Source organism: Halosimplex aquaticum (genome assembly GCF_028747785.1).
GTDB lineage: Archaea > Halobacteriota > Halobacteria > Halobacteriales > Haloarculaceae > Halosimplex > Halosimplex aquaticum.
The window spans coordinates 1,348,311-1,404,412 of sequence record NZ_CP118158.1 but is presented as its reverse complement, the minus strand read 5'-3'; the positions used below and the strand labels follow the sequence as shown (position 1 = coordinate 1,404,412).

Here is a 56,102-nt window from a genome sequence, read left to right as displayed (position 1 = left end):
CGTTCAACTTCGCGCTCGCCATCCCGATGTTCGCCGTCCTCACGCTCGCGACGATCCTGTTGTTCACCGTCCTCCGGACGGATCTGGCGCTCTCGACGGCAGAGTCGGCCGCGCTACTCGCCGCGTACCTCCTCTTCGTCGCCTGGGTCGTTCTCGACACGGTCACGTCGGTCGTCTCGATCCTGCCCGACCTCGGCGGCTGACCGCCGTCGCAGACGGCGGGCGCTTCGGCCGGTTCCCGGCCGTTTATCACGGTGGACGCTGTGTGAGCCACCATGACAGACGCCGCGAACCCGCGGGCCAACGTGCCCCGGGGGGAGTTCGGGTTCGACCACGTCCCCGAGACCGACCAGTCGTTCGAGAACGCGCTGGCGAAGGCCCGCGCCGGCGAGCGACTGACGGTCGCCGACGGCGTCGAACTGCTGACGACCGGGACCGACCGCGAGGGCATCGACGTCGGGCGCAAGGAACTCGTCCTCGAAGCCGCCGACCGCCGCCGCGAGGAGGTCGTGGGCGAGGAGGTTACCTTCGTCGCCAACCTCAACAACAACGTCACGACCGCCTGCAACACCGGCTGCCTGTTCTGTAACTTCAAGGACCGCTCCGAGCAGTTCCGCTCGGCCAACGACGAGAGCCACGGCGGGTTCACCAAGCGCCCCCACGAGTCCCGCGAGATCGTCCGCAAGGCCGTCGAGCGCGGCATCTACGAGGTCACCTCGGTCTCCGGCCTCCACCCGGCGTTCGCGCTCGACGAGGAACACCGCGAGATCCTCGAATCGAGCGACCGGGGCGACCTGAACTACCGCCCGCCCGAGGAGTACGAGGTCGATCCTGGTACCTACTGCGAGCAGATCGAAGCGATGAGCGTCGACGGCGTCCACGTCCACTCGATGACGCCGGAGGAGGCCTACCACGGCCGGCGCGGCACCGACTGGTCCTACGAGGAGGTCTACGGCCGGCTGAAGGAGGCCGGGCTGGACTCGGTGCCGGGGACGGCCGCCGAGACGCTCGTCGACGAGGTTCGCGACGTGATCTGTCCGGGCAAGATCGGGACCGACGAGTGGCTCGAAGCGATGGAGGCCGCCGCGAACGTCGGCCTCGACGTGACCTCGACGATCATGTACGGCCACGTCGACAACGAGATGCACCGCGTCATGCACCTCGAACGCATCCGGGAGTTACAGGAGCGGACGGGCGCGATCACCGAGTTCGTCCCGCTGTCGTTCGTCCACCAGAACACGCCGCTCCACGAGGAGGGGATGGTCCAGGCCGGCGCGACGACCCACGAGGACGAACTGCTGATCGCCGTCTCCCGACTGTTCCTCGACAACGTCGACCACGTCCAGTCGTCGTGGGTGAAATACGGCGACGAGCAGGGGTTGAAGATGCTCTCCTGCGGCGCGGACGACTTCATGGGCACCATCCTCTCAGAGGAGATCACCAAGCGCGCGGGCGGCGAGTTCGGCGAGGTCCGCTCGTTCGACGAGTACGTCGAGATGATCGACGCCATCGGGCGCGTCCCCGTCGAGCGCTCGACGGACTACCGCCAGCGCCGGCGCATCGACCCCGACGACGGCCCCCACGGCCCCGAACTGGGTCCGAAAGCCGACGGGACGCCGCTGGTCGACCCCGACTGGCTCGGCGAGGCGGCGAGCGACCCGACCAGCGCCGACGACTGAAGCGAGGCGCGAACGGAGTGAGCGCCTCGGAACGCGAGCGGGGAGCGAGAGCGACCCGCGAGCCGCGTGGCCGAGCGGGGCGAGGCCACGGAACGAGCGAACGGCGCGAAGCGCCGTGAGCCGCGAGGCGCGAACGGAGTGGGCACCCCAGGCGACGCTTCTATCCGTTCGTCACGCGAACACGTCAGCGATGGCCGAGACCCTCCGCGAAGCCCTCCGGGAGCGTCTGGAATTCTGGGCCGCCCTCCAGTGGGCCGGCGTGCTGGCGCTCCTCTGGTACCTCCTCGATCCGTCCCCCGCGCAGTTCGCGACGACGCTCGTCTCGATGGCCGTCTTCGGGCTGACGGAACTCGCCACCGACGTCTACGACGTCCGGCAGTCCGTCAGGAACGTCGGGCTCGGACTCTACGCGCTCGTCGGCGGGACGGCGATGGCGCTGTTCGACGACGGGAGCCTGTGGCTCCCGGCCGTGTTCGTCCTCGTCGGCGTCTGGTTCGTCGCCGACGCCGTCCAGACGGTCCGCCACGTGGGCGCGACCGAGCAAGAGCCGACCGGCCGCGAGGTCTACCACGACTACGTCGCCCGGCAGGTCCACGAAGCGGTCGCGGAGCGTGCGCACACGAGGCGGGAACTGTACGAGGCGCTGGAGGCCGACGACGAAGCCGTCGACGCCGCCATCGAACGGCTCGAATCACGTGACGCGGTGAGTCGAGAGGGCAGTTCGATCCGGGTGACCGACGCGGACGACGGCGGGCGACTCGGTAGACTCGCGGCCCGCATCGCGCGCCCCCTCACGCTGGAACTGGAGAGCGGCGAAAGAGGGGACGGTGAATGGTCGACGGCCGAGAAGGGGTCGTCCGACGGGGAGCGGGAGGCGGTCCGCGCGGAACACGAACGCCAGAGCGACGGGGAACGGGAGCATCAGCAGGGGCACCAGCGGGAGCGAGAGACGACCGACTAGCCGACAGCGGGAGCGCCAGCGAGGGGCGAACGGATCCGGGGAAGGGGGCAGTGATTCAGGGCGGACGTGGGACGAGCGCCCGGGTCCGTTCAGACCGTGCCCGTCCAGCACCCGTCGATTCGGGTTCTATCCGCGTATCTCTGTTGCCTGTTATGCGGGGTGGGTTTATACGCCAGGGTTTTCAGGGACGTACTCGTAGCGTCGGTATGCGCTACGTGACGGTCCGGGCGACCCCCGCAGAAGGCGACGCGTTCCATCCGCTGGGCGCGGCCGTGGCCGACGAGCCAGCGATCACCACCGGGCCGATCCACCAGCTCGAACTGATCGACGGAGAGACGGGCGTTTCGCTGTCGGAGATCCGCGAGGGGATCGACCGGTACAGCGCGATTCTCGCCGAGTCGCCGTACGTCATCGAGTACACGACGACGGGATCCGACCGGGGGTTCGTGTACACGCACTTCGAGCTGGACGACCTGACGCGCCGACTCCTTCGGTACCGACGCAGCTCCGAACTCATCGTCGAGATGCCGATCGAGGCCGGGCCGGACGGAGCGACGATCGTCACGCTCGTCGGCGACGCCTCGGCGTTCGCGGGCGCGTTCGACGACCTCCCTGAGGAGGTGAGCGTCGAAGTGGTCGAGACCGGGGAGTACGATCCCGGGGTCCGGCAGTTGTTCGACCGGCTGACCGCTCGCCAGCGAGAAGTGCTGGAGACCGCGGTGCGAGCGGGCTACTACGACGACCCGCGCCGGGCCACCCACGCCGACCTGGCCGCCGAACTCGACGTATCGCCGGCGACCGTCGGCGAGCACCTCCGGAAGATCGAATCCCGCGTCTTCTCGGGGTTCGTCGCCGGAGAGTGAGGGGACGCCCACGTCGCTAAAAACTGGTCATCTTCGCCTGCACCCAGTCGTCGTCGGCCTTTTCGGCCTCCACGTCGGTCGCGTAGCGGTCGAGCAGCCTATCGAGACTCACGTCGTCGGCCTCGCGGAGGTAGGCGAGTTCGGAGAGGGTCAGCGATCCGGTCCGCCGGAGCTTGCGGGTGAGGCGGTCGGCGTCCAGCGGTTCGCGGTGGACGTCGAACTCGACGGAGGCGGCGACGTTGCGGTCTGCCTCCGCCCGGCTGACGCCCTCTTCGAGGAGCGTGCCGAAGTCGAGGCCGGCGTCCTCGGCGCCGCGATAGAGGAAGGCGAGCACGGCGATGAGCGCGCGCACGCCCTCGGAATCGTCGCCGACGTGCTTCTCGAAGACGAGTTCGCGGTCCCGCTCGGAGAGCGCGTCCGCGAGCAGGTCCGCGTCGTACAGCCCGGCCAGCACCCGGTCGCGGATTCGCGCCCGGGCGTTGCGCTCGCTCTGGTCGCTCTCGAAGGTCGTCTCGCCTCGCAGGTACGCCCGGTCCGCGGGCGAGAGAACTCCCCGCGGTCGCTCGGCCCGATCCATACTCTATTTCGGATTATACGGAGGCCATATATAAGCTATTATACCCGGTATCGGAGTACGATCGGTCGAAACAGAGTAACGCTTAACCGGGTTCTCCGGGAACGACGAGACACGGTTCCGGGCGGCGAGCGCAGTCGCTCGGGAGGTATCGACTGCGCGACCGGACTCCCTGGCAGGTGTCGCCGGCCGCGCACAACGCGGGGCAGCGAAGCGCCGCCCGGTCGTCGGTTCGCCGACGCGCCGGATAACGCTTCTCCCCCGGCACGCAGCGACCACGACCGCACGCATGACCCCTCGACAGCGACAGGACCGCGACGACACGGACGAATCGACCGACGAACCGAACGACGGACGACCGAGCGACTCGACCGACGGGCCGGCCGGAGCGGCGAGCGGGCGAGCGCTCGACGTCCGCCTCGACGCCGAGGCCCTGGCCACCGCGCTGGACGGCGCGATGGCCGTCGCGAGCGAGTGCCGGATGGCCTTCGACGACGGCCTCGTCTTCAGGGCGCGCGACCCCGCAGACGTGGCGATGGTCGAGATGCGACTCGACGGCGAGGCCTTCGACAGGTACGCCGCGGACGGCGAGACCTTCGGCGTCGCGCTCGACCGACTCCGCGACGCCGTCGCGATGGCCGACGGAGACGGGATCGAACTCGCGCTCGGCGAGGGCGGCCGCTTCGACGTGAACGCGGGGGCCGTCGAGTACGCCTTCGCCCCGCTCGCGGCCGAATCGGTCCGGCGGGTCGAGTGGATCGACGCCGGACCGGCCGACGCGAACGCCGTGATAGCCGCGGCGGACCTGCGTCGGGCGGTCCGGGCAGCGGGTCTCGTCGCGGACCACGCGGTGGTCACCGTCGACCCGAGCGATCGCCTGCTCGCGGTCACGGCCAGCGGCGACACCGACGACGTCCGTCTCGAGTTCGGCGAGGACGACCTCGAAGCGCTCGATCCCGGTCCCGGCGACTCGGACCCCGTCGAGTCGCTGTACTCGGTGGACTACCTCCGGGACATCGTCGGCGCGATCCCCGATGGCGTTCCGGTGAGCGCCGAGTTCGTGGGGGGCGGCGAGGGCGGGTGCCCGCTCGCGCTGGAACATCCCATCGCGGACGGCGACGGGACGGGCCGGTGGCTGCTGGCGCCGCGGATCAGGCGGTGAGAACGAGACGTAACCGCCCTCAGTCGGCTGCCGCGCCCGAGAGCACCGACCGGTAGCGCTCGCCGGCGTCGTCGGCGCCGGCGATGGCCTCCTCGATCTTCGCGGAGACCCAGCGGTCGGCCTCGGCCGGCGGGGAGGCGGGCTCGACGCCCGGATTCCGGAGGTGCGCGGGGAGGTACCGCTCGTAGACCGGCAGGCGCTCGCCGAGCGGGACGCCCGCGTAGTCGGCGACGTCTTCGAGTTCCCGGAGCGCCGGCCACTTGTAGTCGGGGTTGACGTGGTCGTCGGTGACCGGCGAGACGCCGCCGAGGTCGTCGACGCCGCAGTCAAGCACGTCGCGGACGGGCGCCAGGTTGGGCGGGACCTGTACGGAGACTTCTTCCGGCAGCGCGTAGCGGGCCATCGCGACGGTCCGCCGGAGCGTCTCGACGTCCGGCGAGCCGTTCGTCCAGCGCTCGTTCTCGCGGACGGGCTGGACGATGACCTCCTGGACGTGGTCGTACCGGTCGTGTAACTCGCGGATGGCCAACAGGCTCTCCGCCCGGTCCTCCCAGTCCTCGCCGATGCCGACGAGGATGCCCGTCGTGAACGGGACGCCGAGTTGCCCCGCGGTGCGGATGGTGTTGAGCCGCTGGCCCGGGTTCTTCGCCCGCGGGCCGCCGTGGGCCTGTACCTCGGCCGTGGTTTCGAGCATGACGCCCATGCTCGCGTTCACGTCGGCGACCGTCTCCATCTGCTCGCGCGTCTGGTCGCCGGGGTTGGCGTGGGGGAGCAGTCCCTCGTCGAGGGTGATCTCGCAGACCTCGCGCAGGTAGGTGTGGATCGAGTCGTGGCCCCACTCGTCGAGCTGGTCGTGGACTGCGGTGTAGCGGTCGTCGGGGTCGTCGCCGAAGGTGAAAAGCGCCTCCGTACAGCCGGCGTCGGCGCCCGTCCGGACCACGTCGCGGACCTCCTCGGGCGACATGAGCGTCGCCTGGCCGGGCGGGTCGTAGTACGTGCAGTACGTGCAGGTGTACCGGCAGGCGGTCGTCAGCGGGACGAACACGTTGCGGGCGAACGTCAGTTCGTCGGCCGGTTCGACGTCGTCGGGGTCGGCCGCGAGCAGTCGCTCGACGTCCTCGGGAGACGGCTCGACGTCCACGTCGTACTCGTCCGCGCCGGGTATCACAGTTCTCCCGTGCACGTTCGACGGACAAAGCGTTGACGTTCCCGGCGACGGGGCACGGCGAGCGTGAGAGCCGACGGAGTCAGGCGGGGTCCCGCGGACGGGGCAGGAGTGCGGCGACGAACGGGTGAACAATGGACGGCCGGCGGCCGACCGGGCTCGTCGCCGACCGCGGAACGGCAGACCGCGTGCAGCCCCCGCGGCCCGCAGACGACGGAGCGACTGGGAGAGGGCGGGTGGGGGCAAGCGCCGGGAGTCCGGGGGCGCGGCGCGAGACGCGACCCAGCGGCACGGGACCGGCCCGTGCGTGTGAATCACAGTCTCGGCCGGTGAAAACGGTTGTCCGAATTTCGTTCGAAATCGGCCCTAATTCCGTTCGACTTCGACGCGACCCTCGGCGACCGCGAGTTCGAACCCCGCGCCGTCGAGCCACTCGAAGGCCGACCCGTCGGCGTGCAGCAGCACCTCGACCAGGTCCGCCGGCTCGTCGACGTCCGTGGAGAGCCTGAACGAGTCGACGACCGCGAGGTCGGCGCCCGCTTCGCGTGTGATCTCGCGGTGGTCGCGGAACGAGGCGCCGTGGTAGTCGACGGCGAAGTCCGGATCGCGGGCGACGAGCGCGTTCGTTCCGCCGCCGCGACCGGGCGCGAGGACGACGTCCGCGTCCGGCGCGAACAGGCGGGCGAGCGCGTCGGGCGTCGCCAGCGCGAGGTCGGCCATGACCACTGCGGCCGGCGGGTCGTCGGCGCTGTCGGGGAGTTGCGCGTTCACGGCGTCGCTGAGCGAGCGGTCGTCGACGGTCACCGGCGCGTCGCAGTCGACGGGCGCCGTCGAGAGGACGAACGGATCGAGTGAGAGCGACCGCTCGCGGTCGAGCGTGGACAGCGCGTCGAGCACGTCGTCGAGCATCGTCCGCGCGAATTCGGCCCGCTCGGCCTCGTCGAGAACGGGTGCGAGGCGAGTCTTGGGCCGGTCGGGTGCGAACGGGACGACGACGCGCATCTACTGGAGCTTCGTGGGTTCGTCCTGGTTGGAGCGCCAGTAGAGGACGCCGCCGGTGAGGAGTCCGACGACGAGCAGCGCGCCGACGCCCATGAGGATCGTCTGGTTGCGCTGCTGGGACTGCTCAGCCTGTTCGGCCGCCTCGATCGCGTCCTGCGCGTTGGACTCGGCGTTCCCGAAGTTCCCGTTCTCGTAGGCGGAGATCGCCTGGTTCAGGTCGTTCTGGCCCGTGTCCGAGGCGTTGACCGCCGATGCCGCCTCGTCGATAGTCTCGCGGGCGCTCTTGCTCTCGTTCGTGTAGTGGTGGACCTGCGTCGCGTTCAGGTCGCTCGTCGAGCTGCCCTCGAGGGCGTCGAAGTCGTAGAGCGTGTACGTCTCGCGCGGTTCGTACGTGTAGTTCTCGATGGCCGGCGTGGTGCCGGTGAGTTCGACTTCGACGGTGTCACCGTTGTTACTGGCGTTCAGCCCCTGTTCGAAGGACTGCTCGCCGTAGTTGTACTGGTCGACCTGCTCGCCCTGCTGCAGGACGGTGATCGTCCAGCTGACGTTCTTCAGTTCCGTGCTCCCCTGAAGCGTCCACTGGTCGTTCATCTCGACGAACGGGTCCTCGATGGTGACCGTCGTCGTCACCGTCTCGCCGACGCGCGTCTGGTTCGGGACCTCGCCTGCCTGGACGGAGATAGCTCCGGCTGTCCCGGCCGCCGCCAGCGAGAGGGCGAGCAATACGACCAACGCGGCGCTCTTAGAAGAGCGGATCCAACTCATCTTCGTCATCTTCCACCAACTCCTCTAAGTTATCTTCGCTTTGCTGCCGGATGTCGTCGATGTTGTCCTGGGCCTCGATGGCCACCTGCTGGAGCTCCTTGATCCGCGGGACGTTGTGGACGCCCGACAGCAGGATCGAGGCGGCGACGTTGTTCTCGCGAACGGGGTAGTCGCCGCCGCGGACCTCCATCGACCCGGTCTGCTCTTCGAGCCACTTGCGGCCGCGCTCGATGCCTTTCCGGTTGAGGTGGTTCGACGGACCGCTCATCACGAGCAGCGCGCGCTCGGCGCCGTCGATCTCACACGGGAGCGTGAGACGGCCCAGCGCCGCCTTCCGGACCAGCGACGTGATGCGGTTCGTGGTGTTGGCGGTCTCCATCCCGCCGTCGTCGATGCCGTCGTCGTCGCCCTTGAAGCGAGAGAGCAGGCCGCCGGAGTCGTCCTCCTCGACCGTCTCCGCGGCGTACCCGACCGTCGAGACGCCGCCCCCCGAGAGCGTGTTGATGATCTCAGAGGAGTCGACGACGCTCTCGGCGACCTCGTCGCCGGTGCCGACCTCGCCGGCACCGAAGAGGACGCCGAACCGCCGGACGATCTCGTCGTTAATCTCCTCGTACCCGCTCTCCATCGACTCGCCGGACTTGCGCCAGGCGTCGTTGTCGAAGACGAGCAGGTTGTCGACCTCGCGGACGAACGTCTGGAACGACCGGGCGGCGTTGAGGGTGTAGATACCGCCCTCGTCGCCGCCGGGCAGGACGCCCAGCCCGTACACCGGTTCGGTGTAGATGCGCTTGAGGTGCTTCGCGAGCACCGGCGAACCGCCCGAACCGGTCCCGCCGCCCAGCCCGGCCACGATCATGAACGCGTCGATCTCGTGGACCGGGATGTTGTCGATCGCACCCTGGACTTCGTCGATGTCTTCCTCGGCGATCTCCGCGCCGAGCTCGTTGTCGGCGCCCACGCCGTGACCCTTCACGCGCGCTTGGCCGATCAGTACTCGATTCTCCTCCGGAATTCGTTCTAGCCCGAGCAGGTCCGCCTTGGCAGTGTTGACCGCGACCGCGGAGCGGACGATTCCGCTCTGCGTAGCCTCGTCGTATTCGAGGAACTTGTCAACGATCTTCCCGCCGGCCTGCCCGAAGCCGATCATCGCCAATTTCATAGCTGCCGTGTCCGTTGAGAAATAAACAGTCCCATGGCGGATATAAGCTTTTTGCCCAGCTATCGAACGTGAAATTGTCAACATCGCAATCGTTATTTTCCAGATCGCCAGACAGCGGCCCGGTAAGCTGTCCTTTCGTCGTCCAGCCGCTATCGAGGTGAAAACCGAGTGAAATGTCCGAGGACCGGGATTTTTCCGTCGGTCGATCCCCGGAGTTCGTGTGAATCCGAGCCGGGTTCGGCGACGTAGTCTGTCGAAGCCGGGAGACCGGACGCGTCAGCGCCTCAGTCCCAGATACGAGCGGAACGTCGTCAGTTCGCGCTCGTCGACGCCGAACGCGTCGACGTCGTTCGAATCGACCGTATTGTCGAGGCGCAGCGACCGAAACTGGTCTTTTCCCATCGGGAACCCGACGCTCCCGAGGACGGTGAGGCCGACGTTCGCCATCGCCATCGGCAACGGGACGATAGAGACCGACCGCCCCTCTGACTCGTAGACGAGTTCGGTGACCTCCCGCAGCGTCAGCACGTCGGGACCGCCGATCTGGTAGGTCTCGCCTACGTGACCGTCGTCCCCGACGGCGTCGGCCAACATCGGGACGAACTCTCCGACCGCGATCGGCTGGAAGCGCGTCTGTCGCCCGCCGCCGGGGAGCGGATACACGGGTAGTCCCGGCGCGAACCACGACTTCAGTTTCTTCGTGAACTCGATGAACTCCCCGCCTTCCCCGAAGATGATCGACGGGCGGAAGATCACCCACTCGCGGTCCGACTCGCGGACGAGGTCCTCGGCGTGGCCCTTCGCGCGCAGGTAGTGGGTCGGTGCGTCGGGGTCCGCGCCCAGTGCGCTCTGCTGGACGAACCGGTCGACGCCGTGAGTCTCCGCCGCGCGCAGGCAGTGCTCCGTCCCGCCGCGGTGCACTCGGTCGTGCATCTCGTCGCCTCCGTCGGGCTTGAACAGCGGCGATAGGGCGACGAGGTTGACGACCGCGTCCTGCCCCTCGAAGGCGCCCTCGATCGAATCGTAGTCGGTCACGTCACCAGCGTACGTCTCCACGGTGTCGGGCAGGTCACTGTCCTCGGGCGTACGCGCCAGTACCGTCACGTCGTGGCCCCGCTCGACCAGTTCGGCGCACAGGTGCGACCCGACGAATCCGTTCCCGCCGACGACGAGCACGTTCATGTCAGGACTATTTAACGCCAGTCCCCTAAACGTTCCCGCCTAACTGGTGGTGTAGTCGGAGAATCCGGGAGAACCCCGTCGAACTGTCACCGCGACCGGCACGTCAGTCACTCCCGCCGATAGTCGGTGTCGTTCTCCACGTCGATCGCGACCTCGTCGTCCTCGACGCTGGCGACGTTCACCGCGCAGTTGTCTTGCGTGAGGTGTTCTACCCCCTCCTCGATGGACATCCCCATCACCTCGCCGAGGACGATCCGGATCGACCCGCCGTGGGCGACGACGAGGTACGTCTCCTCGTCGACAGACTCGCGGATCGTCTCCCACGCGCCGGCGATCCGGTCGCACATGTCCTCGAAGCACTCGCCGCTCTCGGGCGTCCGCTTCGAGGCGGTCCGGCCCGCCTCGGCGACGGCGTACTCCGGGAACTGCCGCTCCAGCGCGTCCGCCCGGAACCCCTGGAGCGTCCCCAGGTCCTGCTCGCGCCAGGCGCTGTCGTACTCGATGTCGCCGTCGAATCGCTCGTTGACGATGCGGGCGGTCTCTTTTGCCCGCCGGATGTCCGACGAGACGATTCGGTCGAAGTCGTACGCCTCGTCGAGGTGGTCGGCCAGTTCCTCGGCCTGGCGGTGGCCTCGCTCCGTGAGCGACGTCGGCGCCCATCCCTGGGCGCGGTTCTCGGCGTTCCACGCGGTCTCGCCGTGGCGGACGAAAACGACGGTTCCCATGTGTCGCGTTGGGGTTCCAGCGACTTAGGGGCGGTCCCGGAAGCCGAAACCGACGGTCGATACCGCGTTGCCGTCGGCTGGGAGTTGCCCCAGCCGCGGGAATTAGCGACGAGTCGCGTCGCTCCTCTGGTAGCGTCGGTGGAAAAGTGGGCCGGCGCGAATTCGAATTATAATCAATCTGATAGTTCCTCCCTGACAGTCGGAACATATCAGCTTGATTGGCTCTGGTGAATCGCTGTAAGGCGTCGGGATGGGTCGTCAAATCAAAGGAAGTGAAGCGGGAAATCGGCGGTGGTTATGTCGAAGATCTCCCGCTTCACGAAGAAAGCGGTCTCGTTAGCTAAAAATGCTGTTGGTGGTCGAGGCGAAGTCGCCGCCCCCGAAGGGGGTGGCGGCTTCGCCGATTACGCTATCGTGTCGCTGCACTGTCTTCGCATTTACGTGGCGAAACCGTACCGTGAAACGCTTGATCTGCTGAGCGAGATGCCGTATATTTTGGCCGAGATCGGCCTCGAAGCGGGCGATCTCCCGCACCACTCAACGCTTGTCAAGGCGTTTGATAGGTTACAGATGGAGGTGTGGCGAGTGCTGCTGCGCCTCTCGGCGCAGCTGCACGACACCGCTGATCACGCCGCGATGGACGCGACGTTTTTCGACCGTGAAACCGCCAGCAAGCACTACTGTCGTCGGACGAATTACCACGTTCAAACGCTGAAAACGACTGCGCTTGTCGATACGAAAACGCAAGCTGTGCTCGACGTTCACTGTACGACCGAGAAACGGCACGACACGCAAATCGGCTGGCAACTCGCCCTCCGCAACGCGGGCGAGATTGCCAGCCTCGCCGCCGACAAAGGCTACGATTGGCAGCAATTACGCGATAAATTGCGCGAAGAGGGCGTGAGACCGCTGATCAAGCACCGTGAGTTCCGACCCATCGATTGCGCGCATAACGCGCGCATCGATGGGTCTCTGTACGGCCAAAGGGCACTGTCTGAGGCCGTCTTCTCGACGATTAAGCGCACGCTCGGCCACGCGGTGCGTGCCCGAGCGTGGTACCGCGAATTTCGTGAGATCGTCTTGATGTGTGCGGTCTACAATATCAAGCGGGCCGTGAAACAGTGAAATCAAACGCCTTCTGGCGATTCACCAGAGCCAAAAATTGCATATAGCGAAGGGAGAAAAATCGGCCTGCACGTGCGATCGGGTCGTCTGGACGCACCCCGTTATAAAATTCTGCTACCCATTGCTCGTACTGCGCCCGTGAATACGGGACTGACTCGAGCCACTCGGATAGTTCGTCAGGCCGGTCTCGAAGGACTGTAAAGAATTGTGTCAAGTCCTCGTTGTGGTCGTTGTATATCTCGTATTTTGACCGGGGTTTGTTATATATGACTCCTGCTGCACCACCGAACACCTCAACGTACGTATCGTGAGCTGGCATCGTGTCGACAATCCAGTCCGAGATTCCTCCCTTACCACCGGGATACGGAAATGTACCAGATTGGGAACTTTTCCGAGGCGTGTACCCAGAGTTTATCTCAGCTGGGCCAGGGTCTTGAGGATAGTACCGGCGTGGAGCACTTCCAGTTCCGCCTTCGCTCCCGAGTAAATCCAGGGTTTCCATTGAATTGAGAGTGTTTCGTACTGTCCGTTCGGTAGGTGGCTCGCCATCGATGGCATCCCGAACATCAGACGCAGTGAACGATCGTTGGAACTCAATCAGCTGTAGCGTCGTAGACCAGATTCTGTCACGGTGTGTTGGCACCTTGTAGTGGAAGATATGTTCCAATAAGTAGGCAATTTCGGTCGATACTTGGTCTACACAGACGCCTCTGAAATCGTAGACAGTTACGGCTGTAGCTTCATTTGGCTCATGGAGGGCCCCGAACCGGAGACACTCGTTCAATCTCGCCCTCTCGAATACTCTTCTGGAATTGATCTTTTTCCCAGGGAAAATGTCCCGGAAGCGTCTGCTGACCATTTTCAAGATACTGGCTCGCATACAGTTCTCCGCTGTCGGGCTGGCGAAAGATCGCCACACGGTTTCCATCGACGGCGAAGTCACCATGATCAAAGCAGTCGACCCATCGGTTGTGCGTCGGAATATACAGCTCGTGCCGCCCCAGCCATGGATCTGGAGGAGAGAATTTACCCCAGACAATTGGAGTACCCAAAGCGATCTCGCCGTCCGCCAGTGAGGCAACACCCAGTGATGGCGCCGAAGTCACAAATTCGTCCAAAAGATCCTCAGTCTCTCGCCGTGCCTCGTGAGCATCCACAGCAAATACCCAGTAGACAGCATATCCAAATCGGAGATGGTCAATAGTAGCTCGCAGCCGATCCTTGTTCGACGCGGCAGTCTCGATCTCGACGACAAACCGCTGCGGCATATCGAGTGGGGGTTCTGAGAGCTGACAGCGGACATCCCCAATCAAATCGGATGTTTTCTTCTCTGTCTCGATAGCTCCCACGCAAGCAGGATTTGAGTGGAGTTTGTCGCTGATTGCAGCTTTGATTGCCCAGTGTTGTTGTGATTCGTTTTTTCGTTCGACAGTATGATCCAGCTGTATTGTTGGGTGGATATCGACCAAGGCGGACATCTTATCGAGTATTGCTCTCCTCCCGTATAGCTAGACCCGCACAAAACAATATGTTATCATTTTTAGACCAACTCTATGCGTTGAGATCATTCTGTGTTATCGCTTAGACCCATCGTATAGATATGCTATCGAGGCAATATGCCGGTATGGTTTCGACTCCTCAATCAGCGGAACGGGTGATGCTCGAAGTCGTCGCCCACTACGATCCAGTCGACTATCATAAGCTCAAACGTCTTGTCGGCCAGCGTCTTGATGGCGAGTACAACACTGAGAAACATCGCAGCGTGCTGAAAAACCTGAAAGAGCTGAACATGATAGAGCGGCCTAGAATCCACGAATATATCCACATCACCGAGCAGGGCTGGTCGCATCTCGGTGGTAAGACCCCTCGGTACGCCGCTGATATCGAAACGCAGGACGCTGCGGTTTGTGAGGTGTGCGCGACAGATGAATTGGCCGAGTCAAGTTGGTGAGAAGACTATCCTGGTCTTTGGCTTTATACTAGCGGCTTGAGCAGTTGCGGATAGAGATCGCTTGATGCAACTGCTCAAACGCATCCGAGACACCTTCGAACCGCAGTCAAACCAGTCGGCTAGTGAAATCGATCCTGCCTATGCCTACGATCTCCTCTCAAACGAACGGAGACGGCGCGTCATTGAGTTCCTCGTCGAATTTGAACCAGGTACCGAAGTCGATGTCAGGGACGTCGCAGATGCCATCTCACAGGGAGGGGACAGAAATGCTAGCTATGTGTCACTAATCCAATCGCACTTGATAAAATACGACAATGACAATAATGGTCTCGTTGAATATGACGAGCGAGCCAAAACAATTAAAATCAGACCCGAGTTGCACGCAGTGTATCGGGGCCACGAAGCGTTCGTCAACGAACTGGATTAGCCCACACCGTCTATAGGTCTCGAACGTCGCACCATCTGAAATCCATTGTTCTCGTCGTCCGTTTCTTCCCCTACAGAATCATTGTCGACGTCAACAATTGGCCCTTCATATCTATGCCAAGGTGCGTACCCGGATCGATCTCGTTTACGCTATAGGGTCTCAACAAATTCGGACAGTAGTGAGCCGTATGTGGTTTTATATGTCCTTGGTAGAACTTTCTGTCTATGGCTGCACTCCAGCAGATTACAGCGAAGGACATCGCTGGCTGGGATTCACTATCTGATGTCGCTTCCACTTTCGAAAAACGGGGCCTGAAAGTCCGTGACAACCTTGGAGACGACAACGAGCTCGTCCTCCAGCTCACCGACCGCGAGTTTATCGTCCTCGTCGAAGCTGGCCCAGGAGAATCGGCCTCCGACTTCAAACCCGACGACCGGCGACGTCGAACTAACCTTGTCGCCACCAACGACTACGAGGAGTTCACCTTCCTCACCCGAATTCGGGCGCTCGATGGACAACAACACGGGCGTATCAAGCACCAGAAGCTCTCGTTCACAAAGGAGCAGATGACCAGCGAGACTGGTGAGAAGAATACCATCCTCCAGAAACTCAACAGTCTTGAATTCGGCTCGGCGGCAGCGATCTACGACGACCTCTATGACACTAAGCAAGTTGTCAAAGAGTTCTACCAGCAGTTCGAGACTCTTCGAACCGATCTTGTGCAGGAAGTCGCCGGTATCCCCGACGACCGCGGGGACGCCAAGCAGCGCTACGTGCAGGTCACGCTCGACCGGATGATCTTCCTCTACTTCATCCAGGAGAAACGCCTGCTCGACCGCGACCCGAACTACCTCCACGAACATCATAAACAACGCGTAGACGAGGGCGAAAACGTCTATGAAGAATTCTATGAGCCGCTGTTCTTCGATTTCCTCGCCGAAAAGGGCAAAAAGAGCACAGAGTTTGGCGCACTTCCGTACCTCAACGGTGGGTTGTTCTCGAAGAATCCCATTGAGGAAGAGTTTGAGGACGCTCGCCTCGGCGATACGACCGAGCACACTAACGAACTGTTCGGTGACATCCTCGACTTCCTCTCAGACTGGAACTGGAACGTGGACGAGCGGCTCGACATCGTCGATCCCAAGAACCTCTCGCCAGCCATCCTCGGCCACATCTTCGAGCAGACGGTTAACCAGAAAGAAATGGGGGCGTACTACACTCCTGAGGAGATTACCGGGTTCATGTCTCGGCGGACGATTCACCCGTACCTTCTCGACCAGCTCAACGAGGAAGTTGGCGCCAACTACGAAGAAATCGACGATGTATTTGGGTTCCCTGCTCCGGACGTTGAGAGCGGCGTGGAGGCACTAGCCGATGGCGGAGTGGTCACTACGCAGGTACCTACGAAAAACGTCGAGACACGGCACGTGGAGACGCTGTATCACGACTTCTTGAAGGAGGCTCGTGTCCTCGATCCAGCAGTTGGTAGCGGCGCATTCCTGCTCGCCGCCCAGGAGGTACTGTTGGATATCTACATGCAGTGCATCGAGTTCTTCCAGCAGATGGATGATGAGGGGAAAGCATGGGAGCTCGAGGAACGTACTGTAGAGGAATTAGAGACAATCGAGAACGGTAGAGGGAGCGCTTCTCTGTACGCAAAGCGGTCGGTTATCCTCAACAACCTTTACGGGGTGGATATCGATGATGGGGCAGTCGAAATATGTAAACTACGGCTATGGCTCTCGATGGTTGCCGATATCGAAGATGAGCCCAGTGAGGTCGAACCCCTTCCCAACATTGACTTCAATATTCGCCAAGGAAACTCCCTAATCGGATATTTGGAGACTATCGAACCTAAGGGATACTCTGACCCCGACGAGACCGAGAATAGTAAAATCGGCGACTGGAACATTCGGAACCGATACCAGGAGATATCGGAGGCCGAGGGTGTCATAGAATCCATCTCATACCGTGATGACGGTGCTTCCCGGATTGTCACCTCGTTCGTAGTTGGTGACGGCGACGACGAGTCGAACGCAGAGCGCAAGGAACACCTGCGCTCGGGCGTGGACGCGGCCTCGGGCGCGTAGCGTCCCGAGGCCGCAGTCCTTGACCGCATCGTTCGTTCGCTCGACCTGACTCCGGCGGTTGTACGTCTCGTCTAGGATCGACTGTTTGAGCTGAATCTCGTCACTGTGTTTCTCGATGCGGTCTTCGACTCTGTACTTGATATTGAGCGGATCGTCGGTGTTTCGCGGGTTGTACGGGGCGATTGGCACGACTCCTGCGGTCAGCAGGAGGTCGTGCCAGTCGAGCGTGTCGTAGGCGCTGTCACCGAGCATCCAGATCGGCTGGGCGACGGCGAGCGCGTCACGGGTGACGCGCATCGCCGTCTCTTCTGCGGCTTGTTTGCTCTCGGTGAACTCGGCTGCAATCGGGATCTTTGCGCCGGTTGAGACGATCGTACAGCCGTAGCCGTAATAGTACTCCTCAGCGGTTGGGTCGTAGTTCTTCGACGCATCTGGGTCGGATGGCATCGCTCGCACGTCCGTCGAATCGATTCGGTAGGTCATGTCGAGCAGGCCGCGGGCGGCGGCCTGCTCGACGAGGTGGTCGAAGACTTCGTCGACGACGTGTTCGAGGTCGGTGAGGAAGCGATCGACCGCGTCTCTTGAGGGCGGTCGATCGAAGCCACAGCTGAGCCAGACGACCGTGTTCTGGAGTTCTCGTGTGACCGGGCGAATGCCGTAGATGTCCTTGTAGTAGCAGTGGAGGAACGCTCGGAAGAGTTCTGGTGGGTGGTGGTCTCGTGTTCGCCCCCGGCGAGCGGGGGCGAACACGTCGAACTCGCTGAAAAAGTCGAACTCAAGATGCTCGAACAACGCGAGCGTCTCGGTAGCCACGACATTGAAGAACTCGTCGATAGAACCCTCTTCTTGCAGGGTGCTGGCGCTCGTAGACACAGTTCCAACACCCTGCGTCCTCGTGTGTGAGGCTTTCTATGACACCCTCGCTCGTTTTGGAACACCGCCCGGACACGGGCACGAAACTCAAGAACGGCGAAGATGGCGAGCGGTGGGTGTACATGGGCCCGCGCTGGTACCAGGTCATCGACGATTATCTCGACAACCCGGACCGCTACAAGCGGACCGACGACCACGGCCGGCAACCCCTGATCACGACCCAGTACGGCCGACCCACCGGCGACACGATTTACAAGTGGGTGAACCGGCTGACGCACCCCTGCCGTATCGGCGGTTGTCCCCACGACGCCGACCCGCTGAACCCCGCGACCTGCGACGCGCTCGGCCGGGACGGCAACGCGAGTATGTGTCCGTCCGCGCGGTCGCCGCACGCGATCCGGCGCGGCAGTATCACCTACCACCTCAATCAGGACGTGTCTCCCGAGGTGGTCAGCGAGCGGTGTGACCTGTCGCTCGAAGTCCTGTACGAGCACTACGACGTCCGCACCGACCAGGAGAAGATGACCGTCCGCAAGCGGCAACTGGAGAACCTCTAACGATGCAAGTTACGAACCGTAACCCCACGCCGTCATGCGATTGTAAAGCTCCTGCCCCGCGAGTCCACTACACCGTTTCTTCCCCGCGAACTATCCGATTAGTCGCCGGTATTGCGGTTCTCTCGGGGAACTTTCTCGCCTACGGGTAGCGGAAAAATCGCCGTCTCAAATCGAATTGATTCGGCGGAGAAATCCACCCGGTCACGTCCTGCGATTTTCGCGAAGGAAGCGCGAGGTGGCCGCGCGTGATTCAGCCGGCCACTGCCGAGCAGCGGACCGATGTCGAGACGGCCGTGCGAAACCGGTCGCAGTACGCAGCCACCCTTTACCGGCTGGACCCCGACGCCAACGGTCCTGAACAGGCGTGCGTCGAGTCAGAGTATCGGGAAGACACCGAGTTCACTGACGTGCGCGTCGCAGCGTACCCTCACTGCGGCCCGTGCTCGAATCGGAGTGTATCAGGAGTAAGTGGTGAGACGACAGTGCTCATCTTGTAATGGTTCTGCCTCCGCAATACCGAAGTCTCCCCTGAGTATTTCTGCGTTGGAGGGTGGCCCTCATTGGCCGAGCAGTTCGATCGGAAAGGTGAGCTCGGTGAGGTTATCACTGCTACCCTCCGATTCAGACACCGGTCCTCACTGCTCCGACGTCTGAAGCTACTGTGTCGGGTGAATGTTCTACGTATAAACGGTTACGCACCGGATCTGTGCAGCGTTGAACGCGTATTCTCGACGCGAAACAGCCTGGTAGACCAGCCTGAAGGGTATTTCACACAAAACGACAGCTTCCCTTTATGGTACGTACCGGTTACTTGCGAGTCGGATGCAGATTAAACAACTCCTCGAAGAAGACGACGCCGTGTCGCCGGTCATCGGCGTCATCCTGATGGTCGCGATCACGGTCATCCTCGCGGCTGTCATCGCATCGTTCGTCCTTGGACTGGGTAATCAGACGCAACAGGGCGCGCCGACGGCGACTATCGGCATGAACTACGAGCAGTTAGGCACTAATGGCGGTACCGAGGTCGGAATTTTGACCCTCTCCCACGATGGGGGTCAAACGTTGCAGGCCTCTAATCTCTACGTGCGTGGAAGTGGACTTGCGAGCAATAAAGACGTGATGGGAGACGGTACCACAACCGAGAACGCAAACATAGCAAGTACAGGATCGTGGACGCAGTATTACGGTTCGAACAGTGAGGTCAAATCAGGTCAGACGCTTACTGTTGGGGTCAAAAGCAACTACGACGTCAAGGTCGTCTGGGAGTCCGCTGAAGGCGACACGTCCTCGACGCTGAACAGCCAGAAAGGCCCCGACGCCTAATCGCGCGTCGCTTTCTTCCGTTTTTTCAACAGTCACGAGTGGCAACACCGTCCGTCCCCCGCTCGCTCGGTGACGGTGGCACCGGCTGTCGAAATTCGGCTTGGGGGCATCGGTCAGCCTTGAACGGCGACGGCGGGCACGTCCGTCCGAAATCCACGCGTTCGCCGATCGACTGGCCACATTTCTTATATAAACATCCGGCCTTTTTCCGGACCGCAACAGGGAAGCCGATTCTGCCCTGCTACCGCCGCTATTATAAGAACTATTAAATTATGGGGTCGTCGGTCGAACGTCTCGCCACTGATTGACACGCTGATGGGATCTCCAGACGAAACCCCCCATCGCTTCCATTGCAAATCCAACCGCAGTCCGTCGATTTCCCGAAATTCCAAACCACTTTCACTCTGGTCCGACTAGCCTTAATAGGAACTCACCGCATGAAACAGAACGCACGGTTACACAGTCAGGAACGCCCGTAGCGACGCGACTACTCGGAATTCGGACACCTGTACAGCTGGACAGATTCCCGCAACCAAAGGGTTATTTGGGACCGAAACAAACAGAAATTCCGTCACAAATGATAGGTATGAGGCCACAGCGGACACGCTCTCGATCCGGTGCCGGTATCGACTCTCGGAGGGGTTCGACGCATGAGTAACGCCGATCTCGGGGTCGGCGACATCGACCTGCCGATCAAGCGCACCGAGGGGAACACGCTCGAAGAGCGTCTGACCGGCAACGCGTATCACAACATTCTGCCCGCTCGCTATCTGCGGAAGGACGCCGACGGCGAACTCATCGAGGACCAGGAGGATCTCTTCGTCCGCGTCGCGAAGAACATCGCGCTCGCCGAGGCCGTCTACGAGGCCGACAACCGGGGCGTCGAGGTCACCGTCACGCCCGACCAGCTCAAGCCCGACCACCCGCGGCGCGACGAACTCGCCGAGGAGGTCTTCGGTGTGGGCACCTCGGCCGACGACGACGCCGAGACGACACTCACCCAGCACAACGTCAACAAGTTCGCCTACGACACGGTCGTCCCGGAACTCCCCGAGGACGTTCGGACCCACGTCGAGGAGACGGCCGAGGAGTTCCAGACGCTGATGGAGGACCTCTCCTTTATGCCGAACTCGCCGACGCTGATGAACGCCGGCGACGAACTCCAGCAGCTCTCGGCCTGCTTCGTCGACTCGCCCGCGGACGACATCGACGACATCCACCAGACCGCGAAAGAGGCCGCGCAGGTCTTCCAGTCCGGCGGGGGCATGGGGTACGCCTTCTGGCGGCTCCGACCGTACGGGGACGCGGTCGGCTCCACGGGGGGCATCGCGTCGGGACCCATCACGTTCATGCGGACGTTCGACCAGATGTGCGAGACCATCGCCCAGGGGGGCGCCCGCCGCGGCGCGCAGATGGGCGTCATGCGCGTCTCGCACCCGGACGTCATCCAGTTCATCCACGCGAAGAACAAGGACGTCTCGCTGGCGCACACCCTGCGCCTGAACGACCCCGACGACTTCACGCACAACTCCTTCGCCGACGCGCTCGAGGAGGCGCGTGAACTCATCGACGACGACGGCAAAGTACCGAAACACCTCCGCAACGCCGTCGAGGGCCACCTCTCGAACTTCAACATCTCCGTCGGCATCACCGACGACTTCATGGAGGCCGTGAAGAACGACGAGGAGTTCACGTTCACCAATCCGCGCACGGGCGAACCGCACGTCGCCACCGCGGAGACCAAAGAGCTCTACGACATGTTCGACCTCGGCGAGTACGTCGAGGTCGGCGAGGTGCTCTCGGTCCCGGCGACGGAGGTCTGGGAGCGCATCATCGACGGCGCCCACGAGAACGGCGAACCGGGCGTCATCTACCTCGAACGGGTCAACAAGGAGCACTCCTTCGACGTCGAGGAGCACCCCGACCACCAGATCCTCGCCACGAACCCCTGCGGCGAGCAGCCCCTCGAGGAGTACGAGGCCTGTAACCTGGGACACATCAACCTCTCGACGCTCGCGGCCCGCGACGCGCCCGACTGGCGCGTCTGGTCGGAGGAACACGCCGACGAGTACGACTCCCTGGAGGACGCGGTCGACGCCTTCCTCGACGAGGCTATCGACTTCGAGTCGTTCGACTACCGCATCGAGATGGGGACGCGCTTCCTCGAGAACGTCGTCACGATGTCAGACTTCCCGGTCCCGAAGATCGAACAGAAGGTCCGGGAGATGCGCAAGATCGGCCTCGGCGTCATGGGGCTGGCCCAGCTGTACATCCAGCTCGGCATGAAGTACGGCGACGACGTCTCCAACGAGGTCGCCCGCCAGCTCATGCGCCACATCAACCACCAGTCCAAGTGGGCGAGCCACGAACTCGCGCAGGACCGGGGTGCCTTCGCGGAGTGGGACAACTCGAAGTTCGCGAACCCGACCGAGTACCGCGAGTGGTTCGAGAAGCAGACCGGCCTCGACGCCGACGAGTGGGCCGACGGCTTCGCCATCCGCAACCACAACACGACGACCATCGCGCCGACCGGCACGACGTCGATGGTCGGCAACACGACGGGCGGCTGTGAGCCCATCTACAACGTCGCCTACTACAAGAACGTCTCCGACGACGTGCAGGGCGACGAGATGCTCGTCGAGTTCGACGACTACTTCCTGCGCGTGCTGGAGGAGAACGACCTCGACATCGACGCCGTCAAAGAGGAGGCCCAGGAGCAGATGGCCAACAACGAGTTCGACGGCGTCGACGGCCTGTCGACGGTCCCCGACGCGGTCGGCGAGCTGTTCGTGACCACGGGCGACCTCTCGGCGAAGGCCCACGCGGGCATCCAGGTCGCCTGTCAGGAGGGCGTCGACTCGGCCATCTCGAAGACCGTCAACGCGCCCAACGACTCGTCGACCGAAGACGCGCGGGAGGTCTTCGAGTACATCTACGACCACGGCGGCAAGGGCGTCACCTACTACCGCGACGGCACCCGCAGCAAGCAGGTGCTCACCACGCGCGCCCAGAACACCGAGTTCGCCGACATGGACGCCGAGGAAGTCGTCGCCCAGATCGAGGAGGTCTTCGGCGGCCTCGACGCCTTCCTCGAAGAGGACGCCGTCCAGGCTGCCGTCGAGGCCGAGACCGAGCAGCTGCTCGGCGCCGCCGACGGCGACCGCCCGGACTACGCCCAGAAGCGCACGCGTCCGGACGTGCTCCACGGCGTCACCCAGCGCATCGACACCGGCTACGGGAAGCTCTACGTCAACATCAACGAGGACCCCGAGGCCGAGCGCCCCTTCGAGCTGTTCGCCAACATCGGCAACTCCGGCGGCTTCACCGCCTCGTTCACTGAGGCGCTCGCGAAGACCATCTCGACGGCGCTGCGCGCCGGCGTGGACCCCCGCGAGATCGCCGACGAGCTCCAGGGCATCCGCAGCCCGAAGGTCGCCTGGGACAAGGGCGAGCAGATCCAGTCCATCCCGGACGCCATCGGCACGGCCCTGCGCCGCTACCTCGACGACGAGATCGATAAGGGCTACCCCCAGCAGCAGACGCTGGAGGAGACCGCCGAGGAAGAGCGACGGGACGACAGCAACCCCAACCAGGACGTCTCCGCCGCCGAACCCGAGACCGACGGCGGCGCGTCCGTCTCCATGGGCGCCAAATCCGGCAGCGACGCGGGCGAGCCCGGCCCCGACGCCGGGGAGGCCTCCGAGGACGCACAGCAGGAACTGATCGACGCCGGCGAGAGCCCGGAGTGCCCGGAGTGTAGCTCGCTCTCGCTGTACTACTCCGAAGGCTGCAAGACCTGCGAGTCCTGCGGCTGGTCGGAGTGCTGAGGTAGATGACCGAGGTCCCCGCGTCGCCGCTGACGCGGGGCCTCCGCTGGCTCCGCACCGTCCCGACGGCCATCTCTCTCTGTCTGCTCTTCTGTCTCGTCTTCGCCGCCGAGTGGTACGTCTGGACCCGCGTCGGACGCGCCGCGTTCGTCGAGTTCTTCGTCGCGACCCGCGATCCCTCCGTGGGGTGGCTGCTCGCCCCACTCGCGCACCTCCCGACCGACCTCCGACACCTCACGTCGAGCGTGGTGCAGTTGCTCCTGTTCGGCGGTATCGTCGAGCGCCGGCTCGGCCGCCGGCAGTTCCTCGGCCTGGCGGTCGTCTCCGGCGTCGCGACGACTGCGGCGCAGGTCGCGTCGTACGTCATCGTGGGCGTCGGCGCTCGTCCCGTCGGCACGCTCGGCGCCAGCGGGATCGTCCTCGCGATGACCGCGCTCGCCGTCGTGGACAGCCTGCGGTACCGTCTCGCGACCGGCGAGTGGCACGGCGACGCGACCTGGGTCTGGGTGCTACTCGGCGGCTTCGTCGTCGGCCAGGCCGTCTTCGGGCTCGTGACCCTCGCGTTCGGTTCGGCCCAGGTGGGCGTCGTGGGGCACCTGACCGGCGTCTTCATCGGGTTCGGATTCGGACTCGTGCGCCCGAGTCGTTCCGTGTTGTATTCCCGCGTCGAAGGTCGCTAGGAATTACTTCGACCGCGGACGATAGCGTGCGATGAAAGCCCTCGACGCGCTCGCTACCAGTCGGGACAGCACGTGACAGCAGGCAACGAAAGCCCTCGGCCCGCTCGCGGCCGCTGGTCCGGATATCTTCGTTCGCTTCGCTCACTCAGATAGAGCCGGACCACTGACTCCGTTCGCTTCGCTCACCGCGAGCGCCTCGCCCTTTCAGTCCGCCAGGACGCTATCGCACAGCACCGCAGATCGCCTCACACCTCCCCAACCGATTCGCTCCCTGCGGTCGCTCATCCCTCGCACGACTACGCCGCGCGGTTCTCGCAGTACTCGAACACGCGCGACAGCGCGCGCCAAAACAGAGACGGGAGTATCGAAGAAGCATACCAGAGAACGGTCGCGCTGAACCGGCTCGGTTACTGCATCGTGACGTACGTCAGGAAGAGCAGCGCGAGGAACTGCAGGGCGCGGAGGACGACCACGGCCTGCTGAGCGACGGGGTCGCTGGCGTAGAGCATCTGCATGCTGAAGAAGTAATAGATGGCGACGAGGTTCTCCAGCAGCATGACGCCGGCGAACGCGAGCAGGCCGAGGATGAGGTTCGTGCCGAACGTGCGGTAGTTGCGCAGCCAGACGGCCCCCAGCGCGAGCAACAGGAGGGCGTTCAGCCCGGCGAGGGCGGTCGCGACGGTCAGCCAGGTGTGCATCGCCATGTGTATCACTCCATTTTGTCGGTTATCGTCTCGAACTCCTCGCGGTGGTGTTCGAAGCGGTCGGTGAGGAAGTACATCGCGCCGTAGTCGTCGCCGCCGCGCTCGACGACGTCGTGCTCCAGCAGGACGTCGAGGTGGTGTCGCACCGTGTTGTAGTCCACGTCCAGCGCCTCGGCGAGCTTGTTGGCGTTGCGCGGCCGGTCGTCGAGCAACCGGATGATGCGCGCGCGGTTCTCCCCGCCGCGCGTTCCGGCGAGCAGATACCACAGTGCCTTCTCCATCGACTGTCGTACTCTCCTGTTCCGCGCCTGCGATTTATGCGTGCTGGTTCCTGACACAGCCGACGAGTCGGGCGTCACTGCACGCTGGCCGGGTCGATGGACTTGCTCACCCACCCCGTCGGCCCGCTCGGGAAGGCGTTCGTCTCTTCCTCCGGCTGCAGCTCCCCCGTGCCGTCCGTGGCGCGGACGACGACCTCGTGGCTTCCCTCGGGCGGGTCGTAGGCGTACTTCCACTGGCGCCACGCGTCGACGGCGGCCTCCGGCGGGTCCTCCACGGCGCCGGTCGCCCCCGGAAGCGGTTCGGTGAGGGCCGCGTCCGCCCAGGTCTCGCCGCCGTCGACGGACACCTCGACGCGCTCGATGCCGCGCGTGCCCGCGTAGGCGTGTCCGCCGACCAGGATCCGACCGTCGTCCGTCCGGGTCGTCGCGTGGAGCTTGGCGACCGTGTTGACCGGGCCGGTGCCGTGCCACCCCTTCTGCTCCCAGTAGCCGTCCCGCTCGCGGTCGAGGAACTCGATCTCGGTGATCCACTTGACGTTGATCTCCCCCCAGTGGCCGGGGACGAGCGCGCGGACCGGCGCGCCGTGGCCGCGGGGGATCGGCCCGCCGTTCATCCCGAGCGCGAGCATCCCGGTCTCCAGCGCCTCCAGGGGGAACTCCTCGTAGTAGTCGTCCGCCGCGCGGAGCATGACGCAGTCGCAACCGGAGTCCGGTTCGGCGTCCTCGATCAGCGGCGCGATGGGGACGCCGCTCCAGAGGGCGTTGTCCATCTTGTGGCCGTTGAGCGGCTCGCCGACGCAGCGCAGCGTGACGAACCGGTGTTCGAACTCCCTGTCGCGCAGGTCGGCGTAGGAGTACGACAGCTCCTGCCCGACCTCGCCGGTGACCGACAGCGACCACTCGGCCGCGTCCGGCGTCGGCGAGACCGAGCTGTACGAGACGTTGAAAAACTCCTCGCTGACGAGCGGGTCCATCTCGCCGAAGTCGTACGTGCGCTCGTCGGCGGCGGCGAGCTGGTCGTCCACGTCGAACGTCGGCGTCTCGACGTTGCCGTAGATGGCCGGGTCCCCGGCCGACCCGCTCTGGGCGCCTTCTCCACCGTCGCCGCCGGCGCTCGCCGTCGAACGGTTCCGCCGTCCGAGCGAGTAGCCGACCGCGCTCGCCGCGGCTGCCGCGCCGACCGCCGTGACCACGCGTCGCCGCCCGCCGGGGTCGCGCCGGCCGACGAAGCGCTCGCCCGACCGGGAGAGGTCCGTCAGCCAGAGGACGACGCCGGCACCGACCGCCGCGCCGAGGGAGAGTCCCGGTCGGAGCGTCAGCGCCGCCGTCGCCGCCCAGACGACCGCCGGTCCGCCGACGATCGGCACGAGTCGTTGGTCCAGCCGTCGGCCGATACCGATCGTCAGCCCGACCAGCAGCGCGTACAGCCCGGCCACGAGCGCACCCGCGAACGCGACGTTGAGTTTCTGCCCGAGGTCGCCGAGCACGGTGATCGCGACCGTGATCACCGCGCCGGGCATCACCTGCGAGAGCGTGCTCTCGACCGGCGCGAGGACGAACCCCGGCGCGAACCCGGCCGCGCCGAACGATCCGAGCAGGCCCGCGACGCCCGCGGCGAGCGCGACCGCGACAGTCCCGAATCCGGGCGGATACCGGTCGGACAGCGGCGTGTACTCCGTCATAGTTCGGCCTGGGCCGTCCCCGCCAATAGGCGTTGTTCGAAAACCCGTCGAACTCCGTCTAGAATTCGTTCGGTTTCCAGCCGATGCGCCCCGGTCGGCCCCGGCGACACCGGCGGGGAAAACAAGATTCAAGCGCCGCTCCACCGATCTGTCGATATGAGCGACGCCAGCGGCCGCCCTTGCCCCCGCTGCGAGCGGCCAATGATACACCGTCACTGCAAGTACGTCTGCCCCGAACACGGCGTCGTCTACGACTGCTCGGACACCTTCTACTGACCGCCGACCGGCGGCGAGTCGGCCCCCGACGTGTCGACCGACTCAGACCCCGAGGTCGTACTCATCGCGGACGAACCGATAGGCGGGCCGAGCGATTAGCAGCGCCGACAGGCTCGTCGCCGCTGCGAACAGCGCGAGGCTGTGGCGCAGGCCGTGGACCGACAGCGTGTGCATCGACGCGCCGGCGATCACCTCCGCGGCGATCCACGGTGACTCGCCGACGAGCGTCCCGAGCAGGTACGCCCGGAGCGACACGTCCGACAGGCCCGCGCCCGAGGAGACGACGTCGGCCGGCAGCGGCGCGAGCCGCGCCGCGACGACGCCCCGCAACTCGCCGGTCGCCTCGACGATCCGGTCGCTGGTCCGGGTCGTCAACCCGACGACTCCCCGGTCGGTCCTGGCGTAGCGGGCGAGCAGGAACGGCGTCGTGTTCGAGAGGAGCGTCCCGGCGATCGCGACCGGGATCCCGTAGGTCGCGCCGAGGACGTATCCGACGGTCAGCGAGAGCGCGCTGACCGGCCACAGGAGGAACGGGCGGACGAGATAGAGGACGGCGAGCGTCGCGACGAATCGCCACGGGTGCGCCGACAGGCCGGCGATCGAGTCCAGGACCGCGCTCGGCGAGAAGACCACCGCCGCGGCCGCGAGCGCGGCGCCGACCGCTCCGAGGCTCCCGAACTGACGACGCGTCGCCCGACTGACTGCCATCGGTTGTCGTCTCTACTAAGTCGGCACAAGTCTTGTGGTCCTCCGCCGCCGGGCGACGCGGAAACGCTTACTTTGCGGGCGGACACACCACCGAGCGTGGACGACCGCGTCGAACTCGGCCTGGAACTGCTCGCCCACCTCGAACACGCCGAGCTGTCGCTTCCGGACGCCGTCGACCGGATCGAGACGGTCACCAGCGACCCCGCCGTCACGCGCGAGATCCTCGAAACCGCCGAGCGGCGAGGGATCATCGAACGCGACGGCGACACCGTCGTCCCCACCTCGGGGGACTACCTCAGCTTCGAGGGCGACGTCGTCAGCAAGGAAGGGGAGTTCACCTGCCAACGCTGCGGCGCGGGCATCACGACCGGCTACTTCATCGAGTTCGACGCCGGCGAACACGGGCCGTTCGGCTCCTCGTGTATCAGAAAGGTCACCGGCCGCGAGAGCGACTGAGCGAACTGCGGCTACTCCGACTGCTGGTTCTGCTGGACGAGCTGTTTGAGCGCCCGGTGCTGGCGCTTGAGCAGTTCGTTTTGCCGGTCGACGGCGTCGGTCAGCTCCTCCACGCGCTCGGCGAGCGCCTCGTACTCATCGCGGCTGACCGGCCCGGAGTCGGCCGTCTGGTCGGCAGGCGACGACATCGACGCCGACCGTCCGCCCGTCTCCGGGTCCGGCGACTGGTCGTGACCGCCCGCGGCCTCCGTCGGCTCGGTCGCCGACTCGGCGGATTCAACGGACGAGCGGTCCGCGTTCCCCTGCGCACCGGTCGCTTCCGGTGTCGTGTTCTGCGCGGTCTGTCGCGGCTGTTCCGGGGACGTCTCGCCGCCCTGTCGGCCGCTCTGCGTCGACGCTGCCGCCTCGCTCGCCGACGCTCCCGAAGACTGCGGCTCGGAAGGCGCCGGTTCGGACGGCTGCTGCTGACCGCGCTCTGACGGCTGGGACTGTTCCTCCGACCCTGACCGACCGGCCTGCCCCGTGGCGCCTTCCTGGCGATTCCCGGCACCAGACGCCTTCGCCGGCGACTCGGCTCCCGCGCCCGGCCGGCCGGAAGCGGGACCCGTCTGCTGCTCCGTACTCGGGTCCGCTGGCTGGTTCGCCACCGGTTCGGTCTGCTGCTCCGTCGGCCCGCCGGTCCCCGCCGACTGTCCGGCGTCCGCGGGTTGCTCGGAGAAGGCCTCTCCCTCGGGGCCACCCGCGGGGTCGACCGGGTCCGTCAGGTTGTCGTCCTCGTCGCTGACGAGCGGATCGAAGTCGTCGCCGAACGCGAACCCGCCGTCGTCGGCGTCCGCCGTCTCGACATCCCCGGCGTCGGTCGCGTCGTCGGCGCCGACGACGCGATTGAGTTCGTCGATCGAACCCACGTCGTAGTACCCGAACAGCGCCTCTTCGAGCGTCTGGCGGACGACGGGCGCCTTGTCGTTTGGCACCTTGACCCGCTGGGGGCGACCGTCGACCGAGAGGGCGATGCTCGTCGCGACGCTCGCACGTTCGAACTCGAGCCCCGTCACGTCCTCGTAGGGGTACACCTCGAAGTCCTCGGTCCACACCTGGTTGCCGATGTGCTTGATCAGTCGGCCCTCGGTGATGATGAGCGTCAGTTCGCTGAACCGGTAGACGCCCGCGACCGACTCGCGCGCCTCGATGACGCCGTCGAGTCGGAGCACGCCTTCGAGGAAGAGCGCGAGCACCTTGTCGCCGCGGTTGGCCGGGACGGTGAACGACTCGGTGCCGTCGATGTACTGCATCGTGAATTTCGTCTTCCGGCGGCCCTCCGAGACCGCGAGCTGCTCGATGTCGTGGGAGTACTCTTCGACCTGTTCGTCGCTCAGCAGTCCTTCGCCGCGGTAGACGAGCGTCCGCGTCGGCGTGAGACAGACGGCGTCCTCGTCGCCGAGCGAGACGCCAGCCTGGATCTCCTCGTCGCCGAGCGCCCCCTTGACGAGGTCCGGAATGTCCATGGCAGAGGTGTACCCGTCCGTGTGTATAAAACCGAGGGTGCATTACCGCCGTCTTCGCTGGGTGTCGCCGCGGGCGTGAACCCGTTCGCTCTCACTCGAAGTCGTCGGGGACGTCGAAGTCGTGGAAGTGTTCGCCCTTCTCCTTCGAGAGGATGTCCAGCGCGGCGGCGCCGCCGTCGCCGGCGGAGATGACGGCCTGCCACTCCTCGGCGCGGACCATCGCGCCGGTGGCGTAGGCGTCGTCGACGCTTGTCTCCATGTCGACGCCGACGTCGACGACGTCCTCGTCGGTGAACGCACAGCCCAGTTCCTCGGCGAGGTCGCGGTTTGCGCCGGTGGCGAGGATGAGGTAGTCCGCGGCGAGGTCGTCCTCGTCGGTGACGACGCGGAACTGGTCGCCGTCGCGTTCGACGGTCTGGACTTCCGCGCCCTGTCGGCGGTCGACGCCGAACTCGTCGACCTGGTCGCGGCTGCGCTCCATGAACTCGGTGCCCCCGATGTTCTCGATCCCGAGGTAGTTGACCAGGTGGGCCTTGTGCATCCAGGTCTCGTCCGTGTCGAAGACGACAGTGTCGAGGTCGTTCTTGGCGGTGAACAGTGCGGCGCTCAGGCCGGCGGGACCCCCGCCGACGATAGCTACGTCCGTCATACGCGATCAAACGTCAGGGACGCGGAAAGACGTTGGCCTACCCCGAGCGGATCTCCGGCACTCGATGGCCGCCCCAGCGGCCCGCGCTGGCTCCGCTATTCGAGCAGTTCCTTCGTCTTCCGGTGGCGATAGCGGAACATCGGCTCGAAGCCGATCGAGCCGAGCGGGCCGAGCAGGCCGCGAACGACGGGGAGTTCGTACTCGACGCGGTCGTGGATCCGGGTCCCGCCGTCAGAGCTCCGCTCTGACGAGGTCCCGCTCGATTCGCTCGCGGCACCGCCGTCGACGGCCTCGAAGGTGTGGGTGTGGACCCACTTCGGGAACGGGCCGCGCACCATCTCGTCGCTGAACGTGGCCGTCCCCTCGCGCTCCTCGCGGGCGACGATGCGGGAGACCCAGCGCTGGCGCGGGGCGACGCCGAAGGGGGCTATCGTCGACTCGATCGTCGCGCCGGGTTCCAGGGTCTCGGGGTCGGGTTCGCCGTCGGGGCCGACCGCCGTCTCGACGCGCAGGTGCATCCAGTCGGGCGTGAGCGCCTCCAGCCCCGAGTGGTGGGAGTGGAACGCCCACACCTCCTCGAAGGGGGCGTCGACGACCGTCTCGCGCTCGTAGACCGGCATAGTGGGGGTTCGGACCGGCGGGACATAACGAGTGGGACGAGAGCGCGCGACCAATCCGGACGCTCACCGAGTCCCGGGATACTTCCGACGGGGTGGAGAACGGGGTGGCATGGCAGACCTCTCAGTCGCGGTGGCGGGCGTCGCGGCGACGCTGTTCTTGCTCGCGTGTAGCGCATTCTTCTCCAGTTCCGAGACGGCCATCTTCTCGCTCCCCAGGACGTGGGTCGACGAACAGGCCGAACACAGCGAGCGAGCACGCGTGTTGCAGGAACTCGTCGCGGATCCGCACCGCCTGCTCGTGACGCTGCTGGTCGGGAACAACGTCGTCAACGTCGCGATATCGAGCATCGTGACGGTGCTCGTGACGAGCTACCTCGAACCCGGGCCGGCGGTCGTCGTCGCGACGCTGGTCACGAGCACACTCGTCCTGCTGTTCGGGGAGATCGTCCCCAAGTCCGTCGGGCTCGGCAACGCCGAGCGGTGGGCCGTGTCCGTCGCGCCGGTCGTGCGCGCTGTCGAGACCCTGCTGGGACCGGTCATCACCGTCTTCGATATCGTCACTCGACGAATCGGGGCGGTGTTCGGGAGCGACGAGGCGATCGAAGAACCGTACATCGACTGAGGCGGTCGCGCTCGCGGCAGGGGCAGCGGACGTTACCGGGCGGTACGGTGCCAAACGGGTGCCGGTCGATCTGCTCGCCGACCTGGTGCCAGATGGTTCGCTACGGCCAGGTGCCAGATGGTTCGCTACGGCCAGGTGCCGGCCTGCTCGCTGGCGGTCGACACCCGTTCGATGGCGACGACGTATGCCGCGGTGCGGAAGTTCGGCAGGTCCCGCTCCTCGAACACCGACGTCAGCCGGTCGAACGCGTCGACGATTACCGTCTCCAGTTCGTTGTTGACGCGCTCCTCGGCCCAGTAGAAGCGCTGGCGATTCTGGACCCACTCGAAGTACGAGACGGTGACGCCGCCGGCGTTGGCGAGGATGTCGGGGAAGACGGCCACGTCGCGGTCGGTCAGCACGTCGTCGGCGTCGGGGGTCAGCGGGCCGTTGGCGGCTTCGACGATCACGTCGGCCTCTACGTCGCGCGCGAGGTCGCCGTCGATGGCGTTCTCCAGCGCGGCCGGCACCAGCAGGTCCACGTCGAGCGTGAGCAGTTCCTCGTTGGTCAGCGTCTCCGGCGTCTCGTAGTCGGTCACGTCGCCGGTCTCGGTCTTGCGGGCCTTGGCGGCGCGGGTGTCCAGGCCCTCGGGGTCGTAGACGGCGCCCGAGGAGTCGGACACCGCGACGACGCTGGCGCCCAGATCTTCGAGGAGTTCGGCGGCGATCGACCCCGCGTTGCCGTAGCCCTGGACGGCGACGGTCGCGCCCTGGACGTCCTTGCCGAGGTAGTCGAACGCCTCCCGCGCCGTGAGCGCGACGGACCGGCCGGTCGCCTCGACGCGCCCCGCCGACCCGCCGCTGTCGGGCGCCTTCCCGGTGACGACGCCCGGCTCGGTCCGGTTCTCCAGGGTCTCGTAGGTGTCTTTGATCCAGTTCATCTCGCGGCGACCGGTGTTCACGTCGGGCGCGGGAATGTCCTTGTCCTCGCCGATGATCGGCCGCAACTCCGTCGCGAAGGCGCGCGTCAGGCGTTCGAGTTCGTCCTCGGAGTAGTCGTCTGGGTCGACGACGATACCCCCCTTCCCGCCGCCGTAGGGGATGTCGACGACGGCGCACTTGTAGACCATCCAGCCGGAGAGGGCCTTGACCTCGTCGCGGGAGACCTGCGGGTGGTAGCGGATGCCGCCCTTGTACGGGCCGCGGTCGCCGTTGAACTGCGAGCGGAACGCGCGGAAGACCTCGATCGAACCGTCGTCCATCTCGACCGAGAGGTTCGTCTCCAGGATCCGCTCGGGGGTTTTCAGCCGCTCCAGCGCGCCCTCCTCCACGTCGAGGTACTCGGCGGCGTCGTCGATCTGCTCCCGGAGACTCTCGAACGGATTGGCAGCCTCGGCCATGCGTGTAGGTGGGTCAGCGCGCTGAAAAGGGTTCGGCCGATCGGCCATCGAAGCGACGATCAGGCACTGAGTCGCCGAAAATACGACGATCAGTCACCGCTGATTCCACTCGTCGACCTCGGCGAGAGCGGCGGCGCTCACTCCTCGTCTCCGGCCGCGGCGCGGACGCGTTCGAGCACCCGCTCGGCCTGCGCGACCAGGGGCGCGTCGACCATCTCGCCGTCGACGGCGAAGACGCCCCGACTCTCCGCGTCGGCCTCCTCGCGCGCCGCGAGCACCCGCTCGGCCCACTCCACGCGCTCGGGGTCGGGCGTGAACGTCTCGTTGATCGGCCCGACCTGCGACGGGTGGACGGCGAGCTTCCCGTCGTAGCCCAGTTCGAGCGCGAACTCCGTGTCGTCCCGCAGGCCGGCTTCGTCCTCGAAGTCGGTGTGTAACGTGTCTATCGCGTCGACGCCCGCCGCGGCCGCCGCGAGGACGACGTGTTCGCGGGCGTGAAGCACTTCGGTCCCCTCCTCGGTGCGGGTCGCGCCGATGTCGGCCGCCAGGTCCTCGGCGCCGAATATCAGGGCATCGGTCGGGGCCGCGGTCGCTATCGCCTCGGCGTGCAGGACGCCAGCGGCCGTCTCGACCAGCGCCAGCACCGGCAGGTCGGCGTCGCGCTCGGCCGCCAGATCGGCCAGTTCCTCCACGTCGTCGCCGTCGCTCGCCTTCGGCAGGACGAGCGCGTCGAGCGACGCCCGCGCGGCCGGATCGGCGAGGACCGCTCCGAGGTCGTCGCCCGCGCCGCTGCCCGGTGGCTGGACGCGCACGCAGACCTCGCAGTCGGCGTCGAGGGCGGAGAGCACGTCGCGGACGGCGTCGCGAGCCTCGGCCTTCCTCCCGGGCGCCACGGCGTCTTCGAGATCGAACACGACCGCGTCGGCCCCGGTAGTCGGCGCTTTCCGCATGAGTTCGGGTCGGTCGCCCGGCGAGAACAGGACGCTCCGGCGTGCCATGTGCGGATGTGGGTCGGCCAGCGGTTTGTAGCTACGGGCGCCGGGGCTCGACGGTCCGGCCAAATCGTTAACCGCCGCCGAATCGACTCTCCGGGTATGCCCGGGCGCTACTACGAGGAGTTCACGGAGGGGGAGACGATCGCCCACGACAAGCGCCGCACGATCTCCGAGTCGGACAACCAGCGGTTCTGCGACCTGACGATGAACCAGCAGCCGCTGCACCTCGACGCCGATTTCGCCGCGTCGACGCAGTTCGGCGACCGACTCGTCAACGGGCTCTACACGATGAGCCTCGCGGTCGGGCTCTCGATCCCCGAGACGACCGACGGGACGATCGTCGCGAACCTCTCGTACGACGACGTAGAGCATCCCGAACCGGTGTTCCACGGCGACACGATCCGGGCGGAGTCGACGGTCACCGACACGCGGGAGACGAGCGACGGCGAGCGCGGGGTCGTGACGATGCGCGTCGAGGCGTACCGCGTCGAGGACGGGGCGGACACGCTCGTGTGTTCGTTCGATCGAACCGTGCTCGCGGAGAAGCGACCGAGCGACGAGTGACAGCGTGTCCGTCTGTGGAGAGGATCGGCGCGCTCGGGACGGATCCCACGGCCGTCCCGGGGGCCGGGCGGACACGCGCGGGTCGCTCAGACCGACGCGAGTACGACGGCGTTGACGAGCACGGTCACCGTCCAGGGGAGCGCGAGCCCCAGAGCGATCGCCGTTCCGTGACGCGGGCGGGCGGCCCGGAGACACATCGCGCCGCCGACGGCGAGGGCCTTCGCTGCGACGAGGGCACCGAAGCCGACGCCCTCGATCGCCCAGCGCATCGCCGGGTTCGCCTCGACGAGCCCCATCGACAGACCGAGCCAGGTGGTGGCGACGTCCAGCGCGACCGACGCGAGGACGACCGCCCACAGCGCTCTCTCGACGGCCCGGCCGTCGGCTCCGCCGACGGACCGGCCCTCGAACGCCCACGATCTGTCCGTACTCGTTAGTAGTGAACCGCGCATCGTACCCACCGCACGCTACCCCCCACCCAGAGGGGTGAGTCGTGCGTGTGGGGTCTGGGCACAATCCGCTAAAAAAGGATCGTTTCGGTATCACGTCCGGTCCGCCTCGAATCGTGGCGACCGGGAGTGGGGCGTTGCCGGCTCGACGGGGCTGGCCCGAGGCGAGCCGCGATCAGAGCGACGCGAGCAGCGCCGCGTTGAAGACGACGGCCAGCACCCAGGGGATGGCGAGACCGATCGGGGCGACGAGCGCGTACTCAGGCCACAGGGCGCGAAAGACCAGCGCGACCGCGACGGCGGCCGCTTTCGCGAGCGCCAGCGCGCTCAGGCCGAACGCGTCGAGCGCCTGTCGCATGAGCGGGTTGCGTTCGACGAGGCCCACGGAGAGGCCGTACGCCGTCAGGACGATGTCGAGCACGAGCGCCCAACAGACCAGCACCCACAGCAGCAGTTCCAGGTCGGACACGGAACCCGAAACCGCGCCGAGGTACTCGTCGATGGTCGACGAGTCGAAGGCGGTCGGATCGGTCGTGAAGAGCGGCATGTGTGGGGTCTCGACGGGTTGGTCGGTCGCCGGGGGTACGCCGAACCGTCCACCCCGCCACCTCATACCGCGTCCGACATCCCCAAGAGTATACGTCGCTTATGTATCACGAATGGCGGTACTCGGAAATTACCGGTAGAGCCGTCCCCTGCGCGTCGAGAGCCGTTCGCGCCCGTCCGGTCCCCAGAGCGTTTACATTGGTCGAGACCCACGGAAGGGTATGGATTACGAGGTCGACGTGCGGAAACTCGCGCTTTTCAACGAGATGGCCAAGGAGGGAGCGACCACCGTCTCGGCCCACCTGAACCAGCTCTCCGGGCTGAACACGGAGATCGAGGTGTCGAAGATCAGCTTTCTCGACATGGAAGACGTCAGGACCCATCTGGGCGACCACGAGCAGGTCGGCATCTACGTCGAACTTACCGAAGCGCCATACGGCTACGTCCTCTTCATGCTCGAACCCGCCGGGAGCAAGCGCCTCGCGCAGAGTATGGTCGGCGACATGGGCGGCGACGACGACGCCGACGGCCACTTCACCGACATGGAACGGTCGGCCATGCAGGAGATCGGCAACATCATGACCAGCGGCTTCATCGACGGCTGGGCGAACGTCCTCGACACCACCATCGACATGTCGACGCCCTCGTTCATCTTCGGACAGGCGAACGCCATCGTCGACGAGATGGGCGGCTGGCCCGACGAGGAGATCGCCTTCGTCGTCGACTCCCACGTCGTCGCCAGCGACGCCGACGTGGAAGTCACCGTCTACACCTTCCCGCAGCTGGCCGACCTCGTCCGGCTGATCCAGAACATCGACGTCGCCACCGACGTGCAGACGGACACCGCGGCCTCCGACGTCCTCTGACTCGGGTGGTCACCGTGGACAAACAGTCCCTCCGCGAGGCCGTCTGGGACGAACTCGAAGACCGCGGCGAGGCCCGCTTTCCCTTCCCGCCGCACGGCCGCATCCCGAACTTCGCCGGCGCCGACGCGGCCGCCGACCGACTCGCCGACCTCCCCGAGTGGACCGACGCCGAGACGCTGAAGGCCAACCCGGACGCGCCGCAGCTGCCCGTCAGGCGCGGCGCGCTCGACGCCGGCAAGACCGTCTACATGGCGGTGCCGCGGCTCCGCGACGAGCGCTGTTTCTACCGCCTCGACCCGGCCGAGCTCGCCGACACAGACGCCGCTGCGACGGTCTCCGGCGTCGCGGACCACGCCGAACAGGTCGGCCCCGAGGCCGTCGACCGGATCGACCTCGTCGTGGTCGGAAGCGTCGCCGTCTCGCCCGACGGCGCCCGCGTCGGCAAGGGCGAGGGCTACAGCGACCTGGAGTTCGCCGTGCTGTCGGAACTCGGCCTCGTCGACGCCGAGACGACGGTCGTCACGACGGTCCACGAGCTGCAGGTCCGCGAGGGCATCGCGGTCGACGCCCACGACGTGCCCCTGGACGTGATCGTCACGCCCGAGCGCGTCGTTCGGACCGAGACGCCCCACGAGCGGCCGACGGGCATCGACTGGGACGCGCTGGACGACGAGCGGATCGAGGAGATACCGGTTCTCGAACGGTTCGCGCCGGACGGCTGAACGAGCCCGGTCGCCGCCGGCGTGTCAGCCGGCCAGCACCGCCGTCTCCGCGTAGTCGAGCGCGAAGGCGCCGGCGCCCGTGATCGCGCCGACCGCAGTCGCGAGGACGAGCGCGTGAGAGTTGCGGACGGCGAACGCCCCCACGGCGACGCCGAGGGCCAGGAGGAAGGCGACGCCGAAGGTCGCGAGGGTGACGGCGACCCGGCGCCGGAGGTGCGAGACCTCCGTGCCGAGGCCGGCGACCACGACCGCGGCCGCGGTCAGCCCGGCGAGGAGGCCGACCGGGATCCCAACGAACAGCGAGAACTCGATCCACCGGAGCGTGAACTCCGTGACGGCGGCGCCGACCGCGAGGAACGCCGCCAGGCCGGCCGCGAGCGCGACCGCGACTGTTCTGAGTCGCATGGTGGAACAACGCGTCGACGGCTGAAATACCTCACCCGGTCGCAGTCAGGCCGCGCGGCCGGTCGTAGCCAGACCGCGCGGCCGGGGGCGGGCCGGTCACTCCTCCAGCGCCGATTCGGCGCCGGGCGGGAGGTCATCGGGGCGCATCACGACGTTGCCCCGGCCCACGTCGACCTTGACGATGGCGCCGTCGGACTCCATCGCCGAGAGGACGCGACTGACCTTGGACTTCGACCACTCGGTCTCCTGGACGAGCGCGGCCTGGCGCATCCGGCCGTCGTGGTCGTCGAGCAGCGTGAACACGACCTCCTCGTCGGAGAGGAACTCGGTGGGCACCTCCTCGGCGTCGGCTGCCGCCTCGCCTTCGGCGGCCTGCGTGGCGCCGTCCGAGACGACCGCGGCGGGGGCCGCGTCCGCCTGGGAGGCGCCGGGTTCGCCGTCGGTCCCGTCGGCGCCCTGGTGCTCGCTCTCGCCGGTGGAGAGCGCGCGGCGGGCGCGACCGACCGAGACGCGCCCGGACCAGGCGAGGAAGAGGACGACGGCGACGGCCGCGACGGCGACGCCGACCAGTCCCGCGAGCGCGAGCGGGATGTCGTCGGTGCCCGCCGCGTTGACCTCCTCCGGGTCGGGGACGCCGTCGCCGTCGGTGTCGGGGTTGGTCGGGTCCGTCTCGTACTCGTTGACTTCGGGTCCGTCTTCGAGGCCGTCGCCGTCGGTGTCGGGGTTGGTCGGGTTCGTGCCGTACGTGTTGACCTCCGGCCCGTCTTCGAGGCCGTCGCCGTCGGTGTCGGGGTCGGTCGGATCGGTGTCGTATTCCTCGACCTCGGCGCCGTCTTCGAGGCCGTCGCCGTCGGTGTCGATCTGGTTGGGGTCGGTGTCGTAGGTGTTGACTTCGAGGTTGTCGTCGAGGCCGTCTGCGTCGGTGTCGGACTCCAGCGGGTTCGTCTCGAACTCGTTGATCTCGGCGCCGTCGTCGAGGCCGTCGCCGTCGCTGTCCGGCTCGGCCGGGTCGGTGTTGTACGTGTTGACCTCCAGCCCGTCTGCGACGCCGTCGCCGTCGGTGTCGGCCTTGTTCGGGTTCGTCCCGAGTTCGAGTTCGCGCGGGTCGGGCAGGCCGTCGCCGTCGGTGTCGACCTTCGTCGGGTCGGTCTGGTGGCGTTCGATCTCCGCGTAGTCCGAGAGCCCGTCGCCGTCGGTGTCGTTGTTCTTGGGGGCGGTCTCGTAGGTCTCGACCTCCACCTCGTCGGAGAGGCCGTCGCCGTCGGTGTCGTTCGACTGGAGCGAGGTGCCCAGCGACGCCTCCCGCTCGTTGGCGAGGCCGTCGCCGTCGAGGTCGCCGCCGCGTTCGAGGACGGTGACGGGGATCGCCTCGCTGTCGAGGTCGGTCGAGGCGTTGGCCTCGGCCGCCGCGACGCGGAGTTCCTGCTGGCCGGTCAGGTTGGCCGGCCAGCTCCCGACATCGACGGTGACCGTCTGGTTACCCCCCGCCGGCACGGAGAACCCGTGGCAGCCGAGAGTGCGGTCGGCCGAACGGACGCTCAGACAGAGCGACCCGTCGTCGACCCCCCCGTTGCTGGCCACCGTCGCCGCGAAGCCGTGGTTCGAGTCCTGCCGGAGCGCGAACCCGTCGCCGAAGCCCGTCACTGCGCCGTCGCCCCGGTACGAGACGTCGGTGATCCGCGCGTCGGCCGCCGACGCCGATTGACCCGCCCCCGCGATCGCCGAGACGACAGGGGCCGCGCCACTCGCCACTACGAGGACCGCGAGAAGCCAAACGTGAACGTTCCGTACCATGGGGTCGTGGATGCCTGCCCGTCAACCGGACGTGGCCCGGTCCCGCCCCCCGACCGGACAGTTCCACGCGCGGGTGACAGAGTGGTATGACTTGGGTGGCTGGCGTTAGGAACCTTACGCCCCCACCGGAAGGGTATGGCCACCTTTCCGTGCCGAAATCACTGCATACCGGTCTGCAGACGGTCGTCGGTGAACGGGCCGCGTTCGCCGACGAGGGACGACCGTCGAGCGACCGACGGCACGAGAAGGGGTGAGAACCTCGTCCCTGTGGAGGGTGGGCGACGGTCGCCGGACTACCGCCGCGACGCCTCGCCGACCAGTCGGGTCGGCTGCGTCTCCTCCGGCAGGTCCGACCAGGGTTCGCTGATCGAGAGTTTCATCTCCTCGTCGAGGCGGACGGTCTCTCTCCGGGCGTCGTACGCGACGACCCCGAACTCGTCGAGTTTCAACAGGTGTGCGCACCCGAGCCGGTCCCTGACGCGTGCCACCGCGTCCTCGTCCGTCGCGGCCGGGCTGTCGTCGCCGTCCCACCAGCCGACGAGGTGGGCCGCCACCTCCTCGACGGTCGCGCGGCCGCCGTGTTCCTGCAGGTAGTAGAGTATCGCGCGACGCTCCCAGTCCGAGAAGACGTCGTGCATCGTCTCGATTTCGCTCGAGTGTGGCCTCGGACGGTTGCGAGCCGGTCGGGTTCGCGAGTGCGTGTCTGACATGGTTGGCCTGGCAGGGGCTCAGAGGCGATCTGGTCGCCGGTCTCGTCCACCGTGCCCCGTGCTCTCTGCTAGGCCCGAGAGTGCCAAAGTACCGCAAACACGTCCCGACCGTTGTCATCGTTCCCCACGGTTTTCCCTCCCTCCGGAGCCCCGCAACCCCACGACGTGGCCGCGTCTGACGCAGTCTCCCGATCGGGGTCGTGAAACCGCTGCAACAGTCGGGCCTGACGCTTGCAACGGTCGAAACAGTCAGTGTACGGACCGTTTCGGCGGTCAGATCTTCCGTTAGAGAGCATCTGAACGGAATACTTCGCTCGCTCGTCCGAAGCGGTTCAGTCGGATAAGGCCGCGCTACTCGACGAGGGCGGCGAGCAGGTCGGCGGCGAGCCCCTTCTCCAGGGGGTCGTTGGCGTTCCCGCAGTGGGGCGACTGGACGCAGGCCGGACAGCCCGACTCGCAGGGGCAGTCCCGGAGCATGCCCAGCGTCCGCCCCATCAGGTCGACGACGGTCTCGTAGGCGCGCTCGGTCAGCCCGACGCCGCCGGGATAGCCGTCGTAGACGAAGATCGTCGCGCAGTCAGTGTGCGGGTGCCGGGGCGTCGAGAGCCCGCCCACGTCCCGGCGGTCGCAGAGGAACGAGAGCGGAAAGAGCGAGATCATGCCGTGTTCGGCCGCGTGGATCGCGCCCGGGAACGCGTCGGGGCCGTCTCCCGCCGCTCGAATCTCCCGCTCGATTTCGCCGGGGACGGTGAAGTAGAGCGCCTCGGTGTCCAGCGTCGTCTCGGGCAACTCGAGCGCCTCGCGACCGATCGGCTCGCCGCTCTGGCGGTCGTAACGCTCGAAGCCGGTTATCTGCTTGCGCATGCTCACGTCCGCGAACCGGACGGTCACCTCGTCGTGGGTCGACAGGACCTGTTCCCGGCGGTCCTCCTCGACGGTGATCGTCTTGTCGTGGAGCACCTGCGTGTAGTAGTTCGGGCGCACGGGCGCGAGGTCCGCGACGTCGTTACGCAGGTCCAGATCGACTACCTCGAAGTCCTGGCCCTGATGATGGTAGATCGCGCCGGGGTGAGCGTCGCGTAGCGCGTCCGCGAACGAGAGCGTCGCGATGCGGTTCCCGTTCCGGCGGTCTCGAAGTTGCACCTCGCGATCGCCGATGGTCCGCAGGCTCATCTCGTGCTGGGGGCTGCCCTCGCCGTCGTAGAGCCAGCGCAGGCCCGCGTCGGTCGTCCGCCGGTCGAGGTCGCCCGCCTCGGTCAGGTCGGCGACCACGTCGGGGAACGGCTCGCCGAAGTACCTGTCGTCGCCGGATCGGAGCCAGTTCTCGCGTGCGGCCGCGCGCACGTGGTCCGGCAGGAGGTGTTCGTTCTCGGGATTCGAGATTGCCTCCTCGGGGTCGTTCTCGAAGAAGTCCCGCGGGTGGGCCATCAGGTACTGGTCCAGCTGGTCCTCGCCGGCCACCATCGCGACGAGCGAGGGGTCGGTGCCCCGGCCCGCCCGGCCGCCCTGCTGGAAGGCGGCCATCCGCGTGCCGGGGTAGCCGTCCAGCAGGACGACGTCGAGGCCGCCGATGTCGACGCCGAGTTCGAGCGCGTTCGTGCTCCAGACGCCGCGGACCTCGCCGGAGTCGAGGCCGTCCTCGATCTCGCCGCGGCGCTCGTCGGTGAGCGCCGCCTGGTAGGCGTGCACGTTCCTGGCCGCCTCGTGTTCGCCCCGGTCGCGCAGGTCGCTCGCGCTGTCGGTCGCGTAGCGCTCGGCGACCTGCCGGGACCGGGTGAACGCGACGGTCTGGTAGCCGCGGGCGACCAGATCGACGAACAGCCGCTTGGTCTCGACGTGACTGGAGCGGCGGCGGCCGCTCCCGAACCCCTCGCCGGCGTCGTACTCGGGCGGGTTCCAGAACAGCCAGTGGGTCGGTCCCGTGGCGCTGGTGTCCTCGTCGACGAGTCGGAACGAGTCGGGCGACTGCCCCGTGACGGTCGCGGCGTGGTCGACCGGGTTTCCGATCGTCGCCGAGCAGCAGACCCAGTCGGGGTCGCCGGGGGACCCGGTCCCCCGAGATGACGAGCGTCGCTCGTCACCGGCGTCGAAGCGCTCGCAGATGCGCTGGAGGCGCCGGAACACCATGGCCACGTGACTACCGAAGACGCCGCGGTACTCGTGGACCTCGTCGATCACCACGGTCTCCAGGCGCTCGAAGAACCAGTCCCACAGCCGGTGGGCGTGCGGCATGATCCCGTAGTGGAGCATGTCGGGCGTCGTCAGCAGGACCGTCGGCTGGCGCTCGCGGATCGCCTCCTTCTCTTTGCGGTCCTGTCGGCCGGTGTACTGCGCGACGGAGACGCCCGAGGCGAAGCCCAGCCCGTGGGCCAGATCGGAGAGGGTCTCCTCCTGGTCGTTGATGAGCGCGACCTGCGGCGCGATATAGAGGGTCGTCGCCCGCTCGTCGAGCGCGCGCTCGAAGGCGGGGACGGTGTAGGCGAGGGACTTCCCGCTGGCCGTCGGCGTCGCGAGAACGACGTTGTCGCCCCCGCGGACGGCCGAGACGGCGCTGGCCTGGTGGTCGTACAGGCGCTCGACGCCGTCCGATTCGAGCGCGCTGACGAGCCGCGAGTCGAGGTCCACGTCGGCGAAGGTCGCCTCGCGGCCCGGTATCACGCGCCGCTCGGCGATCTGTCCGTCGTAGTACGGCCGCCCCTGGAGCCAGCGGATCGTCTCGTCCACGTCTACAGGGTCCTTGGCGAGCGTCGCAAAAGCGGTTGCGCCTCACGCATTCGCGCCGTTCCGGAGCCGTCGGCGTACCAGGAGACCGAGCGCGAAGCCCACGGTCGAGTAGACGAGCACCTCCGGGGGATGGTCGGCGAGGAAGTACGGCCGGAACCCGACGGCGATCGTCGCGCCACCGAGTTCGACAGCCGACTCCAACAGGACGCGCATATCGGCGACGTAGAAGACCGCGTCGCCCGCGCGGAGCGCACTCGCCAGGAGGACCGTCGGCAGGTACCCGCGGTTGCCGGCCGCGTGCCCCGCCGCGATCGCGACGACAAGCAGGTAGCCGACCGGCGTCCGCATCGCGAAGACCGCGGCCAGTTCGACCGCGAGACGGAGGTCGGTCTGCCCGTTCACGACCGCCTGGAGCGCGAGGTAGTCGACCGCTGCGCTCAGCGCCGCCAGGACGAGGGCCAGCGCGACCGCCAGCAGCGTGTTCCGCCGACGGTCCCCGAACACGAGCGCTCTCGGGTCCTCGAAGTGCGTTACCAGGGCACCGCGCTCCGTCGCCATTGACAGAGCGTGTCACCGTATCGATAAAAAAGTAGTGTCGGTCGGCCGATTCCGGGGCCTCGTCCCGGACTCGTTACTCCTCGCGAGTGCGTGCCGTCGCCAGCACGGCCAGCGAGAGACCCATCAGGCCGACGAACGGGAGGGGGAACAGCGGCGAGGTGGAGAGGGCCTCCAGCGCCGTCTGCTCGCCGGCGGGCGCGTTGCCCGCGCCGCCGTCGTCGCCGTCGTCAGGCGTTTCGGTCTCCTCGTCGGGAGTGTCCGTTCCCCCGTCGTCGCCCGTGTCGGCGTCGTCGGGGTAGGCCTTGATCGACCCGCGGTGCAGTTCGTCGTCCGAGAACCGCAGCTGGGTCTGGCCGGCGGGGCAGGGACTGCTCGCGGAGCGGTCGTCGCTCACGTCGGTTCCCTCACCGGCCTCGACGACTCCCGGACTCCCGGACTGCTCGTAGAGGGTGGATCCGACCTGGTGGACGACCGACTCCGGTCCCATGCCGGGGCCGCCTTCCCGGTAGTTGACCGTCATCGGTTCGCCCTCGGTGTTGTCCTGGACGCTGTTGATGATGAGTACCCGCCGATCGGTCTGGTCGGAGTCGAAGCAGAAGGCCACGAAGCTGATCCCGTCCTCGGGTTCGGCGCCGGGCCCTTCGGTCGTCTGCGTGGGCGTGTCGGTCGCCGTGCCGTTGGCCGGCGTCTCGGTGACGGTGTCGGTCGCCGTGTCGGTCTCCGTCTCCGGAGCGACCGGCGTCTCCGTCCCCGTGGTCGTGGCGTTATCCGTCGCCGTGGCGTTATCCGTCGCCGTGGCGTTCTCTGTTCCGGTCTCCGTCGCCGTGTCGGTCTCCGTTCCGGTGTCGGTGTCCGTCCCAGTGTCCGTCTGGTCGGGCGATTCCGTCTCCGGGGCCTCGGTCTCGGACGCGACCGTCTCGGGACAGTCGGCACTGAGCGCGTACGCCGCGCCAGCGTTGGTGCGGTTCAGCGAGTCGTTGAAGGGCGCGCCCACGACGAGATCTGCCGTCCCGTCGTCGAAGAAGTCACCGGCGTCGGCGACGGCGTACCCGGCCCGGTCGTCTGCGCCGGCGCCGAGGAACCGCGCGTCGGCGTCGGAGAGGTTCACGCTATCGCCGAGGGTTTCGCCGCCCGTGACGAGGTAGGCCGCACCCGCGTTCTCGGCGGCGGTGTCGTTGTACGGCGCGCCCACGAGCACGTCGCTCGCGGCGTCGCAACCCGTGCCGTTCGCGCCGTACGACGAGACCGACCAGCCCGCGCGGTCGAGCGCGCCCGGACCGGCCAGGCGGACGTCGGCATCGGCGAGCGTCATCGCGCCGACGCCCTCGTCACCGAGGTCTTCGCCGCCGTAGACGACGTAGGCCGCGCCGGAGTCCGTCCGGTTGTTCGAGTCGTTGTAGGGAGCGCCGACGACGAGGTCGTCGACGCTGTCGTTGTTCACGTCGCCCGCGCCGGCGACCGACCAGCCCGCCTGATCGCCCTCGGAGACGCCGACGTAGGTCGCCGTCGCGTCAGCCAGGGAGGTGTTGCCCGACGCGGAGGCGTCGACGACGTACGCCGCGCCGGTGCGGTTCAGCCGTTCGGGCGTTCCCTCGCCCACCGCGCCGGCGGTGGCGTTGTACCCGGGCGCGCCGACGGCCAGTTCCGTGGCGCCGTCGTCGTTCACGTCGCCCGCGTCCGCGACCGACCAGCCGGCGAGGCTGCCGTTGCGTTCGCCGACGAACGTCGCGTCGGCGTTCGAGAGGTTCACCCGAGCGCCGGGCGAGTCGGCGATGGTGTCGCCATCGACGACGTACGCGGCGCCGGCGTTAATCCCGGTGGTGTTGGCGTACGGCGCGCCGACGGCGACGGCGTCGGTCCCGTTCGTTCCGTTCACGGCCGCGACGGAGTAGCCCGCGAGGCCGTCGTCGGCCGTGCCGGCCAGCACCGCGTCGGCGTCGGAGAGGTTCATCGCCGACGGGAGCGACTCGTTGCCGTAGATCACGTACGCGGCGCCGCCGTTCCCGGTGGCGTTGTCGCTGTACGGCGCGCCGACGACGACGTCGGCGAGGCCGTCGTCGTTCACGTCGCCCGCCGTCGACACCGACCAGCCGGCCAGCTCGTTGTTCTCGGGGGCCCGCAGCACCACGTCGGCGTCGGAGAGGTTCACGTCCCCCGGCGCCGCGGGGCCGTAGACGATGTACGCTGCGCCCGCGTTCGGAGCGACGGAACTGTTGCGCGGCGCGCCGACGATCAGGTCGGATACGCCGTCGCCGTTCACGTCGCCCGCGTTCGCGACCGACAGGCCCGCGGTGTCGTTGACCCCTTCGCCGTAGAGCGTCGCGTCGGCGTCGGAGAGATTCGTCGAGTCCGCGAAACCTCCCGGCTGTGCCTGCGCGGCGGACGCCTCGTTCTCGGCTGTCGCCGACGGTCCCCCTGCCGTTCCGAGGTCGACCGCACCGGCGACGACTGTGCTCAACAGGACCAGCGCGACGACGCCGACCACGAACAGCCGGCCGCGCGCGGGTCCGTCTCTCGATGGTGATTCGTCTGACATGCATCGGACGCACGAACAGCCCTTTCGTTGTTATTCAGAGACCATCGCGAGTAACCTCGGAGCGACCGCAAGACAACGCGACGTTACCCGCTCTGCAAGTGAACGCTCCCGACTGTTCCGACTGGCCCATCCGCCGTTCGCAGTCGGCGTCGAGACAGCTGCTCGTCGGGCCGCTCACACCCGTCGAACGGCCACGGAAAGGCGGAATTTGTCGGCGCCGTCTCGCGATTACGGCGATAGAGCAGGCCGCGGTCGAGGCGCGATTGAACTCCGTCTTCGTCGCAGTACGAGCACGTGAACGGTTCAACGGTAGCCCTCCATCCGGGCCGCTTCGACGGGTAGTCCTCGGTCCGGCCGCGGCGACGTCGGGCCGAAAAAATAGGGTCGGATCGGGTCGCTACTCTTCGCGGAACCGGCTCATCCCCAGCACGGCGAGCGAGATTCCCATCAGTCCGACGAAGGGAACCGGGAACAGCGGCGACTGCGAGAGCGTCTCTAGCGCCGCCTGGTCGCCGGCGGGCGCGTTGCCCCCGTTGCCCCCGTTACCAGCGCCGGCGCACGTGTACTGGCCCTGGTCGTTCTGCTCGACGTTGTCGTTGGTCGCGATCAGGTCACCGTTCACGTACACCTGGTAGATCTTCGGTTCGTCGAGGCCGGCGAAGGCGGGGTCGTCAGCGGTGACGCTGAGCTCGGTCTGGTCTTCGCCGATCGTCGTCGTGAACGAGGCTTCCTCCCCGTCGTTACCGACCGCCACTACTCGGACTTCGTCACCCTCCTCCAGGCCACTGATGATGACCTGACTGCAGCCTCTGAAGTCGATAGAGGGGGGTTCATCCGGCGTCGGAGTCGGCGTTGCCGTCGCGGTCGGCGTCGGAGTCGGCGTTGGCGTGGCCGTCGGCGTCGGCGTTGGCGTGGCCGTCGGCGTCGGCGTTGCAGTCGGCGTCGGCGTTGGCGTCGCGGTCGGCGTCGGCGTCGCGGTCGGCGTCGGCGTCGCGGTCGGCGTCGCGGTCGGCGTCGGCGTTGGCGTTGGCGTGGCCGTTGGCGTCGGAGTCGGCGTTGCCGTCGGCGTTGGCGTGGCCGTCGGCGTCGGCGTTGGCGTCGCGGTCGGCGTCGGCGTCGCGGTCGGCGTCGGCGTTGGCGTCGCGGTCGGCGTCGGCGTCGCGGTCGGCGTCGGCGTCGCGGTCGGCGTCGGCGTTGGCGTCGCGGTCGGCGTCGGCGTTGGCGTCGCGGTCGGCGTCGGCGTCGCGGTCGGCGTCGGCGTTGGCGTTGGCGTGGCCGTCGGCGTCGGCGTTGGCGTCGCGGTCGGCGTCGGCGTTGGCGTGGCCGTCGGCGTTGGCGTCGCGGTCGGCGTCGGCGTCGCGGTCGGCGTCGGCGTTGGCGTTGGCGTGGCCGTCGGCGTCGGCGTTGGCGTCGCGGTCGGCGTCGGCGTTGGCGTGGCCGTCGGCGTTGGCGTCGCGGTCGGCGTCGGCGTTGGCGTCGCGGTCGGCGTCGGCGTGGCCGTAGGCGTTGGCGTGGCCGTCGGCGTCGCGGTCGGCGTCGGCGTGGCCGTAGGCGTTGGCGTGGCCGTCGGCGTCGCGGTCGGCGTCGGCGTTGCCGTAGGCGTGGCCGTCGGCGTCTCGGTCTCGGCCCCGACGGGTTCTTTGCAGTCGCTGAAGATCAGGTACGCCGCACCGGCGTCGGTGCGGTTGTACGAATCGTTGTACGGAGCGCCGATGGAGACGTCCTCGAAGCCGTCGTCGTTCATGTCGCCGGCCTCGGAGACGGCGTAGCCCGCGCGGTCCTCCTCGGCTTCCCCGTAGAACGTCGCGTCGGCGTTCGTGAGGTTCACGTCCATGTCCAGCGACGCGTTGCCGGAGACGAGGTAGGCCGCGCCGGCGTTCTCCGCAGTGGTGTCGTTTCCGGGCGCGCCCACGAGCACGTCGGCGATGTCGTCGCACGTCACGTCGCCCGAACCGGCCGCGGAGACGGACCAGCCGGCGCGGTCGAGCGCGCCTGCACCGGCCATACGGACGTCCGCGTCGGCCAGCGACATCTCGCCGCTGACGTCTGTGCCGCCGTAGACGGCGTACGCGGCGCCGGCGTCGGTGCGGTTGTACGAGTCGTTGTACGGGGCGCCGACGACGACGTCGTGGTACCCGTCGTCGTTGACGTCACCCGCGTCCGAGACCGACCAGCCGGCTCGGTCTCCTTCCGCTGCGCCGAACAACGTCAGTGCCGCGTCGGCCAGCGAGACCTGGCCCCCGTCCTCGGCGTTCGCGACGTACGCGGCGCCGCTGAGGTTAAGCGCCTCGCCCGTCTCGGACTCTTCGGCGGTGACGTTGTACCGCGGGGCTCCTATCACGACGTTCTCCTCCCCGTCGCCGTCGACGTCGCCTGCGGTCGAGACGGACCAGCCGGCGTAGCTGCCGTTTTGCTCGCCGACGAAGGTCGTGCTCGCTTCGCTGAGGTTCATCGTGTTCCCGGGCTGTTCGACGAGCGTCAGGCCCGAGACGACGTAGGCGGCGCCCGCATTGTGTCCGCCTTCGTCCGCGTAGGGCGCGCCGACGATCACGTTATCGTACCCGCCGGTCGTGTTGACGTTCGAGACGGAGTAGCCCGCCAGCGCGTAGGGCTCGGTCCCGGTCAGCACTTCGTCGGCCTCCGAGAGGTTCATCGTCGCCGGGAGCGACTCGCTGCCGTAGACGACGTAGGCGGCGCCGGCGTTCGGCGCGGCGCTGTCGTTGTACGGGGCGCCGACGACGACGTCGGAGAGGCCGTCGTCGTTCACGTCACCCGCCGTCGAGACGGACCAGCCGGCGAGGTCGTTGTTTTTCACGCCTCGGAGCGTCACGTCGGCGTCCGAGAGGTTCACTGTCCCCGGATCGGCCGGGCCGTAGACGATGTACGCTGCGCCGGCGTTCGGACCGGCGGAACTGTTGCGCGGCGCGCCGATGATCAGGTCGTCGACGCCGTCGCCGTTCACGTCGCCGGCGCTGGAAACCGTCCATCCGGCGGTGTCGTTGGCGGCTTCACCGGCGTATTTCACGTCCGCGTCTGTCAGGTTGATCGTTCCTTCGTACCCGCTCTGGGACGACTCCTGGATCGGTGCCGCGTCGGCGGGTGCCTCCGATGTGCCGTCTAACTGCACGGCGCCCGCGACGGCAGTACTCACCAGAAACAGGAGTACGATGCCGATCACGGCGAATCGTCTGCTTGTCGATTCTCCTCTTGGTTGGTGTGACATGGCAACGGAACAACGAACAGTCGCGGTATTGTTATTGATCTACCAGAAAGAGTAATGCTGGTCAAGCGTTCAGCCGGTAGGTCGATCGGTTGTGGTTACGGCGCATCGAGCGAGCATCGATATCCAGTCTGAAAATGCCAGAACGACAGGCGCCGCGAGCCGGACGCGTTGGCCGCGCTTACGGCTCGAAAGACGATATTTGTCGACGCCGTCCCGAGATTTTGCGGCCGTCCGATCGCTCGCGCTCGTTCGGTCGATCTGCGGAACGGACAGGTTGCCTTCGTCCCGACGCGGGTACGAACGGGTTACGTCGCGCCGATGCGAGAGAATATTTACGTTCTGGACATCCGGTTGATGGGTATGGGCTATCACGTCGTCGACCCCGCTGAGCTGGAACCGGAACCCGACCGACCGTCCGAGATGCGCTACGTCAGCGAGGCCGCAGACATGGACCGGATGGGCCTGCGCACCTACGCCGTCGCGCCGGGCGAGGAGATCCCCCTCTCGGGGCTGCACTATCACGCCGAACAGGAAGAGGCGTTCTACGTGATATCCGGGGAACTCAGCGTCGAGACGCCAGCGGAGTTGTACACCGTCGCGGCCGGCCAGTTCTTCGTCGCCGAGCCCGGAAGTCCCCACCGCGCGCACAACGCCGCCGACGCGGACGAACCCGTCCGCGTCATCGGGATCGGCGCGCCGCCGCTCAGCGACGGCCACGCCTACGAGGAGTGAGTGCCCCCGCGACCCCGGACACCGGAAGACGAAAGGCGCGTCTCTCGCAAGGAGGGACCAATGGCCGGCGAGACGCTCTCGCGCCGCCTCGAAGCGCGGGTGTCGCCGATGGCGGCGCTCGTCGTCGCGATCCTCGCAGTCTCGACGAGCGCCATCCTCGTCCGCTGGAGCGGGGCGCCGCCGTCGGTCGCGGCCTTCTACCGCGTGCTCTTCACCGTCGGACTGCTCGCGCCGCTCGCGTTCTCCCGGCACGGCGAGGACCTGCGGTCGCTCGGGCGCCGAGACGCGCTCGCGGCGGCGGTCACCGGCGTCGCGCTCGCGCTCCACTTCGCCGCGTGGTTCCAGTCGGTACGGTGGACGAGCGTCGCGGCCTCGGTGACGCTGGTCCAGTCACAGACGCTGTTCGTCGCCGTCGGCGCGGCGCTGTACCTCGGCGAGCGGCTCACCCTCGCGAAACTGGCCGGCATCGTGATCGCGCTCGCCGGCGCGGTGGTCATGTCGCTGGGGGAACTGCTCGGCGGGGCGGTCGTCGGCCCGCGCCCGCTCGCTGGCAACGCCCTCGCGCTCGTCGGTGCGGTGATGATGGCCGCCTACGTGCTGGCCGGGCGGTCGCTGCGCGCCCGGGTCGCGCTGGTCCCCTACGTCGCCGTCGTCTACTCGGCCTGTGCCGCGGTCCTCGGAGCCATCGTGCTCGTGCAGGGCAGCAGCCTCCTCGGCTACGAGCCGATCGAGTGGGTGCTGTTCCTCGCGATGGCTGTCGGCCCGGGCGTGTTCGGCCACACCGTCATCAACTGGGCGCTCGAACACGTCGAGTCCTCGGTCGTGAGCGTGTCGCTGCTCGGCGAACCGGTCGGGAGCACGCTGCTGGCGCTCGTGTTGCTCGCGGAAGTGCCGGGACCGTGGACGGTCGCCGGCGGCGCCGTCGTCCTGACCGGGATCTACGTGGTCGCCCGGGTGCGGAAGGCGGCGTGACCGGTGATTCCGATCGGTTCAGGCGGCGTGTTTCTCGATCTCGCCCTTGACGGCGGCGCCGTCGAAGTCGTGTTCCGGCCGGATGTTGACGAAGTCGAGGAAGTCCCTGGCCTCCAGCAGGGCGTCGGGGTCGTGAACTTCGAGGGCGGCGGCGACGGCGTCGCGCGCGCCGATCAGCGGTTCGAGGGCGCCGAGCGCGCAGGCCGTGTCGTAGGCGCGAGCGTCCTCGATCGCGTCGCCGCGGACCTTCGTCGCGTCGATGAAGTACAGGTCGCCCCCGGAGACGAGGACGTTCTCGCGCTGGAGGTCGCCGTGGGCGAGGTTGTTGTCGTGCATCCGGTCGAGGGCCTCGAAGAGTTCGACCGCGTGCCCGCGGACCTCGTCGGGCGGTAGCTCGTCGAGCGAGCGGAAGTCGGGGAGGTACTCGAGAACCATCACCGCCACGTCGTCGAACTCGAAGGCCTCCTTGGGCTCGGGGGCGTTGACGCCGATCTCGCGCATCCGCTCGTTGGCCTCCAGTTCGTGCTCGGCCATCTCGATGGGCGCGTCGAAGCGCTCGAAGAAGCCCTCCGTCCCCGAGGAGAACGCACCGAGGTTTCGTCCGGCGGTCAGCAGCGCGTGGACCAGCGAGTTCTGCTCGGTGACGACCTTGACGAACAACCGGTCGTTGACGACGCAGGGCGTCGACAGCCAGTTGTCCGCGTCGAGGAAGACGACTCTCGCCGTCTCCAGGTCGTAGCGGTCCATCACCTCCCGGATCGCCCCTTCGAGCGTCGGCCAGGGGACCGTCCCCCGGAGGAATCGCCTGAACGCCATCCGTCAACCGAGTCGCGCCCCACGGGTTTAGTGGTTCTGTCCCCGCTCCGCGCTCGCCGGGCGCGATGACCCGATCGGCGGCCCCGCCGGTCCCGCCGACACAGCCTTTATTCCGAGCGCCGGCAATATTTGCGTATGGACTTCACCCTCCCCGACGAGCACCGGATGATCCGGGAGACGGTGCGCGACTTCTGTGACGAGGAGATCGAGCCCATCGCCCAGGAGATCGAGGACGAACACCGCTTCCCGGAGGAGGTGTTCGACGAACTCGCGAAGCTGGACGTGATGGGGGTCCCGATCTCCGAGGAGTACGGCGGCCTCGGCGGGGACCAGTTGATGTACGCGCTCGTCACGGAAGAGCTGGGACGGGTGTCCGGCTCCATCGGCCTCTCCTACGCGGCGCACGTCTCGCTGGCGAGCAAACCCATCGAGCTGTTCGGTACCGACGAGCAGAAGGAGGAGTGGCTCGAACCGCTGGCGACCGGCGAGTACCTCGGGTCGTGGGCGCTCACCGAACCCGGGTCGGGGTCGGACGCCTCCGACATGGACACGACCGCAGAGAAGAGCGAGGCGCGAAGCGCCTCGGAACGGAGCGGCGCAGCCGCGGAGAAAGAGGGCGACGAGTGGGTCCTCAACGGGACGAAGCAGTTCATCACCAACGCGAACGTGGCGGGGTCGGTGCTCGTCAAGGCGGTCACCGAACCCGGCGCGGGCTACGACGGCATCTCCACGTTCATCGTGGACCCGGAGGACGACGGGTTCGAGATCTCCGCGGTGTGGGACAAGATGGGCCTGAACGCCTCGCCGACCTGCGAGATCACGCTCTCGGACGTCCGGATCCCCGAGGACCGCATCCTCGGCGACCCCGGCGACGGCTGGGACCAGACGAAGAAGACCCTCGACGGCGGCCGGATCTCCATCGCGGCGCTATCGGTCGGCCTCGCGCAGGGCGCCTTCGAGGCGGCGCTGGAGTACGCGAAGGAGCGCGAGCAGTTCGGCCAGCCCATCGGGAAGTTCGACGCGGTCCGCGACATGCTCGTCGAGATGGACCGCAAGATCGAGCGGGCGCGACTGCTCACGCACAAGGCCGCCGTCATGTACGACGAGGGCGAGGACGTGACACGCCTGTCCTCGATGGCGAAGCTCGACGCCTCGGAGGTCTCACGCGAAGTCGCCGAGGACGCCGTGCAGGTGCTCGGCGGCTACGGCTACACGACGGACTTCGCGCCCCAGCGGTTCTTCCGCGACGCGAAGCTCATGGAGATCGGGGAGGGGACCAGCGAGATCCAGCGGCTCGTCCTCGGTCGGGAACTCGGGTTGTAGATCCTCCAGTCGGTGTGCGTGCACGCGTAATAGTTGGTTCCGCTCGAGGAATCGTGGAAGGAACTTGAATGGCGGTAACCGGAGGAATTGCTGGGCGTTGAAATCTACAGAACGCTACTTACTGTCTCGCCGTTATCCGCTGTGCTATGACACCACCGATCGCGCCGAACGCTACCGGGAACGCAAGTCCGGTCAGGAGGAAGGCGTCCACGAAATCGACACCCACGACCGCTCGAATCGACCCCGTGGTCGTTTCCGTGACCACGAGCGCCGTCACCAGCGAGAGGGGAAGATATCCGAGAGCCACTGTCGCACCTTGAACGACCGCGCTCCGGAGGTCCTGTTTCGCGGCCCGACAAGCGACTACCGCCCCCGCTACTGCGAGGAGTACTGCCACAGGGACGAACAACAGGTCGAACCCACTCGGCCCCGACATCAGACTTGGGAGACTGAGAGCGTCGATTCCGTCAGTGACAGACTCGACGTACTTGAATTCGACGCCCCCTCCGTGACGCCGGTGGAACTGCCAAGTTCCCATCCGAAACGCACCAGGATCGAACGCGACTGACGCTTCCCCACCAGGGCCGGCTTGGACCAGATATGCTCGCCACTGGTCATCCCGTCCTGCGCGCGCAAACGACCGACCGACAGTGAGTCCCCATCCGATCAGAAACGTGAGCGCGCCAGTGACGACGCCACGAGCGATGCTATCGGTCGGCCACGATCGGCGGGACCACAGGAAGGCGAGATAGCCGCCGACCGAACCGAACGCGATGGGGTAGATGAGACCAGCGATGAGTGCGGCGGGGAGCGCGCCAACGCCGATCGTTCCGACCGGGTGTGGACCGGACTCCGTCACACCGAAGTACTCCATCGCCACGCTCTCGGGGGCTGCCCAACGAGATCCGAGGGCGAGAAGCACGACCAGCGGGGGATAGCCGAATGAGACTGCGCTACCGCGTTTCGCCGCCGTCCATGGGTCCTGGGCCCCACATCGGTGGGCCACGACCCAACCGCCCGCGAGTAGCAGTACTGCGGGAACGAACACGAGCAGTGGCGTCTCGGGGGGTGCGAGTGTCCACGGATCTGGATTCGAGTACGGTGTTAAGACGTACCGCTCGAAGTCCGCGCCGTGAATGGTCAGGTACTGCCAGGCGGCGAACTGGTGTGCCTCGGGAAGCGGTCCTGCTGGCCCAACGTTTAGTTCTGTGCCAGCATCGATACCGAAGGCGAAGAACTCGAGGAGTGGCCGGCCCGGAGACGAGACTCGCCGCCCCTCCAACGCGTAGGTGAGGACGTACCCGAAGAGGGAGGCGGAGCTTCCCGCGATGATCCCATGAAATGTGGTCCAGTTGTCCGGGAGTGCGAGCCGGACCCGGGAAAGCGCTTTCCACCCGTGCGAAGACATGACTCGAACTGGTGTCCTGAATGACAAATAACTTGGTCACCTTCAAAGAAGGACCGATGTCCGAATATCTCAAAAATCGGTACTGTCAGAAACTGTGCTGATCGTGTCAATACCACGTCTTCATTCAAAACGGTCCCAGACTATCTAGAAAGTAGATCTGCATACACAGCGCGAACCGGTCACGCCTCCGAAACCAATTCATCCTGAACCGTGGCGACAACCTCCTGTTGGATCGTCTCTTCAACGCGTTTGCCACTCTATCCCAGGTCAAGCGCATCGTCTCCATATCGAGGAATGATGTGAACGTGGGTTGTATGACGCGCTCACCGTTGTCAGTCTGTCACCACTCCGAGGCGAGAATTCCGTAGCGTTCCATGTCGACGCGGCCGCCGCGGGCGAACGCCTGGCCCCGCAGCGTGCCCTCGTGCTCGAATCCGGCCTTCTCCAGGACGCGCATCGACGCCTCGTTGAACGCGAAGACGCGCGCCCAGATCTTCTCGAAGCGGCGCTCGGCGAAGCCGTACTCGACCATCCGCCGGACGGCCTGGGTCGCGTAGCCGTTGCCCCAGTGGTCGGGGTGGAAGAAGTAGGCGAGTTCCGCCGTGCCCCACTCTCCGTTGACCTCGCGGAAGCTGATCGTGCCGACCCGCTCGCCGTCGACCCGGAGCAGGAACTGGACGCCGTCATCGCCGAGCGACTCGAACCACTCGCGCTCGCCGTCCATGTTGATCGGTCGCGTCGACGCGATCCCCTCGCGGACCTCGGGGTGGTTGATAATCGTCTGGAGGAACTCCAGATCGTCCTCCTCGACCGGGTGGAACGAAACCGTCTCGGCCTCCATGAACAGCGGACCACTCATATCCGCGAGCACTCGCTGGGAACCCTTCAGCGTTCTTCTGGTGTGGGGCTCGTTGGCACGCTACGGCAGGTCGCGGATGCGAGCGAGCATCTCGTCCAGATCGGTCGGGCAGGCGGCCAGCGAGTAGCCGTCGATGCGGGCAAGTTCGGCGGCGTGCTCCCAGACGCTCTCGTCGTCGAGTCCCTGCAGGACGACGGCGTTGGGCGTCGGATTCAGGACCCTAAGCGCGACCATCGCGCCCTCGCCGCTGGTGACGTTCGTGAACACGAGCGCGCGGTTGGTCGACTGGCCGTAGAGGCGGTAGAACTCCTCGGAGGAGAGCCGGGAGATCGCCTGGATGCTGTCGATGACGGTGTGGCCGGCGACGCTGTCCTGGGCGCCGCCGACGATCTCGGTCGCGCCGATGGCCTCGTAGAAGTCGTCGACGTGGACGGCCGTCGGGTACTCCCGGAGGTCGTGGACGATGTCGGCGTCGAACCCCGCCGACAGCACGCGGGCGTGCTGGCGGATGTGGCTCCCGCCGCGGCGCGCGTCGATCTCCAGTAGCGCCTCCACGGTGCGCTTGACGACGCCGATGCCCGGGCTCTCCCGGCGGCCGCTCTCGTAGTCGGAGACGACCGACGGCGAGACGCCCAGTTCGTCGGCGAGTTCCGTCTGGGCGACCTCGAAGTCCGTGCGCCACTTCCGGAGGGTGCCGCCGGGGTCGTCGCTCAGGGCGATCTCGCCCGCGATCTTCTCGGCCAACTCGCGCCGCTGTCCCTGGCCCATTTGCCCGTTGGTGGACGAGTGGCGACAAAAGCGTGTCGGACCGTCCCACGACGGCCGCCTCGCCCGCCTCACTCGGCCGACAGGTGGCCGCCGGCGAGACCGCCGAGCGCGCCGAACAGCAGCGGGTAGACGGCCCCCGCCAGCAGGACCGCAGTGA

Annotated in this window: 53 protein-coding genes and 2 pseudogenes (2 of these 55 cut by a window edge); 22 read left to right on the top strand and 33 right to left on the bottom strand. The window is 66.8% G+C overall.

Going from position 1 to position 56,102, the window contains the following annotated elements:
* The 4 genes from PSC72_RS06975 to PSC72_RS06960 all read left to right on the top strand — a co-directional run.
* Positions 1-203: the end of a sodium:calcium antiporter gene (locus PSC72_RS06975; protein WP_274325169.1), read on the top strand. Its footprint begins 832 nt before the window's first position; only the last 203 of its 1,035 coding nucleotides appear in the window; its start codon lies off the left edge, out of view; it ends in the stop codon at positions 201-203.
* 72 nt (positions 204-275) lie between these two features.
* Positions 276-1,679, top strand: coding sequence for a 7,8-didemethyl-8-hydroxy-5-deazariboflavin synthase subunit CofH (gene cofH / locus PSC72_RS06970; protein WP_274325168.1), 1,404 nt, complete (start codon positions 276-278; stop codon positions 1,677-1,679).
* A 190-nt stretch (positions 1,680-1,869) separates the two neighbouring features.
* Complete coding sequence (locus PSC72_RS06965) at positions 1,870-2,640, top strand: MFS transporter (protein ID WP_274325167.1); 771 nt, start codon at positions 1,870-1,872, stop codon at positions 2,638-2,640.
* Between the two features lie 206 nt (positions 2,641-2,846).
* Complete coding sequence (locus PSC72_RS06960) at positions 2,847-3,503, top strand: helix-turn-helix domain-containing protein (protein ID WP_274325166.1); 657 nt, start codon at positions 2,847-2,849, stop codon at positions 3,501-3,503.
* A gap of 16 nt (positions 3,504-3,519) precedes the next feature.
* Here PSC72_RS06960 and PSC72_RS06955 read toward each other — a convergent pair whose 3' ends face one another.
* On the bottom strand, positions 3,520-4,080 hold the full coding sequence (locus PSC72_RS06955) for a hypothetical protein (protein ID WP_274325165.1): 561 nt from the start codon (positions 4,078-4,080) through the stop codon (positions 3,520-3,522).
* Between the two features lie 286 nt (positions 4,081-4,366).
* Between PSC72_RS06955 and PSC72_RS06950 the strand changes: the two genes are divergently transcribed.
* Positions 4,367-5,239, top strand: a complete 873-nt coding sequence (locus PSC72_RS06950; RefSeq protein WP_274325164.1) for a beta clamp domain-containing protein — start codon at positions 4,367-4,369, stop codon at positions 5,237-5,239.
* A 19-nt stretch (positions 5,240-5,258) separates the two neighbouring features.
* On the opposite strand, the gene cofG is transcribed toward PSC72_RS06950, so the two are convergent.
* From cofG to PSC72_RS06920, 6 genes are all read right to left on the bottom strand, one after another.
* Positions 5,259-6,407: a 7,8-didemethyl-8-hydroxy-5-deazariboflavin synthase subunit CofG gene (cofG, locus tag PSC72_RS06945; protein WP_274325163.1), complete on the bottom strand. Its 1,149-nt coding sequence runs from the start codon at positions 6,405-6,407 to the stop codon at positions 5,259-5,261.
* Between the two features lie 363 nt (positions 6,408-6,770).
* Positions 6,771-7,406, bottom strand: coding sequence for a 2-phospho-L-lactate guanylyltransferase (gene cofC, locus PSC72_RS06940; protein WP_274325162.1), 636 nt, complete (start codon positions 7,404-7,406; stop codon positions 6,771-6,773).
* Entirely contained in the window at positions 7,407-8,180 is a 774-nt protein-coding gene (locus PSC72_RS06935; protein ID WP_274325161.1) for a hypothetical protein, read from the bottom strand.
* Entirely contained in the window at positions 8,149-9,333 is a 1,185-nt protein-coding gene (locus tag PSC72_RS06930) for a tubulin/FtsZ family protein (RefSeq protein WP_274325160.1), read from the bottom strand. Before PSC72_RS06930 ends, PSC72_RS06935 begins: the two co-directional genes overlap by 32 nt.
* A gap of 276 nt (positions 9,334-9,609) precedes the next feature.
* A complete protein-coding gene (locus PSC72_RS06925; protein ID WP_274325159.1) occupies positions 9,610-10,515 on the bottom strand; it encodes a complex I NDUFA9 subunit family protein in 906 nt (301 codons plus the stop codon).
* A gap of 107 nt (positions 10,516-10,622) precedes the next feature.
* The gene (locus PSC72_RS06920) at positions 10,623-11,240 is read right to left on the bottom strand and encodes a histidine phosphatase family protein (RefSeq protein WP_274325158.1); all 618 of its coding nucleotides are present in this window, start codon (positions 11,238-11,240) and stop codon (positions 10,623-10,625) included.
* A gap of 297 nt (positions 11,241-11,537) precedes the next feature.
* Here PSC72_RS06920 and PSC72_RS06915 point away from each other — a divergent pair, with 297 nt between their 5' ends.
* Positions 11,538-12,365 (top strand): IS5 family transposase, encoded by an 828-nt coding sequence (locus tag PSC72_RS06915; protein ID WP_274325157.1) that lies wholly within the window; start codon positions 11,538-11,540, stop codon positions 12,363-12,365.
* Here PSC72_RS06915 and PSC72_RS25575 read toward each other — a convergent pair.
* Both PSC72_RS25575 and PSC72_RS06910 read right to left on the bottom strand, forming a co-directional pair.
* Entirely contained in the window at positions 12,343-12,684 is a 342-nt protein-coding gene (locus PSC72_RS25575; protein WP_407653014.1) for a DNA adenine methylase, read from the bottom strand. The two genes, PSC72_RS06915 and PSC72_RS25575, sit on opposite strands and share 23 nt — an antisense overlap.
* A 430-nt stretch (positions 12,685-13,114) precedes the next feature.
* Positions 13,115-13,843, bottom strand: a complete 729-nt coding sequence (locus tag PSC72_RS06910; protein WP_274325156.1) for a hypothetical protein — start codon at positions 13,841-13,843, stop codon at positions 13,115-13,117.
* Positions 13,844-14,022: 179 nt separating this feature from the next.
* Here PSC72_RS06910 and PSC72_RS06905 point away from each other — a divergent pair, with 179 nt between their 5' ends.
* The 3 genes and pseudogenes from PSC72_RS06905 to PSC72_RS25460 form a co-directional block, all read left to right on the top strand.
* Entirely contained in the window at positions 14,023-14,316 is a 294-nt protein-coding gene (locus tag PSC72_RS06905; protein WP_274325155.1) for a hypothetical protein, read from the top strand.
* A gap of 64 nt (positions 14,317-14,380) precedes the next feature.
* Positions 14,381-14,743, top strand: a complete 363-nt coding sequence (locus PSC72_RS06900; protein ID WP_274325154.1) for a DUF7344 domain-containing protein — start codon at positions 14,381-14,383, stop codon at positions 14,741-14,743.
* A gap of 224 nt (positions 14,744-14,967) precedes the next feature.
* Positions 14,968-16,587 (top strand): annotated as a pseudogene (locus PSC72_RS25460) (DNA methyltransferase); the annotation flags it as partial.
* Between the two features lie 120 nt (positions 16,588-16,707).
* On the opposite strand, the gene PSC72_RS06895 reads toward PSC72_RS25460, so the two are convergent.
* Positions 16,708-17,706 (bottom strand): transposase, encoded by a 999-nt coding sequence (locus tag PSC72_RS06895; protein WP_274321708.1) that lies wholly within the window; start codon positions 17,704-17,706, stop codon positions 16,708-16,710.
* 47 nt (positions 17,707-17,753) lie between these two features.
* Between PSC72_RS06895 and PSC72_RS06890 the strand changes: the two are divergent.
* The 4 genes and pseudogenes from PSC72_RS06890 to PSC72_RS06875 all read left to right on the top strand — a co-directional run.
* A pseudogene (locus PSC72_RS06890) lies at positions 17,754-18,263 on the top strand (tyrosine-type recombinase/integrase); the annotation flags it as partial.
* An 822-nt stretch (positions 18,264-19,085) separates the two neighbouring features.
* On the top strand, positions 19,086-19,586 hold the full coding sequence (locus tag PSC72_RS06885; protein ID WP_274325152.1) for a type IV pilin N-terminal domain-containing protein: 501 nt from the start codon (positions 19,086-19,088) through the stop codon (positions 19,584-19,586).
* A gap of 650 nt (positions 19,587-20,236) precedes the next feature.
* Positions 20,237-23,413 carry an adenosylcobalamin-dependent ribonucleoside-diphosphate reductase gene (locus PSC72_RS06880; RefSeq protein ID WP_274325151.1) on the top strand — a complete coding sequence of 1,059 codons (3,177 nt, stop codon included), beginning with the start codon at positions 20,237-20,239 and terminating at the stop codon, positions 23,411-23,413.
* Positions 23,414-23,418: 5 nt separating this feature from the next.
* A complete protein-coding gene (locus PSC72_RS06875) occupies positions 23,419-24,093 on the top strand; it encodes a rhomboid family intramembrane serine protease (RefSeq protein WP_274325150.1) in 675 nt (224 codons plus the stop codon).
* 407 nt (positions 24,094-24,500) lie between these two features.
* Here the strand turns inward: PSC72_RS06875 and PSC72_RS06870 are convergent, their stop codons facing one another.
* The 3 genes from PSC72_RS06870 to PSC72_RS06860 form a co-directional block, all read right to left on the bottom strand.
* Positions 24,501-24,797 (bottom strand): hypothetical protein, encoded by a 297-nt coding sequence (locus PSC72_RS06870; RefSeq protein WP_274325149.1) that lies wholly within the window; start codon positions 24,795-24,797, stop codon positions 24,501-24,503.
* Positions 24,798-24,802: 5 nt separating this feature from the next.
* The gene (locus tag PSC72_RS06865) at positions 24,803-25,078 is read right to left on the bottom strand and encodes a winged helix-turn-helix domain-containing protein (RefSeq protein ID WP_274325148.1); all 276 of its coding nucleotides are present in this window, start codon (positions 25,076-25,078) and stop codon (positions 24,803-24,805) included.
* A gap of 74 nt (positions 25,079-25,152) precedes the next feature.
* A complete protein-coding gene (locus PSC72_RS06860; RefSeq protein WP_274325147.1) occupies positions 25,153-26,760 on the bottom strand; it encodes a molybdopterin-dependent oxidoreductase in 1,608 nt (535 codons plus the stop codon).
* Between the two features lie 156 nt (positions 26,761-26,916).
* On the opposite strand from PSC72_RS06860, the gene PSC72_RS25455 reads away from it, so the two are divergent.
* The gene (locus PSC72_RS25455) at positions 26,917-27,036 is read left to right on the top strand and encodes an HVO_2523 family zinc finger protein (protein ID WP_328518178.1); all 120 of its coding nucleotides are present in this window, start codon (positions 26,917-26,919) and stop codon (positions 27,034-27,036) included.
* A gap of 42 nt (positions 27,037-27,078) precedes the next feature.
* Here PSC72_RS25455 and PSC72_RS06855 read toward each other — a convergent pair whose 3' ends face one another.
* A complete protein-coding gene (locus PSC72_RS06855; protein WP_274325146.1) occupies positions 27,079-27,744 on the bottom strand; it encodes a TVP38/TMEM64 family protein in 666 nt (221 codons plus the stop codon).
* Between the two features lie 72 nt (positions 27,745-27,816).
* Between PSC72_RS06855 and PSC72_RS06850 the strand changes: the two genes are divergently transcribed.
* The gene (locus tag PSC72_RS06850; protein WP_382261368.1) at positions 27,817-28,200 is read left to right on the top strand and encodes a DUF5830 family protein; all 384 of its coding nucleotides are present in this window, start codon (positions 27,817-27,819) and stop codon (positions 28,198-28,200) included.
* Positions 28,201-28,211: 11 nt separating this feature from the next.
* On the opposite strand, the gene PSC72_RS06845 is transcribed toward PSC72_RS06850, so the two are convergent.
* The 3 genes from PSC72_RS06845 to PSC72_RS06835 all read right to left on the bottom strand — a co-directional run bounded on the left by PSC72_RS06845 (position 28,212) and on the right by PSC72_RS06835 (position 30,974).
* The gene (locus PSC72_RS06845) at positions 28,212-29,705 is read right to left on the bottom strand and encodes a DUF7115 domain-containing protein (RefSeq protein ID WP_274325144.1); all 1,494 of its coding nucleotides are present in this window, start codon (positions 29,703-29,705) and stop codon (positions 28,212-28,214) included.
* 91 nt (positions 29,706-29,796) lie between these two features.
* A complete protein-coding gene (locus PSC72_RS06840; RefSeq protein WP_274325143.1) occupies positions 29,797-30,354 on the bottom strand; it encodes an NAD(P)/FAD-dependent oxidoreductase in 558 nt (185 codons plus the stop codon).
* 95 nt (positions 30,355-30,449) lie between these two features.
* Positions 30,450-30,974, bottom strand: coding sequence for an SRPBCC family protein (locus tag PSC72_RS06835; RefSeq protein WP_274325142.1), 525 nt, complete (start codon positions 30,972-30,974; stop codon positions 30,450-30,452).
* 109 nt (positions 30,975-31,083) lie between these two features.
* Between PSC72_RS06835 and PSC72_RS06830 the strand changes: the two genes are divergently transcribed.
* On the top strand, positions 31,084-31,596 hold the full coding sequence (locus tag PSC72_RS06830) for a DUF21 domain-containing protein (protein ID WP_274325141.1): 513 nt from the start codon (positions 31,084-31,086) through the stop codon (positions 31,594-31,596).
* 125 nt (positions 31,597-31,721) lie between these two features.
* On the opposite strand, the gene PSC72_RS06825 is transcribed toward PSC72_RS06830, so the two are convergent.
* Entirely contained in the window at positions 31,722-32,975 is a 1,254-nt protein-coding gene (locus PSC72_RS06825; protein ID WP_274325140.1) for a Glu/Leu/Phe/Val family dehydrogenase, read from the bottom strand.
* Between the two features lie 137 nt (positions 32,976-33,112).
* Complete coding sequence (locus tag PSC72_RS06820) at positions 33,113-33,973, bottom strand: HpcH/HpaI aldolase/citrate lyase family protein (protein WP_274325139.1); 861 nt, start codon at positions 33,971-33,973, stop codon at positions 33,113-33,115.
* A 96-nt stretch (positions 33,974-34,069) separates the two neighbouring features.
* On the opposite strand from PSC72_RS06820, the gene PSC72_RS06815 reads away from it, so the two are divergent.
* On the top strand, positions 34,070-34,534 hold the full coding sequence (locus PSC72_RS06815) for a MaoC family dehydratase (protein WP_274325138.1): 465 nt from the start codon (positions 34,070-34,072) through the stop codon (positions 34,532-34,534).
* A gap of 86 nt (positions 34,535-34,620) precedes the next feature.
* Here the strand turns inward: PSC72_RS06815 and PSC72_RS06810 are convergent, their stop codons facing one another.
* Positions 34,621-34,986, bottom strand: coding sequence for a DUF5658 family protein (locus tag PSC72_RS06810; protein ID WP_274325137.1), 366 nt, complete (start codon positions 34,984-34,986; stop codon positions 34,621-34,623).
* 172 nt (positions 34,987-35,158) lie between these two features.
* The gene (locus PSC72_RS06805; RefSeq protein ID WP_274325136.1) at positions 35,159-35,530 is read right to left on the bottom strand and encodes a DUF5658 family protein; all 372 of its coding nucleotides are present in this window, start codon (positions 35,528-35,530) and stop codon (positions 35,159-35,161) included.
* A gap of 220 nt (positions 35,531-35,750) precedes the next feature.
* Between PSC72_RS06805 and PSC72_RS06800 the strand changes: the two genes are divergently transcribed.
* The gene (locus PSC72_RS06800) at positions 35,751-36,395 is read left to right on the top strand and encodes a chemotaxis protein CheC (RefSeq protein WP_274325135.1); all 645 of its coding nucleotides are present in this window, start codon (positions 35,751-35,753) and stop codon (positions 36,393-36,395) included.
* 14 nt (positions 36,396-36,409) lie between these two features.
* Complete coding sequence (locus tag PSC72_RS06795) at positions 36,410-37,117, top strand: 5-formyltetrahydrofolate cyclo-ligase (protein WP_274325134.1); 708 nt, start codon at positions 36,410-36,412, stop codon at positions 37,115-37,117.
* Between the two features lie 24 nt (positions 37,118-37,141).
* Here the strand turns inward: PSC72_RS06795 and PSC72_RS06790 are convergent, their stop codons facing one another.
* The 7 genes from PSC72_RS06790 to PSC72_RS06760 form a co-directional block, all read right to left on the bottom strand.
* Positions 37,142-37,522, bottom strand: coding sequence for a hypothetical protein (locus PSC72_RS06790; RefSeq protein WP_274325133.1), 381 nt, complete (start codon positions 37,520-37,522; stop codon positions 37,142-37,144).
* 96 nt (positions 37,523-37,618) lie between these two features.
* Complete coding sequence (locus PSC72_RS06785) at positions 37,619-39,274, bottom strand: DUF7343 domain-containing protein (RefSeq protein ID WP_274325132.1); 1,656 nt, start codon at positions 39,272-39,274, stop codon at positions 37,619-37,621.
* Between the two features lie 335 nt (positions 39,275-39,609).
* A complete protein-coding gene (locus PSC72_RS06780) occupies positions 39,610-39,954 on the bottom strand; it encodes a DUF7344 domain-containing protein (protein WP_274325131.1) in 345 nt (114 codons plus the stop codon).
* A gap of 423 nt (positions 39,955-40,377) precedes the next feature.
* Positions 40,378-42,750, bottom strand: a complete 2,373-nt coding sequence (locus PSC72_RS06775) for a DEAD/DEAH box helicase (protein WP_274325130.1) — start codon at positions 42,748-42,750, stop codon at positions 40,378-40,380.
* 42 nt (positions 42,751-42,792) lie between these two features.
* Positions 42,793-43,308: a hypothetical protein gene (locus PSC72_RS06770; protein WP_274325129.1), complete on the bottom strand. Its 516-nt coding sequence runs from the start codon at positions 43,306-43,308 to the stop codon at positions 42,793-42,795.
* A 73-nt stretch (positions 43,309-43,381) separates the two neighbouring features.
* Positions 43,382-45,844, bottom strand: coding sequence for an integrin alpha (locus PSC72_RS06765; protein ID WP_274325128.1), 2,463 nt, complete (start codon positions 45,842-45,844; stop codon positions 43,382-43,384).
* 397 nt (positions 45,845-46,241) lie between these two features.
* On the bottom strand, positions 46,242-48,995 hold the full coding sequence (locus PSC72_RS06760; RefSeq protein WP_274325127.1) for an integrin alpha: 2,754 nt from the start codon (positions 48,993-48,995) through the stop codon (positions 46,242-46,244).
* 432 nt (positions 48,996-49,427) lie between these two features.
* On the opposite strand from PSC72_RS06760, the gene PSC72_RS06755 reads away from it, so the two are divergent.
* Together PSC72_RS06755 and PSC72_RS06750 are read left to right on the top strand one after the other, a co-directional pair.
* Complete coding sequence (locus PSC72_RS06755) at positions 49,428-49,799, top strand: cupin domain-containing protein (protein WP_274325126.1); 372 nt, start codon at positions 49,428-49,430, stop codon at positions 49,797-49,799.
* 60 nt (positions 49,800-49,859) lie between these two features.
* The gene (locus PSC72_RS06750) at positions 49,860-50,771 is read left to right on the top strand and encodes a DMT family transporter (RefSeq protein ID WP_274325125.1); all 912 of its coding nucleotides are present in this window, start codon (positions 49,860-49,862) and stop codon (positions 50,769-50,771) included.
* Between the two features lie 18 nt (positions 50,772-50,789).
* Here the strand turns inward: PSC72_RS06750 and PSC72_RS06745 are convergent, their stop codons facing one another.
* The gene (locus tag PSC72_RS06745; protein ID WP_274325124.1) at positions 50,790-51,587 is read right to left on the bottom strand and encodes an RIO1 family regulatory kinase/ATPase domain-containing protein; all 798 of its coding nucleotides are present in this window, start codon (positions 51,585-51,587) and stop codon (positions 50,790-50,792) included.
* Between the two features lie 135 nt (positions 51,588-51,722).
* Here PSC72_RS06745 and PSC72_RS06740 point away from each other — a divergent pair, with 135 nt between their 5' ends.
* A complete protein-coding gene (locus PSC72_RS06740; RefSeq protein WP_274325123.1) occupies positions 51,723-52,910 on the top strand; it encodes an acyl-CoA dehydrogenase family protein in 1,188 nt (395 codons plus the stop codon).
* Between the two features lie 118 nt (positions 52,911-53,028).
* Here the strand turns inward: PSC72_RS06740 and PSC72_RS06735 are convergent, their stop codons facing one another.
* From PSC72_RS06735 to PSC72_RS06720, 4 genes are all read right to left on the bottom strand, one after another.
* Positions 53,029-54,318, bottom strand: a complete 1,290-nt coding sequence (locus PSC72_RS06735) for a hypothetical protein (protein ID WP_274325122.1) — start codon at positions 54,316-54,318, stop codon at positions 53,029-53,031.
* A gap of 340 nt (positions 54,319-54,658) precedes the next feature.
* The gene (locus PSC72_RS06730) at positions 54,659-55,177 is read right to left on the bottom strand and encodes a GNAT family N-acetyltransferase (protein WP_274325121.1); all 519 of its coding nucleotides are present in this window, start codon (positions 55,175-55,177) and stop codon (positions 54,659-54,661) included.
* A gap of 60 nt (positions 55,178-55,237) precedes the next feature.
* Positions 55,238-55,945 carry a helix-turn-helix domain-containing protein gene (locus PSC72_RS06725; protein ID WP_274325120.1) on the bottom strand — a complete coding sequence of 236 codons (708 nt, stop codon included), beginning with the start codon at positions 55,943-55,945 and terminating at the stop codon, positions 55,238-55,240.
* Between the two features lie 68 nt (positions 55,946-56,013).
* On the bottom strand, positions 56,014-56,102 hold the final stretch of the coding sequence (locus PSC72_RS06720; RefSeq protein ID WP_274325119.1) for a hypothetical protein. It continues 478 nt past the right edge of the window; 89 of the gene's 567 nt are visible here — the last part of the coding sequence; its start codon lies off the right edge, out of view — the gene reads right to left on this strand; the stop codon is at positions 56,014-56,016.

Bases quoted from the DNA above. Each gene is read 5' to 3' on its own strand.
- PSC72_RS06955 (WP_274325165.1), bottom strand. From the start codon at position 4,080: ATGGATCGGGCCGAGCGACCGCGGGGAGTTCTCTCGCCCGCGGACCGG.
- PSC72_RS06740 (WP_274325123.1), top strand. From the start codon at position 51,723: ATGGACTTCACCCTCCCCGACGAGCACCGGATGATCCGGGAGACGGTG.
- PSC72_RS06925 (WP_274325159.1), bottom strand. From the start codon at position 10,515: ATGAACGTGCTCGTCGTCGGCGGGAACGGATTCGTCGGGTCGCACCTG.
- PSC72_RS06750 (WP_274325125.1), top strand. From the start codon at position 49,860: ATGGCCGGCGAGACGCTCTCGCGCCGCCTCGAAGCGCGGGTGTCGCCG.
- PSC72_RS06800 (WP_274325135.1), top strand. From the start codon at position 35,751: ATGGATTACGAGGTCGACGTGCGGAAACTCGCGCTTTTCAACGAGATG.
- PSC72_RS06820 (WP_274325139.1), bottom strand. From the start codon at position 33,973: ATGGCACGCCGGAGCGTCCTGTTCTCGCCGGGCGACCGACCCGAACTC.
- PSC72_RS06765 (WP_274325128.1), bottom strand. From the start codon at position 45,844: ATGTCAGACGAATCACCATCGAGAGACGGACCCGCGCGCGGCCGGCTG.
- PSC72_RS06725 (WP_274325120.1), bottom strand. From the start codon at position 55,945: ATGGGCCAGGGACAGCGGCGCGAGTTGGCCGAGAAGATCGCGGGCGAG.
- PSC72_RS06755 (WP_274325126.1), top strand. From the start codon at position 49,428: ATGGGCTATCACGTCGTCGACCCCGCTGAGCTGGAACCGGAACCCGAC.
- PSC72_RS06835 (WP_274325142.1), bottom strand. From the start codon at position 30,974: ATGCCGGTCTACGAGCGCGAGACGGTCGTCGACGCCCCCTTCGAGGAG.
- PSC72_RS06875 (WP_274325150.1), top strand. From the start codon at position 23,419: ATGACCGAGGTCCCCGCGTCGCCGCTGACGCGGGGCCTCCGCTGGCTC.
- PSC72_RS06965 (WP_274325167.1), top strand. From the start codon at position 1,870: ATGGCCGAGACCCTCCGCGAAGCCCTCCGGGAGCGTCTGGAATTCTGG.
- PSC72_RS06840 (WP_274325143.1), bottom strand. From the start codon at position 30,354: ATGACGGACGTAGCTATCGTCGGCGGGGGTCCCGCCGGCCTGAGCGCC.
- PSC72_RS06935 (WP_274325161.1), bottom strand. From the start codon at position 8,180: ATGACGAAGATGAGTTGGATCCGCTCTTCTAAGAGCGCCGCGTTGGTC.
- PSC72_RS06845 (WP_274325144.1), bottom strand. From the start codon at position 29,705: ATGGACATTCCGGACCTCGTCAAGGGGGCGCTCGGCGACGAGGAGATC.
- PSC72_RS06810 (WP_274325137.1), bottom strand. From the start codon at position 34,986: ATGCGCGGTTCACTACTAACGAGTACGGACAGATCGTGGGCGTTCGAG.
- PSC72_RS06960 (WP_274325166.1), top strand. From the start codon at position 2,847: ATGCGCTACGTGACGGTCCGGGCGACCCCCGCAGAAGGCGACGCGTTC.
- PSC72_RS06815 (WP_274325138.1), top strand. From the start codon at position 34,070: ATGCCCGGGCGCTACTACGAGGAGTTCACGGAGGGGGAGACGATCGCC.
- cofC (WP_274325162.1), bottom strand. From the start codon at position 7,406: ATGCGCGTCGTCGTCCCGTTCGCACCCGACCGGCCCAAGACTCGCCTC.
- cofH (WP_274325168.1), top strand. From the start codon at position 276: ATGACAGACGCCGCGAACCCGCGGGCCAACGTGCCCCGGGGGGAGTTC.
- PSC72_RS06900 (WP_274325154.1), top strand. From the start codon at position 14,381: ATGCAACTGCTCAAACGCATCCGAGACACCTTCGAACCGCAGTCAAAC.
- PSC72_RS25575 (WP_407653014.1), bottom strand. From the start codon at position 12,684: ATGCCAGCTCACGATACGTACGTTGAGGTGTTCGGTGGTGCAGCAGGA.
- PSC72_RS06865 (WP_274325148.1), bottom strand. From the start codon at position 25,078: ATGGAGAAGGCACTGTGGTATCTGCTCGCCGGAACGCGCGGCGGGGAG.
- PSC72_RS06735 (WP_274325122.1), bottom strand. From the start codon at position 54,318: ATGTCTTCGCACGGGTGGAAAGCGCTTTCCCGGGTCCGGCTCGCACTC.
- PSC72_RS06860 (WP_274325147.1), bottom strand. From the start codon at position 26,760: ATGACGGAGTACACGCCGCTGTCCGACCGGTATCCGCCCGGATTCGGG.
- PSC72_RS06830 (WP_274325141.1), top strand. From the start codon at position 31,084: ATGGCAGACCTCTCAGTCGCGGTGGCGGGCGTCGCGGCGACGCTGTTC.
- PSC72_RS06930 (WP_274325160.1), bottom strand. From the start codon at position 9,333: ATGAAATTGGCGATGATCGGCTTCGGGCAGGCCGGCGGGAAGATCGTT.
- PSC72_RS06880 (WP_274325151.1), top strand. From the start codon at position 20,237: ATGAGTAACGCCGATCTCGGGGTCGGCGACATCGACCTGCCGATCAAG.
- PSC72_RS06780 (WP_274325131.1), bottom strand. From the start codon at position 39,954: ATGCACGACGTCTTCTCGGACTGGGAGCGTCGCGCGATACTCTACTAC.
- PSC72_RS06855 (WP_274325146.1), bottom strand. From the start codon at position 27,744: ATGGCAGTCAGTCGGGCGACGCGTCGTCAGTTCGGGAGCCTCGGAGCG.
- PSC72_RS06790 (WP_274325133.1), bottom strand. From the start codon at position 37,522: ATGCGACTCAGAACAGTCGCGGTCGCGCTCGCGGCCGGCCTGGCGGCG.
- PSC72_RS06920 (WP_274325158.1), bottom strand. From the start codon at position 11,240: ATGGGAACCGTCGTTTTCGTCCGCCACGGCGAGACCGCGTGGAACGCC.
- PSC72_RS06745 (WP_274325124.1), bottom strand. From the start codon at position 51,587: ATGGCGTTCAGGCGATTCCTCCGGGGGACGGTCCCCTGGCCGACGCTC.
- PSC72_RS06885 (WP_274325152.1), top strand. From the start codon at position 19,086: ATGCAGATTAAACAACTCCTCGAAGAAGACGACGCCGTGTCGCCGGTC.
- PSC72_RS06950 (WP_274325164.1), top strand. From the start codon at position 4,367: ATGACCCCTCGACAGCGACAGGACCGCGACGACACGGACGAATCGACC.
- PSC72_RS06805 (WP_274325136.1), bottom strand. From the start codon at position 35,530: ATGCCGCTCTTCACGACCGATCCGACCGCCTTCGACTCGTCGACCATC.
- PSC72_RS06905 (WP_274325155.1), top strand. From the start codon at position 14,023: ATGCTCGAAGTCGTCGCCCACTACGATCCAGTCGACTATCATAAGCTC.
- PSC72_RS06770 (WP_274325129.1), bottom strand. From the start codon at position 43,308: ATGGCGACGGAGCGCGGTGCCCTGGTAACGCACTTCGAGGACCCGAGA.
- PSC72_RS06910 (WP_274325156.1), bottom strand. From the start codon at position 13,843: ATGTCCGCCTTGGTCGATATCCACCCAACAATACAGCTGGATCATACT.
- PSC72_RS06915 (WP_274325157.1), top strand. From the start codon at position 11,538: ATGTCGAAGATCTCCCGCTTCACGAAGAAAGCGGTCTCGTTAGCTAAA.
- PSC72_RS06870 (WP_274325149.1), bottom strand. From the start codon at position 24,797: ATGGCGATGCACACCTGGCTGACCGTCGCGACCGCCCTCGCCGGGCTG.
- PSC72_RS06730 (WP_274325121.1), bottom strand. From the start codon at position 55,177: ATGAGTGGTCCGCTGTTCATGGAGGCCGAGACGGTTTCGTTCCACCCG.
- PSC72_RS25455 (WP_328518178.1), top strand. From the start codon at position 26,917: ATGAGCGACGCCAGCGGCCGCCCTTGCCCCCGCTGCGAGCGGCCAATG.
- PSC72_RS06825 (WP_274325140.1), bottom strand. From the start codon at position 32,975: ATGGCCGAGGCTGCCAATCCGTTCGAGAGTCTCCGGGAGCAGATCGAC.